Origin of the sequence: Duganella callida (genome assembly GCF_004614165.1) — a bacterium.
Taxonomy (GTDB): Bacteria; Pseudomonadota; Gammaproteobacteria; order Burkholderiales; family Burkholderiaceae_D; genus Rugamonas; species Rugamonas callida.
This window is the reverse complement of sequence record NZ_SPVG01000146.1, coordinates 56158-113828: the sequence shown is the minus strand read 5'-3', so window position 1 is coordinate 113828 and position 57671 is coordinate 56158. Positions and strand designations below refer to the sequence as shown.

Sequence of the window (57671 nt, the reverse complement as noted above, 5' to 3'; positions counted from 1 at the left end):
GGCGGCGGTTTGCGGGCCGATATCCAGGATCATGTCGTCATCGGCGACATCCTTGACGTCCTTGATGGTCGCGGCGGCGGTGGCCGAGAATTCTTTCGCACACACCACATCGACGGGGATCGGCACCTGCGCGCCGCGCTTGGCCATTTTGTCGATGATGGTCTTGGCGGCGCCGATCAGATCAGGCTCGGCCAGCGACTTGCCGATCTTCAAGCCGGCAGCCAGCATGAAGGTGTTGGCGATGCCGCCGCCGACGATCAGGTTATCCACCTTGTCGGCCAGCGATTCCAGGATCGACAGCTTGGTCGACACCTTGGAGCCGGCGACGATGGCCAGCAACGGACGGGCCGGGGCGCCCAGCGCCTTGCCCAGCGCGTCCAGCTCGGCGGCCAGCAGCGGGCCGGCGGCGGCGACCGGCGCGAACTTGGCGATGCCGTGCGTCGAGGCTTCCGCGCGATGCGCGGTGCCGAAAGCGTCATTGACGTAGATGTCGCACAGTTTGGCCATTTTCTGCGCCAGTTCGTCACTGTTCTTCTTTTCGCCCTTGTTGACGCGGACGTTTTCCAGCAGTACCACCTGGCCGTTCTGCAGCTGTTCCAGGCCGGCGCCGTCAACCCAGTTCTGCTTCAGCTCAACCGGCTGGCCCAGCAGTTCCGACAGGCGCTTGGCGACCGGCGCCAGGCTGTCTTCCGGCTTGAACTCGCCTTCGGTCGGACGGCCCAGGTGGGACGTGACCATGACCTTGGCGCCGGCAGCCACCGCCGCCTTGATCGCCGGAACGGAGGCGCGGATGCGGGTATCTTCGGTGATATTGCCGGCATCGTCCTGCGGCACGTTCAGGTCGGCGCGGATGAAAACGCGCTTGCCCTGCACGGCGTTTTGATCGATGAGGTCTTGCAGACGGATGAAGTTCAGAACAGCGGACATGGCTACCCAAGGTCTAGTTGTTGGAAGAGCGCTATTTTACCGCAACTGCAATGTGATTTATCTGTTATTAAATTACAGGAATCAGCCTCAATGCCGTGAAGAAAGCCATGCCGAATATGATGGTTTCCAGCATGTTGCGGCGCAGCAAATAGTAGATCGTAGCAACAATACCGGACACCAGTTTGAGATTGCTCACATCCAGCACCGCCTGGCCATCGGCCGCCAGGATCAGGTCCGGGGCGATGATGGCGGCCAGGGCGCAGGCCGGCGCGTAACGCAGCATTTCCTGCACGCGCTTGGGGATGGTGATGTGGTGGCCGATCAGCCAGAACGCGCTGCGCGTGCAGGCGGTGGCCAGCGCCAGCACCAGGATCACCAGCCAGATTTCCCAGTCAGCCACGTTTGCTCCTCCACTTTTCCGACGTTTCCTCGATCACCATGGCGGTGATCATGCCGACCAGCACCGCCGCCAACAGGCCCAGCTTGTACGGCAATGCATGCGCCAGCACCGACACCGCGCCCGCCACCAGCACGCCGCACAGGGCCGGCCGCCCCACCATCAGCGGGATCATCACGCAAATGATGGCCAGGGTGCCGGCAAAGCCCAGCCCCCATTCCGGCGGCACGGCGCTGCCGACGAAGATGCCGGCGATCGACCCGATCTGCCAGGAGGCCCAGTTCGGGTACAACAGCCCCTTCAGATACGACAGTTTGCCGACCTCTGGAGTTTCCGACGGATATTTTTGCAGGAACAGCGCGACGGTCAGGTCGCCGGCCACATAACCCAGCGCCAGGCGCTGGCGCCACGGCAAGTGGGAAAAATGCGGCGCCAGCAGCGCGGAAAAGATCACGAACCGCAAATTGACCACCAGCGCGGTGGCGAAAATCACCCAGATCGGCGCCTTGGCGGCGATCAGCGGCAGCGCCGCCAGCTGGGCCGAACCGGCGAATACCGTCAGCGTCATGCCCAGCGCCTGCGGAATGGTCAGCCCGGACTTGATCATGGCGATGCCGACCACCAGTCCCCAGGCGCCAATGCCGAACAGCGACGGCAGGCCGGTTTTCACGCCTTCGCGCCAGGACGGTTCGTGGTGGGCCGCGAAGTCTACGACGTCCGGCGCCGGCGCGGTGCTGCTCGTTTCAGTCATGGGATGGGCTGTGGCTTTCCTGCCACACGGATGGCTGGAGCGGGGTTGCAGAAGTGGTATTTTACCGACGATTTTTGCTCCATGCGCGAATCCGTTAAAATCGTGGTTTTCTCTCAGCCACCCGGAGCACAAGAAATGAGCAACGCCACCACGTCCGCCACCAACGCAGTTGAACTCGACGGTAAGGATCTGCCAGCCCACTGCCCGAACCCAGCCATGCCGCTGTGGTCCTCGCATCCGCGCGTGTTCCTGGAATTCAACCATGACGGCGTGGCCAAGTGCCCATACTGCGGCACCGCCTATCGCCTGAAGCCGGGCACCGTGGTCGGCCACCATTAAGCATGCCGTTCAGCGCCTGCCGGAGCCCTCATGCCGACCAAAAAGAAGCAGTTAAACGGTAGCGCCGCTGACACCGAGGCGGCTTTCTACGACGCGCTCAACCGCGCCGACCTGGATGCGCTGATGGCCCTGTGGGCGGATGACGACGAGATCGTCTGCGTGCATCCGGGCGGCACGCGCCTGATCGGCCACGCGGCGATCCGTACCTCGTGGGCCGCCATCCTCGAACATGGCGGCCTGCACATCCTGCCGTCGCACTTGCACGAAACCCATACCTTGATGAGCTCGGTCCACACGGTGGTCGAAGGCACCACCGCCACCAGCGGCGAGCCGGCGCACCTGGTCGCCACCAATGTGTATGCGAAGACGCCCAAGGGCTGGCGCATGGTGCTGCATCACGTCTCGATCGCGCCGGGACCGGCGCCGATCGACCCGAACGCGCAAGTCCTGCATTGATCGTTCGCCGTGAAGTACACCGCGCCCTTCTGGCTGCCCAGCGGTCATCTGCAGACCATTTATCCGGCGCTGGCGATCCGCAAGCCGGCGGTGCGGTTCCGGCGCGAACGCTGGGACACGCCGGACGGCGATTTCATCGATGTCGATTTCGTCGACGGTCAGCCGGGCCAGCCGTTCGTGGTGCTGTTCCACGGTCTGGAAGGTTCGTCCGACAGCCATTACGCGCGGGCGCTGATGCACGCGGTGCGGCAGCGCGGCTGGTCCGGCGCCGTGCCGCATTTTCGCGGCTGCTCGGGCGAAGCCAACCGCGCGCCGCGCTTTTACCATTCCGGCGACGCCGAAGAAGTCGGCTGGATCATCCGCACGCTGCAGGCCCGCGCCAGCGGCAAGTTTTACGCGGCCGGCGTCTCGCTGGGCGGCAACGCGCTGCTGCGCTGGCTCGGTGAAGCGCAACACCAGGCCGATTTCGTCGACGCCGCCTGCTCGGTGTCGGCGCCGCTGGACCTGGCGCAAGGCGGTATCTCGCTGTCGAGCGGCTTCAACATGGTCTACACGCGCATGTTCCTGCAGACGCTGAAGCCCAAGTGCGTAGCCAAACTACAGCAATTCCCCGGCCTGTTCGACGTCGACGCGCTGCACGCGGCGCGCGACCTGTATGCCTTCGACAACGTGGTGACGGCGCCGCTGCACGGCTTCCGCGATACCGACGATTACTGGGACCGCGCCAGCGCCAAGCACGTGCTGAACGACATCACCGTGCCGACGCTGGTGCTGAATGCCCGCAACGATCCTTTCCTGCCGGGCCGCCATTTGCCGCAACGTGCGTCATCGCGCGTGGTGCTGGATTATCCTGAGCATGGCGGCCACGTCGGCTTCGCGGTGGGCGGCCCGCCCGGCCGCCTCGACTGGCTGCCAACCAGGCTGATCCACTTTCTCGAACAACATGGATGACATCGTCAAACAGGCTTTGGCCAAATGGCCCAACGTGCCGCACTGCTACGGCTGGCTGGCGCTCGATGCACGCGGCAACTGGCGCATGCGTGACGAGCGCGCCCAGCATTTCAACCTGCCCGGAGACAAGCTGAGCAACGCGGCGCTGGTGGCCTTCATCACCCGCAACTACGCGGCCGACGAGCGCGGCTGCTGGTATTTCCAGAACGGCCCGCAGCGCGTCTATGTGCAGCTGGAAGCGACCCCGTACATCGTGCGCACCGACCCGTCCGCCGGCTGGCTATTGCACACGGGCGCGCCACTGGGCACCATCGAAGAAGTTGTACTGACCGATGCCGGCGCGCTGGTGCTGCGCAGTGGCGGCGTGGTGGCGCAGCTCGATGACCGCGATTTCGCCGCCGTGCTGCCGCAGCTGCAGCAGCACGGCGCGCCGGTGGCCGACGAAGCCTTGCTGGAATTTATGGCAGGCAGCGCATCGGCCGGCTTGAGCCTGAATGGCGTGCGCGTGCAGCGCCTCGCGGCCGGCGATCTGGCGGCGCGTTACGGCTACGTCAGCGTACCATCAGCCCCGGCGACGTGATGTCGCCGTCGCTCTGCTTGCGCAGGCGGTCGAAGGGATTGGTGGACTGGTTGAACATGTCGTTGTAGCGGTCGAAGGGATTGCCGCTCATGCCCTTGTTCTCCGAGCCCGACTTGAACTCGGCCTTGAACGCCGGGCGCGAGTCCGCCATATCCTTCTTGCCCTTGTCGCCCATCTCTTCGCGGCGGCGTGCCTGCCACTCGCGTTCGCGCGCATCGATCAGCGACTGGTCATAGAACGAGGCGTCCGGCGCCTTGCGCGCATACGTCAGCTGGTCAAGCGCCGCCATCAGGCCGCCCTGCAGATTGTACGACTCGGCCAGCGCGATATGCTGCAGCGCCAGCTTGCCCTGCTTGGCGTAGACCTGGGCCAGCAGATCGTAGACCTCGATATCCTCGCGGTACAGCTGCGCCTGATCGCGCAGATAATTGGCCGCTTCATCCAGCTTGCCGGCCGCCAGCATCGCCTCGCCGTACTGATGCGCGATGCCGCGCGACAGCGGGTATTTCAGGTGCGCCGCTGCCGCCTCCTGCGCGGCCTTGGCCAGCATTTCCTTGTTGTCCGGCTGCGCCAGCTTGATCTCGATCGACGTGGCGGCAAAAATCGTCTCCGCCTTGCTGCGCGGCGACGCGCCGAACACACCCGACGGCGGCGGCGCGTTGACCGTGGCCAGCGCCTTGTCCAGCCAGCTTTGCGCGGCGACCGCGTCGCCCTGCTTCATGCTGAGGAACGCCATGCCGTACTGGCCGGCCGCCTTCTGCTGCCAGCTATCCTGCTGCATCTGCGACTGGAAGAACAGCTTGGCCTCGTTGTAGCCGCTGGAAGTCTGATCCTGCAGCACGCGCGCGCGCGAACGGACCAGGAAGAAATCGAGGCTGTCCTGACGCTGCTTGTACGGCGCCTCGCGGATACGCGCCTGGATGTCGGCGATCCGCTCGGTGGTCAGCGGGTGGGTCAGCAGCCAGGCCGGCACCAGGTCGCTGTAGGCACGGGTGGCATTCTGCATCTGCTGGAAGAAAGCCACCATGCCGGACGTATCGAAGCCGGCCTCGCCCATGATCTGGAAGCCAATGCGGTCGGCTTCACGCTCGGCATCGCGGCCGAAGTTCAGCTGCCGCTGGATGGTCAGGCCCTGGCCGCCGAGGAACACGCCCATCGCCGCATCGCCGCCCTGGCGCGAGGCCAGCGCCGCCAGGATCATCGCCGCCAGCGGGATCAGCGCGTCCTGCTTCTGCTGGCCGATGGAGCGGGCAATGTGACGCTGCACCACGTGGCCGATCTCGTGGCCCAGCACCGAGGCCAGCTCGGACTCGTTCTGCGCGGCCAGCAGCAGCGCCGAGTGCACCGCGATGAAACCGCCCGGCAGCGCAAACGCGTTCAGCTGCGGATCGCGCACCACGAAAAAGAAGTAATCGTACTTGGCCTCACCGCGCGCGCCCGGCCGGGCATCGACCAGCACGTTACCGAAGTTGTTCATGTACTCCAGGATGGGGCCGTCGTCGAGGTAATCGCGGTCGCGGCGGATGTCGCGCATGATCTCCTCGCCGATCTTGCGCTCCATCAGCGGCGACAGATCCTGGCTTTCGGTCCCGCCCAGCGCGGGCAGGTTCGGAATCTTGGCCGGGGCAAGCGCGGGCTGCGCCATGGCCATCGGCATGGTGACCAGCAGGGCCGCGGCGACCGCGCGCAGGCGGAGGGAGTAAGAGGAACGTTTTGGTTTCACGGTGATATGATACCCGCAACTTGGGCGCTGACACTGAGTGCCACATTATGAATCATTTTACGCTGCAACCATGACCACCGAACACCTGACCCACTTCGACGCCACCGGCCAAGCCCACATGGTGGACGTCGGCGCGAAGGCGGAAACCCACCGCATCGCCCTCGCCACCGGCTCGATCCGCATGAAACCGGAAACGTTGGTTATCATCATGAACGGCACGGCCAAGAAGGGCGACGTGCTCGGCATCGCCCGCATTGCCGCCATCATGGCCTCCAAGCGCACCGCCGATCTGGTGCCGCTATGCCATCCCCTGGCGCTGACCCGCGTGGCGGTGGATTTCGAAACCGACGTGGCAAATTCCTCGGTCCACTGCAAGGCGCAGGTGGAAACCTACGGCAAGACCGGGGTGGAGATGGAAGCACTCACCGCTGTCCAGATTGGCCTGCTGACGGTGTACGACATGTGCAAGGCCGTCGATCGGGGCATGGTCATGTCCAACATTCGCGTCACCGAGAAGCACGGCGGCAAGTCGGGTGACTGGAGCGTAAGTAGTTAAACTCCTGCCAACCTTAAAGCGGCATACTTATTCCATCGCACGGGGCACTGCTATCGCCACTTTTGTTGATGGAAAACATCCTGGGCTCAGCCCCGGCAACCATGCCGCTTTGGTGTTGAAGGTAATGCCGGGTGGGATTTGGGTCGTCGATCAATGGAAGGAAAAAGGTGTCATTTCGGCCCGATTGATTCGGATTCCTCCACCGCGCCAGCAATACAATTCAGATGGATCATTCAGGCATCTTAGCGACAATGCGCTGGCGTTTTTCGTGATCGAACGATGAGAGTCCATACCTGCCCAGTCTTCGCATTTGGCTTTTTGGCTTTCGGCATGGCGCACGGGGATCCGGGGCCACGCTCAAGCTGTTTCGGAAGGTGGACGAAGGCGCCACGGAATGCACGATGTACAGTCAATCCCAGGACGGCCGAATCCAGCAGATTGTCGAGTTTATCTGCCGGTAGATAGTCAGTAACTCTTATCAGTGACCAGTTGTAACAACGGGCATTATCCGATTGTTACTCTTTGCTTTGTGGATATATAATTAATGTCGCAGAATCAATTTTTTGACGGTGTCGTCACTGTCTTGCGCACAAAGAAAGAGTTGAATGAGCAGCAATCCGCCGAGCGAAGCCAAGACGCAGGAATATGAATTCGAGCAGATGAATCTGCAGGTCGGCGGTCGGATTCAGTTCATCACCCACCGTACCATCAAGCCCATCCAGCACTTTTCCACCCTGATCGGCTGGGTAAAGGATGAGTACATGATCGTCAAGGTGCCGTTCGAGGGCGGCGCGCCGATTTCGCTCAACGAGGGCGACAAGCTCACTATCCGCGTGTTTTCGGGCGTGAACGTGTGCTCGTTCTCATGCGTGGTGCAACGCGTGTTTCCGCGCCCGCTGTTCTATGCCCACCTGTCCTTCCCGGTGTCCATCCAGGGCACCAGCCTGCGGACGGCGATGCGGGTCAAGGTCGATATCCCGGCGCAGGTCAACACCTCCAACGGACATACGTCGGTGTTTCTGGTCAATCTCAGTGTCTCGGGCGCGCTGATCGAGTCGCCGAAACAGTTGCCGGAATACGATGCGCAGGTCGCGCTGTCGTTTTATCTGATTGCCCAGCCGGGTAACCGCCAGGTCAAGGTGGATGCGCAGGCCTCCATCCGCAACATCAACGTGGTCAAGCCGGCCACGGCCGACAAGCAGGAAGTGTTCACCTATGGCGTGCAGTTCATCGATCTCGATCCGGTGCATTACACCATGCTGCAGAACCTGACCTACGAAGCGCTGATCGCCGACCGCCAGAAGATCGTGTAAACGAAAAAACCCGACCGTAGCCGGGTTTTTCACGCTCAGCCAAATTATGGCGTTGCAGGTGGAGGATTGTTTTTCTCGATGGCCGACTTCAGCGTCTGGCTGGCCGAATTCGAAGTGGTGGTCCAGCCTACCGTGGCGGAACCCGCCGTCACGGTCGGAACCATGGTGATGGTGGTGCCGTTCAGATCCTTGGCCACATCGTTGCTGGCGAAGGTGGCGGTAATGGTACCGGCAGCCACAGTGGCCGATGCCAGTTCCTTGGTTTTGTTAAAGGTCGGGACGCCATTGGCGCCGGTGTTGCAATTGGTCGCATCGCCGCCAGCTTCCTGGATGCAGAGTGCAACGGCGGTCTTGATGCCGTCCAGCGAGGAAACCGCGCTCGCGGCCTTGGCCTTGGCGGTGTAATCGCTGTACGCCGGAATCGCCACGGCAGCCAGGATACCGATAATGGCCACCACGATCATCAGTTCGATCAGGGTAAAGCCGGCCTGGGCTTGTTTCTTCATCATTTGCATGGATTTCATTTTGCGACTCCTTCGGGGTTATACACATTGTTGGGTGCGACATACCCTCTAGTGCAAACGCCGTGCCAGCCTGTTTTTGCGCATTTTTTCAGCAAAACCACATCAAAACTGCCAATTTTTGTCAGTTGGCAGCGCCGCTTTTTGTCAGCAGTCAGCAACCTGACAAAAATTGTCAGGCCAGACGGAAGGCCAGCGAGGTGCCGCCGAGGTCGATCACATCGCCATTGCTGAGCCGTTCGGCCACTTGTTTGTCGAGCGCCGTACCGTTCAGCAACGGCGCCGGTTCACCGTCGACATGGGTGATGGTATAAAACGCCGGGTGCCGATGGATTGCCACCAGCAGCGCGCCGGTGCGGCCCAATGTGGTCTGCGACTTGGTCAGGGCGATGTGTTTGCCGGCGTTGTTGCCGTTCAGGATAGAGATCTCGGCCAGCACCGGCTGCGCCGCCGCCAGCGGCCGGATGCCGTCGGCGATGAATTCAATCTGGAAGCGCGCCAGGCGGATCTGGTCCTGATGCTGCAGGAAATGCTTGCCGATCCGGTGGCCGTTGACAAACGTGCCATTGGTACTGTGCAGGTCTTCCAGGAAGGAATCATCGAGGATGGTGGTGATGGCCGCATGGTCGCCGCTCACGGCCGGGTGCGACAGCACGATGTCGTTGCGCGGATGCCGGCCCAAGGTCATCCGTTCCTTGTTCAGTTGTATCTGCTGCTCTATCTGTCCATCGCGCGAGATGATGAGCTTGGCCAAGCCTGTCTCCGGAAATGAAAAAAGGGAGCCTTGCGGCTCCCCTTCATTATTCCACGCAAGTGGAATCGATTACAGCATCGCTTTCAGCAGGCGAGCCATTTCCGATGGGTTCTTGGTAACCTTGATACCGCAGGCTTCCATGATTTCCAGCTTGGCTTGCGCAGTGTCGGCGCCGCCCGAGATCAGCGCGCCGGCGTGGCCCATGCGCTTGCCCGGAGGAGCGGTCACACCAGCGATGAAGCCGACCACCGGCTTCTTCATGTTGTCCTTGATCCAACGTGCGGCGTTGGCTTCGTCCGGACCGCCGATTTCGCCGATCATGATGACCGCGTCGGTATCAGGATCGTCGTTGAACATGCGCATCACGTCGATGTGCTTCAGACCGTTGATCGGGTCGCCGCCGATACCAACTGCCGACGATTGGCCCAGGCCCAGTGCGGTCAGCTGACCCACGGCTTCATAGGTCAGGGTGCCCGAACGCGACACCACGCCGATACGGCCCTTCTTGTGGATGTGACCTGGCATGATGCCGATCTTGATTTCGTCAGGCGTGATCAGGCCTGGGCAGTTCGGGCCCAGCAGCAGGGTCTTGGAACCGGCTTTGGCCATGCGATCCTTGACTTCCATCATGTCACGGACAGGGATGCCTTCGGTGATGCAAATTGCCAGGTCCAGTTCGGCTTCAACCGCTTCCCAGATCGCGGCGGCGGCGCCTGCTGGCGGCACGTAGATCACGGACACGGTGGCGCCGGTTTCCGACGCCGCTTCCTTGACCGAACCGAAGATCGGGATGCCTTCGAAGTCTTCGCCGGCTTTCTTCGGGTTCACGCCCGCCACGAAGGCGTTCTTGCCGTTCGCGTAGTCGCGGCACATGCGGGTGTGGAACTGGCCGGTTTTACCGGTGATACCCTGGGTGATGACTTTGGTGTCTTTGTTGATCAGAATAGACATAATCGGTTCCTTAATTATTTACCAGCAGCTGCGGCAACAACGCTCTTGGCTGCGTCTTCCATCGTGTCGGCCGAGATGATAGGCAGGCCGGAGTCCGCCAGCATCTTCTTGCCCAGATCTTCGTTGGTGCCCTTCATGCGGACCACCAGCGGTACCTGCAGCGACACGGCTTTCGACGCGGTGATCACGCCTTCGGCGATCACGTCGCAACGCATGATGCCGCCGAAGATGTTCACCAGGATGGCTTTCAGGCCTGGGTTCTTCAGCATGATCTTGAACGCTTCGGTCACTTTCTCGGCGGTGGCGCCACCGCCCACGTCCAGGAAGTTGGCCGGCTCGCCGCCGAACAGCTTGATGGTGTCCATGGTGGCCATGGCCAGGCCGGCGCCGTTCACCAGGCAGCCGATGTTGCCGTCCAGGGAGATGTAGGCCAGGTCGAATTTCGACGCTTCCACTTCGGCCGGATCTTCTTCATCCAGGTCGCGGTAGGCGACGATTTCCGGATGACGGAACAGGGCGTTGGCGTCGAAGTTGAACTTGGCGTCCAGCGCGATGACCTTGCCCGAACCGGTCAGGATCAGCGGGTTGATTTCAGCCAGCGAGGCGTCGGTTTCCCAGTAGGCTTTGTACAGGCCTTGCAGGTTGGTGACGGCGTCGGCGATCGAGCCTTCCGGCACGCCGATCTTGGCGGCGATCGATGCGGCGTCCGCGTCGGTCAGGCCGACAGCTGGATCGATGGCGATCGAGTGGATTTTTTCCGGATGCGATTCAGCGACTTCTTCGATGTCCATGCCGCCTTCCGACGAGGCCATCAGCACAACGCGCTGGGTGACGCGGTCGGTGACCAGCGACACGTACAGTTCTTTCTTGATGTCGGCGCCTTCTTCGATCAGCAGACGACGGACTTTCTGGCCTTCAGGACCGGTCTGGTGAGTCACCAGTTGCATGCCCATGATCTGGTCGGCGTATTCTTTGACTTGCTCCAGCGACTTGGCCACTTTCACGCCACCGCCTTTGCCACGGCCACCGGCGTGGATCTGTGCCTTCACAACCCAGACTGGACCGCCCAGGGTTTCAGCAGCCTTGACCGCTTCGTCAACGGTCATGCACGGAATGCCGCGCGGTACCGTCACTCCGTATTTCCGGAGGATTTCTTTGCCTTGATACTCATGGATTTTCATGCTGGCTTCCCTTCTGATGCTGATGTATAAAAATCGGTTGTTGTAAGCAGAGGTTATTGCTATGCGCTACCCGGTGCTGCTTTGTCCACAGAGCGCGGGTGTTCTATTCTGGGGTGGGTGTGATACAGAGGGTTGCCGACCATGTCCCATACGCCCTTCCTGGCCGGAACGGCACGCGCACGTGGGCTGGTCCACACGTCAGGAACTGGAATTGAAAAGGACATAAGACTGATACCGCTTACACGGTTAATTAGTTAGCAGCCTGGTGTATTTCTCTTATTAAAAACACACGTTGCCGCAGCTTCTACGGACAACCACCGCACCCGCGGTGCTGCAAAAACCCGCAAAGTGTAGCACACCCCGGAAGGAAGGGAAATTAGTCGTCCAGCTCCGCCCCTTTGATGACCTTCTGCACCACACGTTGCGAAAAGCCGCGCTGCAGCAGGAAGCGGATCTGTTTGTTGCGCTCTTGCGGGTCGGTGGCGACGCTGCCGAATTTGCGCTGCCAGATCTCGTGCGCACGTTCGAGTTCGGTGTCGGCCAGCTGGGATTTGAGGTCTTGCAGGGCGTCGCCGGCCACGCCGTGGCTTTGCAGTTCGGCGACGATGCGGCTGTTGCCGTAGCGCGCGGCGCGGCGGTGGATCAGCGCTTCGGAAAAGCGCTCCTGCGACAGCCAGTTGTTTTTTTCGAGCAGGTCGAGCAGGGCTTCGACATCGTCGCCCTCCTCGGCATAGCGGGCCAGCTTGCGGCCCAGTTCAAGACGGCTGTGCTCGCGCATGGACAGAAAGCGCAGGGCGCGCGCTTTCAGGCTCAGTTGCGGCGCAGCCATGGTGCGGCTGATCAGGCAGCGTCAGCGTCGGACTTGTCGGCCGGCTTCAGCTTGACCACGGTGGCATCCTTGTTGCCCAGCGGCGGCAGCACGCGCACGCCCAGCGATTCGCGCACCTTGTTTTCGATTTCCCAGGCCAGCTCCGGACGCTCCTGCAGGAACAGGCGGGCATTGTCCTTGCCTTGGCCGACGCGCTCGCCGTTGTAGCTGTACCACGAGCCCGATTTCTCGACGATCTTGGCTTCCACGCCCAGGTCCAGGATCTCGCCCTCGCGCGAAGTGCCGGCGCCGTACAGGATGTCGAAGTGCGCTTCCTTGAACGGTGGCGCGATCTTGTTCTTGACCACCTTGACCTTGGTTTCGTTGCCGATCACCTCGTCGCCGGACTTGATCGAGCCGGTGCGGCGGATGTCCAGACGCACCGAGGCGTAGAACTTCAGCGCGTTGCCGCCGGTGGTGGTTTCCGGCGAGCCGAACATCACACCGATCTTCATGCGGATCTGGTTGATGAAGATCACCAGCGTGTTGGTGCGGTTGATCGAGCCGGTCAGCTTGCGCAGTGCCTGCGACATCAGACGCGCCTGCAGGCCCGGCAGGGCGTCGCCCATGTCGCCTTCGATTTCGGCGCGCGGGGTCAGCGCCGCCACCGAGTCGACCACCACCAGGTCCACCGAACCCGAGCGCACCAGCGCGTCGCAGATTTCCAGTGCCTGTTCGCCGGTGTCCGGCTGCGAGATCAGCAGTTCATGCAGGTTGACGCCCAGCTTTTGCGCGTAGCCGACGTCCAGCGCGTGTTCGGCGTCGATGAAGGCGCAGGTGCCGCCCAGTTTCTGCATCTCGGCGATGGTCTGCAGCGTCAGCGTGGTTTTACCCGACGATTCCGGACCGTAGATTTCCACCACGCGGCCGCGCGGCAGGCCGCCGACGCCCAGCGCCACGTCCAGGCCCAGCGAGCCGGTCGATACCACCTGCACCTCTTCGATCGGTGCGCTGGCGTCCATGCGCATGACGGAACCCTTGCCAAATTGCTTTTCAATCTGGGCCAGCGCAGCAGCCAGCGCTTTGGCTTTTTCCGATGCAGGTACTACGCCTTTTTTCTCGTCCATAATGTGCTTTCAACCAGTGGGAGTTATTCGTACAGGTGGTACTGTATAAAAAAACAGTGATCAATGCAAGCGGGTTTTGCGCTATTTCTTTGAGAATGCACAAAAACTCGCCAAAATAAGGGCTTGTACAGCCGGAGTGTTTGACATGCGTATATTACTAGCCGAGGACGACAGCGTACTGGCCGATGGCCTGACCCGCTCGCTGCGCCAGTCCGGCTATGCCATCGATTGCGTCAGAAACGGGCAGGAGGCCGACACCGCCCTGTCCACGCAGGAATTCGACCTGCTGATCCTGGACCTGGGCCTGCCCAGGCTGTCCGGGCTGGAAGTGCTGCGCCGCCTGCGCGCGCGCGGCTCGCTGCTGCCGGTGCTGATCCTGACCGCCGCCGACTCGATCGAGCAGCGCGTCAACGGCCTGGACCTGGGCGCCGACGATTATATGGCCAAACCGTTCGCGCTGTCGGAACTGGAGGCGCGCGTGCGCGCCCTGACCCGCCGCGGCGCCGGCGGCGGCGCGGCCGTGATCAAGCATGGGCCGCTCAGCTATGACCAGGTCGGCCGCAGCGCCTACATCAACGAGCAGATGCTGGACCTGTCGGCGCGCGAGCTGGGCCTGCTGGAAATCCTGCTGGCGCGCACCGGCCGGCTGGTATCGAAAGAACAACTGGTCGACCACTTGTGCGAGTGGGGCGAGGAAGTCAGCAACAACGCCATCGAAGTCTATGTGCACCGGCTGCGCAAGAAGATCGAGGTGGGCGGCATCCGCATCGCCACCGTGCGCGGCCTCGGCTACTGCCTGGAGAAATACTCGGACGCCGCGCGCGCCGCCGCCGAAGCCGGAGACGCGCACAAGTGAACCCGTCGCAGGAAGCCGAACTGGCGTATCAGCCGCCCGCGCCCGACGCGGACGAGGACATACAACATTCCCTGTTCGGCGAAATCCTCGACTGGATGCTGGCGCCGCTGCTGCTGCTGTGGCCGATGAGCATCGCCATCACCTACCTGGTGGCCAAGTCGATTGCCAACCAGCCGTTCGACCACGCGCTGGAAGACAGCGTGACCGTGCTGGCGCAACAGGTGCGCTCGGTGGACGGCAAGCTGATCAAAAGCCTGTCCGGCTCGGCGCGCGACATTCTGCGCGCCGACGATATCGACAACGTCTACTTCCAGATCCAGGGCCCGCGCGGCGAGCACATCGACGGCGACCGCGACATGCCGCAGCCGGTGATCGACGACGAGGACAAGACCAGCGCTGGCGGCGTGCGCTTCCGCAACGACGCCATGCACGGCACGCCGGTGCGCATCGCCTTCGCCTATGTGCGGGTGGAGCGCGACAGCGGCGACGATGCGCAGCTGGCGCTGGTGCAGGTGGCGGAAACGCTGGAAAAGCGCGCCCAGCTGGCCAACGCCATCATCAAGGGCGTGATCCTGCCGCAGTTCATCGTGCTGCCGGTGGTGCTGGCCCTGGTGTGGTTCGCGCTGGCGCGCGGCCTGTCGCCGCTGGCCCAGTTGCAGGAACGCATACGCGCGCGCAGTCCTGAAGACATGAGTCCGATCGCGCCCACGCAGGTGCCGGAGGAAATCACACCGCTGGTGCGCTCGCTGAACGAGATGCTGGCGCGGCTGTCGCAAAACATCGACATGCAGAAGCGCTTCATCGCCGACGCCGCGCACCAGATGCGCACACCGCTGGCCGGCATGCGCATGCAGTCCGAGCTGGCCCTGCGCCAGACCGAACAGGGCGAGATCCACCGTTCGCTGGAGCAGCTGGCCAAGAGTTCGCAGGCCGCCACCCGGCTGGTGAATCAGCTGCTGGCCCTGGCCCGCGCCGAAAACCAGCAGCCGGCCGGCGGCAGCCTGCAGCAACTGGACTTGTCGGAACTGGCGCGCGACGTGGTGCAGGACTGGGTGCAGGCCTCGTTCGCCCACCGCATCGACCTGGGCTTCGAGGCGCCATCACTGCCGGTGCAGATCAGCGGCAACCCGACCATGCTGCGCGAACTGCTGTCCAACCTGATCGACAACGCGCTGCGCTACACGCCGGCCGGCGGCAGCGTCACCGTGCGCGTGCGCGACGACCTCGACCACGCCTACCTGGAAGTGGAGGACACCGGTCCCGGCATCGCTCCCGGCGAGCGCGAGCGCGTGTTCGAGCGCTTCTACCGCATCCTCGGCAATACCGCCGAAGGCAGCGGCCTCGGCCTGGCCATCGTGCGCGAGATCGCCCAGCAGCATGGCGCCGAGGTCGACATCTACACCAACCCGCGCGCCACCAATCCCAAGCTGCCCGGCGCGCTGTTCCGCCTCAGCTTCCCGCTGCCGCCGGCGCCGCCGGACGAAGACACCGAACCGCCACATTATGGATAAACCCGCCGCCCCGGCCGCCCGTCCCGCGCTCACCCGCGCCCGGCACTGGCAGCGCACCCGCAAGCTCACCACCGTGTTGCTGCTGCTCTGGCTGCTGACCGGTTTCTGCTCCGCCTACTTCGCGCGCGAGCTGTCGGGACTCAGCCTGTTCGGCTGGCCGATCTCGTTCTATCTGGCGGCGCAGGGCGCGTCGCTGGTCTATCTCGGCATCCTCGGCTTCTATGCCTGGCGCATGCGCAAGCTCGACCGGGAGTACCGCGCTTGAAGCCGCAACGCACCTACTTCCAGCGCCTGCGCTATTACTACAGCCTGTTCACCATCGGCTTCGGCGGCTTCCTGGCCGCGCTGGCCGCGCTCGAGCAGGAAGGCATGCCGCGTGTCTGGATCGGCTACCTGTTCATGTTCGCCACCATCGTGCTGTACGCGCTGATCGGCGTCATCAGCCGCACCTCCAACGTGCTCGAGTATTACGTCGCCGGGCGGCGCGTGCCGGCCATGTTCAACGGCATGGCCACCGCCGCCGACTGGATCTCGGCGGCCAGCTTCATCAGCCTGGCCGGCGGCCTCTACCTGCACGGCTTCGACGGCCTGGCCTACATCATGGGCTGGACCGGCGGCTACTGCCTGGTGCAGCTGCTGATCGCGCCCTACCTGCGCAAGTTCAGCCAGTACACCATCCCCGACTTCCTGGCCGAACGCTACGGCGGCGCCGACTCGGACAACGGCGGCCGCGCGGTGCGCATCCTGGCCGTGATCGCCACCATCATCGTCTCCTTCACCTACGTGGTGGCGCAGATTTACGCGGTGGGCCTGATCGCCTCGCGCTTCACCGGTGTCGATTTTTCGGTCGGCATCTTCCTCGGCCTGGCCAGCATCCTGGTGTGCTCCTTCCTGGGCGGCATGCGCGCCATCACCTGGACCCAGGTGGCGCAATACATCATCATCCTGGTGGCCTTTCTGATCCCGGCCATGTGGTTGTCGGCCAAGCATTCCGACAACCCCATTCCGCAAGTCGCCTACGGCAAACTGCTGCCCAAGCTGAGCGCGCGCGAACACGTATTGCAAGCCGATCCGAAGGAAGCCGAGGTGCGCGCCATCTTCCGCCAGCGCGCCGCCGATTACGCCGACCGCCTGGCCACCCTGCCCGCCTCGTGGGAAGTGGGCCGCATCGACGCCCAGCGCAAGCTGGACAACGTCAAGGCGCGCAACGCCTCGCTGCTGGAAATCCGCAGCGCCGAGCGCGAACTGATCGCCTACCCGAAAAATGCCGAGGAAGCCGAGCGCCTCTGGACCGAGGCGCGCGAGCAGAACCTGCAACGGGCCGAGCCCATCGTCCCGCACGCCACGCCGTATCCGGGCAACCCCGACACCTCCAACATCAAGCGCAACAACTTCCTGGCGCTGGTGTTCTGCCTGATGCTGGGCACGGCCGCGCTGCCGCACATCCTGATGCGCTCCTACACCACCCCGTCGGTGCACGAGACGCGCGTGTCGGTGTTCTGGACCCTGTTCTTCATCCTGCTGATCTACCTGACCATCCCGGCGCTGGCGGTGCTGGTCAAATACGACATCTACAGCGCCCTGGTCGGCAGCGATTACGCGCACCTGCCCAACTGGGTCTCGTACTGGGCCAATGTGGACAAGCTCAACCCGCTGTTCAGCATCACCGACGTCAACCACGACGGCGTGGTGCAGCTGGCCGAAATCACCATCGACGCCGACGTGCTGGTGCTGGCCACGCCGGAAATCGCCGGTCTGCCCTACGTGATTTCCGGCCTGGTGGCGGCCGGCGGGCTGGCGGCCGCGCTGTCCACCGCCGACGGCCTGCTGCTGGCCATCTCCAACGCGCTGTCGCACGACGTCTACTACAAGCTGGTGGACCGCGGCGCCTCGACGCAAAAGCGGGTGACGATCTCCAAGCTGCTGCTGCTGGCGGTGGCCTTCATCGCCGCCTATGCCGCCTCGACCAAGCCGGGCGACATCCTGTCGCTGGTCGGCGCCGCCTTCTCGCTGGCCGGCTCGACGCTGTTCCCGGCGCTGGTGCTGGGCGTGTTCTGGAAGCGCGCCAATCGGCATGGCGCGGTGGCCGGCATGGTGACGGGCTTCCTGGTGTGCGCCTGGTACATGCTGCACACCAACCCGATCCTGGGCGGCGGCGGCGCGCAGTGGTTCCACATCGCGCCCATCTCGGCCGGCATCTTCGGCGTGCCGGCCGGACTGCTGACCATCGTCGCGGTCAGCCTGCTGACGCCGGCCCCGGGACGCCAGACCGGGGCGCTGGTCGATTACATCCGCGCGCCGGAACAATAAAATACAAATTGCCCATAGCGGATTTGATAACTTGATGCTATTGTGCACTAGTTACTAATTTCGCAACTTGCATATGCGGACCCATACCCTTCTGCGTGCCGTGGCCCTGGCTGGCGCGCTAGTCTGCGGCCATGCCGCCGGCGCCGCGCTGCTGCCGCCGCCGATTGCCGACTTCTTCAACAATCCCGACTTCAGCGATGCGGTGCTGTCGCCGAGCGGCAAATTCCTGGCCGTGCGCCTCGGCGGCCAGGGCAAGCGCGACATGTTGGGCGTGGTGGATCTGAACACCAACGCCATCAAGGTGGTGGGCAATTTCTCCGATGCCGATATCGGCGTCTACGAGTGGGTCAACGACCAGCGCCTGGTGTTCACGGCCGCCGAAAAGGACAAGGCCTTCGGTGACATGCGCTACGCGCCGGGCCTGTACGCCATCAACCGCGACGGCAGCGGCTTCCGCCAGCTGGCCATGCGTGACGGCAAACCCTTCATCACCAATGGCAGCATGGGCCTGCAGCGCGAGCTGCTGCCGTGGCATACCTATCTGCTGAACCAGCCGGGCGCGCAGGATTCCGACTACATCTACGTCGTCGACAAGGACTACCGGGGCCACGGCGTGATCGATCACGTCGACCTGGTGCGCCTGAACACGGTCACCGGCCGCACCGCCGGCATCGTCGACCGTCCCGGCGACAGCAGCTGGTGGATGCTGGACGCCAAGGGCGAGCCGCGCCTGACGCTGACCAAGGACCAAGGCACCATCAGCGTCCATTACCGCGACCCGGCCACCAAGGCCTGGCGCAAGCTGACCGACTTCGAACAGTACACCGGCCGCGGCGGCAATTTCCGTCCGCTGGCCTTCGGTCCCGACGGCACCCTGTACGTGGTGGCCTGGAAAAACGACCTGTCGGCGGTGTACACCTACGACCTCAACACCAACAAGCTCTCCGACCAGCCGCTGGTCAAGCTGGACGGCTACGACTTCCGCGGCGCGCTGATCATGAATCAGAACAAGCTGCTGGGCGTGCGCCACCTGACCGACGCCATCGGCACCACCTGGATCGATCCCGGCATGAAGGCCATGCAGGCCAAGGTCGACGAACTGCTGCCCAACACCGTGAACCTGATCACCCTGCCCGCCAGGCCGGAATCGCCATGGGTGCTGGTGACCGCATTTTCCGATATCTCGCCGCGCCGCCTGATGCTGTACAACAGCGAGACGCAGAAGCTGACCATGGTCGGCGCATCGCGGCCGCAGATCAAGCCGGAGCAGATGGCCCAGCAGCAGCTGGTGCACTACAAGGCGCGCGACGGCCTCGACATTCCCGCCTGGCTGACCCTGCCGCAAGGTCCGGGCAAGAACCTGCCGATGGTGGTGCTGGTGCACGACGGCCCGTACGCGCGCGGCGGCAGCTGGGGCTGGAACCCGGCGGTGCAGTTCCTGGCCTCGCGCGGCTATGCCGTGCTGGAGCCGGAATACCGCGGCAGCACCGGCTTCGGCAGCAAGCACTTCAAGGCCGGCTGGAAGCAGTGGGGCCTGAAGATGCAGGACGACCTGGCCGACGGCACGCGCTGGGCCATCGCCCAGGGCTATGCCGACAGCAAGCGCATCTGCATCGCCGGCGCGGCCTACGGCGGCTATGCCACCCTGATGGGTCTGATCCGCGATCCCGAGCTGTACAAGTGCGGCGTCGAATGGGCCGGCCAGACCGACCTCGAGCAATGGCGCGACGGCTACTGGTTCTATACCTCCGACCTGGCGGAAGAGTGGAAACAGTACGGCATGCCGCAACTGGTCGCCGACAAGGACAAGGATGCGGAACAACTGAAAGCCACCTCGCCGCAGCAACAGGCGGCGCGCATCACGCAGCCGCTGCTGATGGGCTACGGCACCGCCGACACCGTGGTGCCGCTGCCGCAGGGCAGCAGGTTCTACCAGACCGTCAAGCAGACCAATCCCAACGTCGAATGGGTGCAGTACGAAGACGAGGGGCACGGCTGGAAACTGCCGAAAAACCGCATCGACTGGTGGAGCCGGGTCGAGAAATTCCTGGATAAAAACATCGGTAGCGCGCCATGAAATTGCTTCCCGTAGTGACGGTGCTTGCCGCGCTGGCCGTCGTGCCGGCGCGCGCCCAGACCACGCCGGCCTCGGTGCCGCTCGCCGCCTTCTTCGACAATGCCAGCTTCAGCGATCCGCGCATCTCGCCGGACGGCCGCCAGGTGGCCATCAAGGTGGCCGGCAAGACCGGGCGCGTGCGTCTGGCGGTGGTCGACAGCGCCACCCGCAAGACCAGGGTGGTGGCCGCCTTCGACGACGCCGACGTCTCGCGCTATCACTGGATCAATGACCAGCGCCTGGCCTTCAACGTCGCCGACCTGGGCGTGCCGCGGGGCGACACCCGCTGGGGTCCCGGCCTGTGGGCCGTCAACGCCGACGGCAGCGGCCTGCGCCAGCTGGTGCGCCGCGACAGCAACATCAATGACGGGATCGGCAAGCTGGAAAACCGGCTGCTGCCATGGAATACCTTCATGTACGGCGGCATCGGCAACCTGGACAGCGACGACATCCTGGTAACCCAGTACGAATACGCCGGCACCGGCTGGATGAACCAGATCGCCCTGCTGCGGCTGAATTCGGTCACCGGCAAATACAAGGTCTACGGCCACCCGGCCGACACCATGGATTGGGTGGTCGACCGTCAGGGCAATCCGCGCATCGCCGTGGCGTACCGCGACAACCGGCAAATCATCTACCACCGCGACAACGAGCAGCAACCCTGGGCCCAGCTGGCCAGCTTCGCGCTCTACCCCAACAGCAAGGACAACTTCGATCCGGAAGCCTTCGGCCCGGACGGCACGCTGTTCGTGCGCACCGGCCTGCAGGGGGCCGCCGCGCTGTACACCTATGACATCGCCAATCGCAAGCTCAGCGACAAACCCGCCATCAGCACGCCCGGCTACGACTTCCAGGGCGAGCTGGTCTACGACAAGGACAAGGTGCAGGGCTATACCTACGAGGTCGATGCCAAGGGCACCTGGTGGGTCGATGCCCACATGAAGGCGGTGCAGCAGGCTGTCGATGCCTTGCTGCCGGCCACCAACAACATGCTCAGTACGCCGCTGCGGCCGGCCGTGCCGTACGTGGTGGTGGTGTCCAGCTCGGACCTGCAACCGCCGGTCTACCGGCTGTACAACACCGAGACGCGCAGCCTGAGCATGCTGGGCGCGTCGCATCCGGCCATCGCGCCCGAGCTGATGTCCAACAAGGCCATGGTGCGCTACAAGGCGCGCGACGGTCTCGAGATTCCGGCCTACCTGACCACGCCCAAGGCCAGCAGCGGCAAGCAGCTACCGATGGTGGTGCTGGTGCATGGCGGTCCGTGGGTACGCGGTGTGCACTGGGACTGGGATGCGGAAGTGCAGTTCCTGGCCTCGCGCGGCTACGCGGTGCTGGAACCGGAATTCCGCGGCAGCACCGGCTACGGCTATGCGCTGTTCCACGCCGGCTGGCAGCAATGGGGCTTGAAGATGCAGAACGACGTCGCCGACGGCGCGCGCTGGGCCATCGCCCAGGGCATCGCCGACGGCAAACGCATCTGCATCGCCGGCGCCAGCTATGGCGGCTATGCCACGCTGATGGGACTGGTCAACGATCCCGACCTCTACCAATGCGGCGTGGCCTGGGCCGGCGTCACCGACCTCAACATCCTGAAAAATGGCCACTGGTCCAGCGAGTCGACCTGGTCCACCGGCGGCGCCTTCGACAAGTTCGGCTTTCCGGTGCTGATCGGCGCCGACGCCGCGCAGTTGGCGGCCACCTCGCCGCTGCAGCAGGCGGCGCGCATCCGGCAGCCGCTGCTGCTGGCCCACGGCGGCGCCGACACCACGGTGCCCATCGTGCACGGCACCGCGTTCAAAGATGCGGTGAGCAAAAACAATCCGGCGGTCGAATGGGTGTTCTATGCGGACGAGGGCCACGGCTGGTATCTGCCGCAAAACCGCGTGGATTTCTGGAGCCGGGTGGAAAAGTTCCTCGATCAGCACATCGGCAGACAGGTGCAATGAATCGCGCACGCATACTCGCCGCGACCCTGCTGGCAGCCACCGTCACGGCCACGGCGGCGCCGCTGCCGCCAGTCTCGGCCTTCTTCGAGAACAGCCGCTTTGCCAATCCCAGACTGTCGCCCAGTGGCCGCTATCTGGCGGCGCGCGTCTCGCTGCCGGGCGAGCGCGACCGCCTGTCGGTGGTCGACCTGAACGACATGAGCGTCAAAGTGGCGGCCATGTTCGGCGATGCCGACGTCGCCTATTTCGAATGGGTCAACGACAACCGGCTGGTGTTCAATGGCTACGACCGCCGCGTCACCTACAGCGACGACCTGCACGCGCCCGGCCTGTTTGCCGTCAACCGCGATGGCAGCGGCTATCGCCAGCTCAGCAAGACCATTTTCCAGCAGGGTGGCGACAGCGAGACCGGCAGCCACCTGCAGCAGAAACTGCTGGACTGGAATCACTACCTGCTCGGCCAGCCGGGCCGCCAGGACAGCGACGACGTCTACGTGGTCAAGCCGCAGTACAACGCCAACTACAGCGAAGTGACCAATGTCACGCTGCTGCGCCTGAACACGGTGACTGGCCGCACCACCGCGCTCAGCGGTCCAGGCCAGGCCAGCGGCTGGCTGCTCGATCAGCAAGGCGAACCGCGCCTGGCCATCAACGACCTCGGCAAAAGGCATAGGGTGTATGTGCGCGAGGGCGACAGCTGGCACCAGCTGCTCGAGAGCGAGCCCTACATCGGCCACACCTTCAGCCCGGTCGGCTTCGGTCCCGACGGCGCACTGTATGTGGCGGCGCGCGCCAACGGCGACAAAAGCGCGCTCTACCGCTACGATCTGGCCAGACGGCAGCTGGCGGCCGATGCGCTGGTCGGCCTGGACGACTACGACTATCTGCCGGACATGACCAGCGCCCCCAGCGCCAACCTTATCGTGCGCGACAACAAGCTGGCCGGGATCGCCTACAGCGCCGACGTCGCGGGCGTGGCCTGGCTGGATGCCGAGGGCAAGGCGCTGCAGGCCAAGGTCGATGCCCTGCTGCCGGGGCTGGCCAACGTCATCGTCCTGCCGCGGCGGCCGCAGACGCCGTGGGTGCTGGTGGCCAGCTACTCCGACGTGCAGCCGACGGTCTACCTGGTCTACAACACGGAAACGGGCAAACTGATCAAGGTGGGCGCCACCCGCGAGGCCATCGACCCGGCGCAGATGGGCCGCCAGGAGCTGGTGCGCTACCCGGCGCGCGACGGCATGCGCATTCCGGCCCTGATCACCTGGCCGCGCGGCGCCGGCAAACAGAACCTGCCGCTGGTCATGCTGGTGCACGGCGGTCCGTATGTGCACGGCAGCGACTGGGGCTGGAGCGCCGACGCCCAGTTCCTCGCCTCGCGCGGCTACCTGGTGATCGAGCCGGCCTACCGCGGCAGCACCGGCTACGGCTGGCAGCACTTCCAGGCCGGCTGGAAACAATGGGGCCTGAAGATGCAGGACGACATCGCCGACGGCGCGCGCTGGGCCGCCGCCCGGGGCTATGCCGACCGCCGGCGCATCTGCATCGCCGGCGCCAGCTATGGCGGCTATGCCACGCTGATGGGGCTGGTCAACGATCCCGACCTGTACAAATGCGGGGTTGACTGGGCCGGCGTCACCGACATCAAGCTGATGTACACCGGCAGCTGGAGCGCCGAATCCGACCTCAGCGACCACTGGAAAACCTACGGCATGCCGGTACTGATCGGCGACCTGGAGCGCGACGCCGCGCAGCTGGAGGCCACCTCGCCGCTGGCGCAGGCCGCCCGCATCAAGCAGCCGCTGCTGCTGGCCTATGGCGGCGACGACCAGCGCGTGCCGCTGTATCACGGCGAGAAATTCCTGGCCGCCGTCAAGGCCGGCAACCCGAACGTCGAATGGATCGTGTATCCGAAAGAAGGCCACGGCTGGCGCCTGCCGCAGAACCGCATCGATTTCTGGACCCGCGTCGAGCGATTCCTCGATCTGCACATAGGAGCAACCCATTGATTTCCGCTCGCCGCCTGCTGGCGGCCGTGCTGCTGGCGGTGGTGGACTTGAACGACCTCAGCGCCAGGATGGTGGCGCGGTTCAACGACACCGATAGCGGCCAGGCGCAATGGGTCAACAACGAGCGCCTGCTGTTCGGCACGGTGGACAAGACGGCCGGCCGGCGCGACGTCCGCTTTGTGCCCGGCCTGTATGCGGTCGATCGCGACGGCAAGCACTTCCGCCAATTGGCCCTGCGCCGCAACGAATTCTTCCGCAGCCCGGACGACAACCGCGAGCCGCTGCCCCGGCCCACCTATATGCTGGAGCAGGCCGGCGCGCAGGACACCGATGCCAGCTGATCATCAGCAAACAGCGCCTGCTGGGCGCCCGCATCCGCGGCGATGCGGAAGGTGCGGTCTGGTTCGATCCCTCCCCGCCGACGCGGCCGGAAACCGCCTGGGTGCTGGTGGCGTCGGGCCGGCGTCACCAACATCAAACTGATGTACGACGGCGGCTGGTTCTACCGTTCCGACCTGTCCGACGAGTAGAAACAGTACGGCATGCCGGCGCTGATCGGCGACCCGGTCAAGGATGCCGAGCAGTTGCGTGCCACCTCGCCGCTGTTGCAGGCCGCGCTCATCCGCCGTCCGCTGCTGATGGCCTATGGCGGCGCCGATGTGCGCGTCCCGCGCAATCACGGCCTCAAGTTCTACGAGGCGGTCAAAGCCCACAACCCGGACGTCGAGTGGATGAATATCCGGAGGAAGGCCACGGCTGGGCGCTGCCAAAAAACCGCTTCGATTTCTGGGGCCGGGTGGAAAAGTTCCTCGACCAGCATATCGGCAAGCCGTGAAGATCGCGCTATAGTGGGCGCATCAGCCCACCATGGAGGAGCGAGCATGTCATCTGGAAAGATTCTGGTCGCACAGGGAGGCGGTCCGACCGCCGTGATCAACCAGTCGCTGGCCGGCGTGGTGCTGGAGGCGCGCCGCTTCCGCGACTGTACGCGCGTGTACGGCGCGCTGCACGGCGTGCGCGGCATCGTCAACGAAGACCTGGTCGACCTCACGCGCGAGACCAGCAACAACCTGGAACAAGTGGCCGCCACGCCCTCCTCGGCGCTGGGTTCCACGCGCGACAAGCCCGATCAAGCCTACTGCCAGGAAATCTTCAAGGTGCTGCGCGCGCACCAGATCGAGCAGTTCTACTACATCGGCGGCAACGACTCGTCCGACACCGTGCGCATCGTCAGCGAGCAGGCGCGGGCGGCCGGCTACCCGCTGCGCTGCCTGCACATCCCCAAGACCATCGACAACGACCTGGTCGGCAACGACCACACGCCCGGCTTCCCGTCGGCGGCGCGCTTCGTGGCGCAGGCGTTTGCCGGCGCCAACCTCGACAACGCCTCGCTGCCCGGCGTCTATGTCGGCGTGGTGATGGGCCGGCATGCCGGCTTCCTGACCGCGGCCGCCGCGCTGGGCAAGAAATTCCCGGACGACGGCCCGCACCTGATCTACCTGCCGGAGCGGGTGTTCTCGCTGGAGCGCTTCCTGGCCGACGTCAAAGCCACTTATGAGCGCTACGGCCGCTGCGTGATCGCCGTCTCGGAAGGCATCCACGACGCCTCCGGCGCCGCCATCGCCACGCTGCTGGCGAAGGAAGTCGAACGCGACGCGCACGGCAACGTCCAGCTGTCAGGCACCGGCGCGCTGGCCGACCTGCTGTGCGACGAAATCAAAAGCCGGCTCGGCATCAAACGCGTGCGCGGCGACACCTTCGGCTACCTGCAGCGCTCCTTCATCGGCTGCGTCTCCGACGTCGACCAGCGCGAAGCGCGCGAGGTCGGCGAAAAGGCGGTGCAATTCGCCATGTGGGGCGAGCGCGACGGCTCGGTGGCGATCAAGCGCACCGGCTACTACTCGGTCGACTACGAACTGCTGCCGCTGGACGCCGTGGCCGGCAAGACCCGCGTCATGGAGGATGCGTTCATCAGCGCCAGCGGCACCGACGTCACCGACGCCTTCCGCCTCTACCTGCGTCCGCTGCTGGGCGCCGGCATGCCCGACGCCTACCGCCTGCGTCCCGCCCCGGTCGAAAAAATCCTCAAGCGCTGAAATCCGGGGTCAGTTCTGCCAATCGCACACAAGCTCTACCGTAGCGCACGCTACGGTAGAGCTTGTGTGCGATTGGCAGAACTGACCCCGGATCGGGTCGTACAGCACGTCGATGCGCGCCACGTATTTCGGCGCGTCACTGGTCACTTCGGTCCCCATGTGCATCACCGAATCGAGGCTGAAGCCGTGCTGGAAGAACAGCGCCGCGCCGGCCCTCGATGTCACGTCCACGGTAGGGCCGCCGTAGCCGGGCCAGATGCCGTCGATGTGGCGGTTGAATACGTCGCCCTTGCGGTATTTGTACATGTCGATGCGCTGGCTCAGGCGCGGTTGCAGCTTCTTGCCATGCAGTTCCTGCGGCAGCAGGGGACCGATGACCTTGAAAATTTGCGCCATCGGCGCTTCATCGGCCATCCAGTGCATGGCCTGGTTCATGCGCATGCCGGGGGCGTCGTTGCGGTAGCCGAAGTGCTCGCCGACGGCGATCATGGCGCGGCTGGCTTCATCGCTGATCACGTTGTCGATCATGAAGGCCAGCTGGCCGCCGATGTCGCTGTCGGTGCGCGTGGCAGGGGCGGGGGCGCGCAGTGCGGCGGTGTTCATGATGAGCTCCGAAAAAGTTCAGTTGACTCATCATCGGCCGCCGCCGCGCCGGGAAGAAGCGGCCCGGCGCCGAAACGCTTACTTCAAAATGCGGAGGATCAGACCACGATGGTCTGGTGCTCTTCGCCCACGCGGGCGCGGATCTTGCCGATGGTGTAGACGGTTTCGCCGGCCGCTTCCAGCTCGGCGATCGCCGCCGCCGCGTTGTCCTGCGCGACGATCACGGTCATGCCGATGCCGCAGTTGAACACGCGGTGCATTTCGGCGTCGGCCACGCCGCCGTGCTGCTGCAGCCACTGGAACAGCGGCGGCAGGGTCCACGCCTTGGAATCCAGCTCGGCCACCAGGCCAGGCTGCAGCACGCGCGGGATGTTTTCCACCAGGCCGCCGCCGGTGATGTGCACCATGCCCTTCACTTCCAGCTTCTGCATCAGCGCCAGCAGCGGCTTGACGTAGATACGGGTCGGCGCCATCAGCACGTCGGCCAGCGGACGGCCGTGGAAGTCGGCGTTCAGGTCCGGCTTGGACACTTCGATGATCTTGCGCACCAGCGAGTAACCGTTCGAGTGCACGCCCGACGAGGCCAGGCCCAGCACCACGTCGCCCGGCGCAATCCTGGTGCCGTCGATGATCTGCGATTTTTCTACTGCACCGACCGCGAAGCCGGCCAGGTCGTATTCGCCGTCCGGGTACATCGACGGCATTTCCGCCGTTTCGCCGCCGATCAGCGCGCAGCCGGCCTGTTCGCAGCCCTGGGCGATACCCTTGATGACGTTGGTCGCGGTGGCCACATCCAGCTTGCCGCAGGCGAAGTAGTCGAGGAAGAACAGCGGCTCGGCGCCCTGCACCAGGATGTCGTTGACGCTCATCGCCACCAGGTCGATGCCCACGGTGTCGTGACGGTTCAGCTCAAACGCCAGTTTCAGCTTGGTGCCCACGCCGTCGGTGCCGGACACCAGCACCGGCTCCTTGTACTTTTTGCTGATCTCGAACATCGCACCGAAACCGCCCAGACCGGCCAGCACGCCTTCGCGCATGGTGCGCTTGGCATAGGGCTTGATCGCTTCGACGAGGGCGTCGCCCGCATCGATGTCGACGCCGGCGTCACGGTAGGACAGGGAAACATTAGAAGTTTGGCTCATGGTGTATTTCGCAGCGGAGGCGGTAAAATAGAAGGCGGAGACCAGTTTTTGACCCGGTCGATCCGCTATTTTATCAAAATTGCCCCGTCCAACCGCCTTTTTAACCATCGAATTCATCCCTCCATGCCATTTCCCCTCACGTTAGAGCAAAAGCAGACGGCATTCTGGCTGGCGGTGTGGGCGGCATTCCTGTTCCTTCTGGTCACCCTCGGGCCGGTGCTGACGCCGTTCCTGGCGGCCGCCATCTTCGCCTACGCGCTGAATCCCGGCGTGGACCGCCTGGACCGCATCCGCTTCGGCCGCCGCGTGAGCATGCCGCGGCCGCTGTCGGTGACCATCGTGGTAATGCTGTTCTTTGCCGCCATCACCACCCTGGTGCTGATCGTGGTGCCGGTGCTGCAGAAGGAAATCCCGCTGCTGCAGGCGCAGATCCCGGCCTTTCTGGCCAAGGCCAACGACCTGCTGGCGCCGAAACTGCGCGACCTGGGTCTGAACGTGCGCCTGGACAGCGCCGGCATCAAGCAAATGGCGTCCGAGCAGCTGTCCGCCAGCGGCGACGCCATCTGGGCCGCCGCGCTGAATTCGGCGCGCGTCGGCGGCACCGCGGTGCTGGGCTGGCTGGCCACGCTGACGTTGATCCCGGTGGTGCTGTTCTACCTGCTGCTGGACTGGCACGCCATGCTGGCGCGCATCGCCGCCTGCGTGCCGCGCCGCTACATCGGCGCCACCCTGGGCATGGCGCGCGAAGTCGACACCCTGCTGGCGCAGTACCTGCGCGGCCAGCTGCTGGTGATGCTGGTGCTGGCGATTTACTATTCGGCCGCGCTGGGCATCGCCGGTTTCGACGTGGCCCTGCCGGTGGGGATCATCACCGGCCTGCTGGTGTTCATCCCCTACCTGGGTTTCGGCCTGGGCCTGGTGCTGGCGCTGATTTCGGCGGTGCTGCAGTTCAGCGACTGGAGCGGCGTGATCGCGGTGGCCATCATCTACGGCTGCGGCCAGGTGCTGGAAGGCTTCTTCCTGACGCCGCGCCTGGTGGGCGAGCGCATCGGCCTGAATCCGCTGGCGGTGATCTTCGCCCTGCTGGCGTTCGGCCAGCTGTTCGGCTTCGTCGGCGTGCTGCTGGCGCTGCCCGCGTCGGCGGTGCTGATGGTGGCCTTCAAGCACCTCAGGCGCCACTACCTGAGCAGCAGCTTCTATAATGCGTGATGTGAAACAGATAAACATTATGCAAAAGACCACAGGGCGAACGCCATGAAGCAGCTGGTGCTCGATTTAGGCGCGGAACCAACGCACAGCCTCGCTTCGTTCGAGGTCGGACAGAATGCCGAAGCGGCAGCGCTGCTGGCGCAATTCGCCGCCCGTACCTCGCGCGAGCACTTCGCCTACCTGTGGGGCGCGGTCGGCGTCGGCAAATCGCACCTGCTGAAAGCCCTGGCCAGCGCCGGCGGCGAGGCCGAACAGACGCGCGCGCGCTATATCTCGCCGTTCTCGATCGAGTCCGAATTCGTGTATTCGCCGGAGGTGGACCTGTACCTGCTGGACGACTGCGAGAAGCTGTCGCCGCTGGCGCAGATCGACGCCTTCGCCCTGTTCAACGAAATCCGCGCCAACAACGCCTGGATGGTCTGCAGCGGCAATGTGGCGCCGGCCGTGCTGCCGGTGCGCGAAGACCTGCGCACGCGCATGGGCTGGGGCCTGATCTACCAGATCCACGGCCTGACCGACGACGAGAAAAGCGCCGCGCTGGCGGCGGCGGCGGCGGCCCGCGGCTTGACGCTGTCGGCCGGCGTGATACCCTATTTGCTGTCTCACTTCCAGCGCGACATGCGGTCGCTGTCCGACATCCTCGATTCGCTGGACCAGTATTCCCTTGAAACCCAACGCCCGATCACTCTGCCGCTGCTGCGCGAGTGGCTGCAGGCGGAAGCGAAAGAATAATGAATCTCGCCCTCTTTGACCTCGACCACACCCTGCTGCCCATCGACTCCGACTACGAATGGGGCCAGTTCCTGGTGCGCATCGGCGCCGTGGACGCCGTCGAATTCGACCGCCGCAACAAGGACTTCTTCGCCCAATACCAGGCCGGCACGCTCGATCCGGTAGAATATCTGGAGTTCACGCTCGGCACCCTGGCCGGCTTCGCGCCCGAAAAACTGGCAGCGATGCAGGCGCAGTACATGGAGGAAGTGGTGGCGCCGGCGATCCGTCCGGCCGCCCTGGCGCTGCTGAAACAGCACATCGACCAGGGCGACCTGGTGGCCATCGTCACCGCCACCAACCATTTCGTCACCGCGCCGATCGCCAGGGCGCTGGGCGTGGAGCACCTGATCGCCGCCATGCCGGAAGTCGACGCCGACGGCCGGCTGACCGGCCGCCTGATCGGCACGCCGACCCAGGGACCGGGCAAGATCGTGCACACCAGGGCCTGGCTGGAAAAGATGGGCAAGAAGCTGGAAGACTTCGGCACCGTCCACTTCTACAGCGACTCGCACAACGACCTGCCGCTGATGTCCATCGTCAGCCATCCGGTGGCGACCAACCCGAATGAAAAACTGAAAACGCACGCCGCCGCACAAGGCTGGCGACTTATTGAGCTGTTCAATGATTAAGAAACTGATCCGCAAAATCCTCGGCAAGGGCGGACGCGATGCCAACAAGCTGGTGGTGCTCGGCCCGGAAGCCCACGGCATCGATCCGCGCCTGCTGTCGAACAACGCCGTGCGCGTCACCAGCACCCTGCAGGAAGCCGGCTACGAAGCCTTCGTGGTCGGCGGCGCCGTGCGCGACCTGCTGCTGGGCGTCAAGCCCAAGGACTTCGACATCGCCACCAACGCCACGCCGGAGCAGGTCAAGCGCCTGTTCCGCCGCGCCTTCATCATCGGCAAGCGCTTCCAGATCGTGCACGTGATGTTCGGCCAGGACCTGCTGGAAGTGACCACCTTCCGCGGCACCACCTCGGACAACGCGCCCAAGGATGAACATGGCCGCGTCCTGCGCGACAACACCTTCGGCACCCAGGCGGAAGACGCGGAACGGCGCGACTTCACCATCAACGCCATGTACTACAACCCGGCCAACCAGCAGGTGCTGGACTACCATGGCGGCATCGAGGACATCCGCGCCAAGACGCTGCGCATCATCGGCCAGCCGGAAGCGCGCTACCGCGAAGACCCGGTGCGCATGCTGCGCGTGGTGCGCTTCGCCGCCAAGCTGGGATTCGGCATCGAGCAGGAGACCGCCGCGCCGATCAAGGTGATGGCGCCGCTGATCAACAACGTGCCCGCCGCGCGCGTGTTCGATGAAATGCTCAAGCTGCTGATGAGCGGCCAGGCGCTGGCCTGTTTGCAGCAGCTGCGCAAGGAAGGCCTGCATCACGGCCTGCTGCCGCTGCTGGACGTGGTGCTGGAGCAGCCGCTGGGATTCAAGTTCGTGACCCTGGCGCTGGACTCCACCGATGCGCGCATCCACGCCGGCAAGACCGTCTCGCCGGGCTTTCTGTTTGCGTCGCTGCTGTGGCACCAGGTGCTGGAGAAGTGGAACGCCTACCGCGCCGCCGGCGAGCAAACCATCCCGGCGCTGCACCTGGCGGCCGACGACGTGCTGGATTCGCAAACCGAGAAACTGGCCCTGCAGCGCAAGATCGGTTCCGACATGCGCGACATCTGGGCGATGCAGCCGCGTTTCGAGCGCCGCCAGGGCAAGTCGCCGTTCAAGCTGCTGGAGCATCAACGCTTCCGCGCCGGCTACGACTTCCTGCTGCTGCGCTGCGCCTCCGGCGAGATCGACGCCGAGATCGGCGACTGGTGGACCGCCTTCTACGAGGGCGACGACATCACGCGCGAAGAACTGATTTCCTCCGCCAGCCAGCCTGGCCGCGGCGAAGCCGGTGGTGCCGCCAAACGCAAACGCGGCCCGCGTCGTGGCGGCCGTAGCCGCAATCGCGGCGAGGGCGCGTCAGACGAAGGCGGCGAAGGCGGAGCACAGGTCGGCGCAGACCATGCCGGCCACGCCGGCGATGGCGGCGCCGACTGAACTGCGTCCAGCGCATCATGTCCACCGCGATCACTGATACGTCTGGCGCCCCGGCCGCACCTGACGCAGCTGGCGCATCTGTCACAGCTGCCTCGGCCGCTCCTGACGCCGCGCCCCACGACGCCGCCAGCGCCAGCCTCGCCCCGGCCAGCGCCGCCGAAGAACGGGCGCCGTTCGCCTTCACCCTTGCCTACATCGGCATCGGCGCCAACCTCGGCGACGCGCGCGCCAACGTGCTGGACGCGCTGGAACGCCTGCAGCGCCAGCCCGGCTGCACGCTGATGGCCGCCTCCAGCCTGTACCGCACCGCGCCGATCGACTCCAGCGGCGACGACTACATCAACGCCGTCGCCCGCATCGCCACCACGCTGGACGCGCAAGCGCTGTTGCGGGCGCTGCACGCGATCGAACAGACGCACGGCCGCGAACGTCCCTACCGCAACGCACCGCGCACGCTGGACCTCGACCTGCTGCTGTACGGCGACGCCGTGATCGCCAGCCCCACCCTGAGCGTGCCGCATCCGCGCCTGAGCGAGCGCGCCTTCGTCCTGGTGCCGCTGCTGGAAATCGCCCCGGCCATCCACATCCCCGGCAAGGGCGCGGCGCAGCAATATGCGGCCGGCGTCGCCGACCAGGCCATCAGCCGCCTCGACTAGCCCCTCTAAGCGACTTTCTGCAGGCGATAGCAATCAGGAATACACTATCGCCGTCTGACCTCATCACAAAAGGAATCCCATGTCTGGTTACTTGCAAGGAAACGAACTGGCCGCGGGCCAAAAGCCTGCCGCTGCCAACGCACCTGCACCGGCCAAAACGGTCGCCAGCAAAGCCGTCACCGTCCACACCCTGGGCGCATTGCGCGCGGCCGGCGAAAAAATCACCATGCTGACCGCCTACGACGCCAGCTTCGCCTCGCTGATGGAGCGCTGCGGCGTCGAAATCCTGCTGATCGGCGACTCGCTGGGCATGGTCTGCGCCGGCCACCAATCGACGCTGCCGGTCACGGTCGACGACATCGTCTACCACACCGCCTCGGTGGCGCGCGGCGCCAAGTCCGCGATGATCGTGGCCGACCTGCCGTTCGGCGCCTACGGCACCCCGGAAAGCGCCTACGCCAACGCCGTGCGCGCGATGCAGGCCGGCGCCCACATGATCAAGATCGAGGGCGGTGCCTGGCTGGCCGACACCGTCAAATTCCTGACCGACCGCGCCGTTCCCGTCTGCGCCCACCTGGGCCTGACACCGCAATCGGTGCACCAGCTGGGCGGCTACAAAGTGCAGGGCAAGACCACCGAAAGCGCCGACCTGCTGAAAGCCGACGCCTTGAAGATGCAGGCCGCCGGCGCCTCGCTGCTGGTGCTGGAAGCGATCCCCTCGGGCCTGGGCAAGGAAGTCACCGACCTGCTGTCGATTCCCACCATCGGCATTGGCGCCGGTCCGGACTGCTCCGGCCAGGTGCTGGTGATGCACGACCTGCTGGGTGTCTTCCCGGGCCGCAAAGCGCGCTTCGTGAAAAACTTCATGGAAGGCCAGACCAGCATCGAAGCCGCCTTCAGCGCCTACGTCGCCGCCGTCAAGGACGGCAGCTTCCCCGCCCTCGAGCACTGCTTCTGAGACCGGGGCAGAGCCGGCTCCTAGTGGCAGCACGTGTTGGTGTACCAGACCGGCAGGCCTTTGCTGTAGGTGACAAAGTTGCCGTCATTTTGCAGATAGGTCTCGGCATCCGGGTGGCCGGTCACGCCGCTCTGCCACAGGACGCGGCCGATGGCGTCATACTCCACCAGGTTGCCATCGGCCTGCATCAGCACCTGCGCCGCGCTGCTGCCTTCGGTGCGGGTGTTCCATAGCGGGACATTGCCTTCGTAGATCACCAGGTTGCCATCGTTTTGCAGGTCGAGCACGAAGCGGCCATCGCAGGAATACAGTCTTTCGCCGCGCTTCAAACCCTGGCCGGGCAGCAGTTGCCCGCACTCCTGCGGCTTGGCCACCGGCGGCAACGGCGCCAACGCCGACAGCGGCACGGCGTCGGCGATCGCCTGCATGCCGGCGTCGTTGGGATGCAGGCTGTCGCCGGAGTTGTATTGCGACAGGTAGCGGGTCGGATCGGCCGGATCGCCGGTTGCCTGCGCCTGATCGACCACCGCATCACAGCCGCTGTCCGCGCTCGTCATGAAGGTATTGAGCTGGGCGCGCGTGTCTTCCGCCGCCTGGGTCCATTCATTGGTGCCATGAAATGGCGTCAGCGTCGAGCACAGGAATTTGACCTTGGCAAGATGCGCGGCGCTGCTCAATTCCTTGTAGACCGCAATCAGATCGGCGGCCGGCACCGGGTTGGCATTGTTCAGATTATTCACCGCGTCGTCCGATACGATGACCCATTTCACACCCGGCTGGCGCAGCACGTCCTGATCGAAGCGCGTGCGGCCCGCCTGCCCGGCGCCGTCCGTGAAAAAGTTATTACCGCTGATGCCCTGATTCAGCACGCCCACCGTCATGCCGGCCTGCCGCAGACGCTGCGCCAGGTCGTTGGTCCAGCGCAGGTTGGCATTTGGCCGCGACGCCAGCCCGTCGGTGATCGATGCGCCGAAGGCCACGACGGCGCCGGTGGCGGCGGGATTCTGCACATCCAGGTTGGTGAGGAAGTAGTAAGCCTGTCCGCTGACGGAGTTGGTGCTCACGCCAGGCATGTCGGGCTTGGCGGCGGCATTGCCGGGCGCGAAATAGACGTCCTGCAGCGAAGCGCTATGCCCGGTGGCGCGGGGCGCGGTGTCCCCCGGCACGTAGAGGCTGACCGCGACATCGCCCAGCGCCGGTACATCGAACGCCACCGCATCGCTTACCACCTCGCCGCCGGCCGGAATGGTGACGGCGGCCTTGGCGCCGAACAGGATCTGGCGGCTGCTGCCGGCCACGGTGCGCGCCTCGCTATCGCGCAGCGCGATGTAGGCGCTGCCGATGACCACCGGTTGCGTACCGAAGCGATTCGACAAGTGAACGCGCGCCGATGTGCCGCCTATGCTGGTGTGAACGATCTGGCGTATGGTCTGGTTGTGGAAGCCGTTGTCGTCAGTGATCCAGGGCGTGACGGCCCAGGTGCCGGTCCACGGCACCGGCGCGGCAGCCGCTTGCGAAGATGGGGCAACAGCGCTTGCCAGCAGCGGCAAGGCGAAGAGGATGCTGCGTAGGCTGAGTGTCATGCGGTTCTCCAGGAGTTTGTTGGCTGGTGATGACATTCCGGTCGAAATGTCTGCGCCGCAAAATAGCAAAAGCACCAACGGGCCGGCGCATGTTTGACCTGCTACCTCGATCGGGATATGGCATCCATATCCGATCGGAGGATGACTTGCCAGATCGGGCTCAGAGCCGGAGCTCGTGCAGGCAGGCGTCGAATACCGATAGCAGACGGTTGATGTCCCCTGGGGTGGTGTCCGGGCACACCAGCAGCATGTTGTGGAAAGGGGTGATCAGCAGGCCGCGGTTGAGCAGGTAGAGGTGGATCACTTGTTCCAGTTCGCTGTCCATGATGGCGTGTGCTTCGCTGCCGTTACACGGCGCCGATGCGGCGAACTGGAATTCGGTACGGGCGCCGACCTGGGTAACGCACCAGGGCAGCCGGCGGCGCGCAATCGCGGCACGCAAGCCTTCCGCCAGCTGCTTCGCCAGCGCGAACATGTGCCGGTAGGCTGCATCGGTCATGACGTGTTCGAGGTTGGCGCGCATGGCGGCCATGGCGAACATGTTGGCGCTGAGCGTAGTGCCGATGCCGGAGTGGCCCGGCGGCGCGCTGCGCTTGGCGCGTTCGACGCGGCGCGCAAGATCTTCCGTGAAGCCATACGCCGCGCAGGGAATCCCGCCGGCGACCGGTTTGCCGATCACCAGCGCATCCGGCCGCATGCCGTGCGCGCGGGCATAGCCTCCGGGTCCGCTGCTGATGGTGTGGGTTTCGTCGATCACCAGCAGTGCGCCGTGACGCCGGATCAGTTCCTGCGCGGCCACCCAATAACCCGGCTGCGGCGGGATCATGCCGATGTTGGTCATCACCGGCTCGGCCAGTACGCAGGCGATGTCGCCCTGCGCCAGCGCGGCTTCCAGCGCCGGCAGGTGGTTGAACTCCACCACCACGGTGTGATCGGTGAGCCTGTGCACCTGGCCCAGCAGGCTGTCGCGCTGTGTCGGCAGGCCGCCTCGCAGATCGACAAACACGTCATCCACCGTTCCGTGATAGCAGCCGTTGAAGACCAGTACCTTGTCGCGGCCCGTGGCCGCGCGCAGCCAGCGCAGCACGAAGCGGTTGGCATCCGACGCGGACAGCGCGAACTGCCAGTACGGCAGCGCGAAACGGCGCGACAGTTCGGCCGCCACCGGGCCGGCATCCTCCGAGGGCAGCATGGCGGTGTAGCCGCGCGTCGCCTGCCGGGAGATGGCCTGCGCCACCGGCGCCGGCGCGTGGCCGAACATGGCACCGGTGTCGCCGAAGCAGAAGTCGATGTACTCGTGGCCGTCCGCATCGCGGAAGCGCGCGCCGGAGGCTTCCCGCACCGTCAGCGGAAACGGCGTCGACCAGTCGTTCATCCAGTGCATGGGCACACCGAACAGCAGATGCTGCGCTGCTGTCGCGGCAAGCCGCGCCGATGCGGGATGACGGGCGATGTAGTCGGCGCGCTCCGCCGCCATCAGCGCCTGCACGCGTTGCCGGTCCAGGCCGTCGCGGGTGCCCATGACTCACACCAGCAGCATCAGATGCTCGCGCTCCCACGAGCTGATCACGCGGCTGTAGGTGGCGAATTCCAGTTCCTTCACCTCGCAGAACGCCTGCACGAACAGCTCGCCCAGAATTTCGCTCAGCGGCCGGCATTCGCGCAGACGCAGGATGGCGTCTTCCAGATTGCGCGGCAGCTGGTCGTGCACATGTTCGGCGCTGCCGGACATCGGCGCCGACGGTTGCAGTCGCTGGGTCATGCCGAGATAACCGCAGGCCAGCGTGGCGGCGGTGGCCAGATACGGGTTCACATCCACGCCCGGCACGCGGTTCTCGACACGGCGGTTGACCGGCGCCGAGTTGGGAATGCGGATGCCGCAGGTGCGGTTGTCGTAGCCCCAATGCACATTGGTCGGCGCCGACATGAAGCGCGACAGCCGCCGGTAGGAATTCACATGCGGCGCAAGCAGCAGCGTCGCCGCCGGAATGTATTTCTCCAGTCCCGCGATATAGTTGAAGAACAAGTCGCTGGCATCGCCATCCGGCCGGCTGAAGATATTCTGGCCGCTGTTCACATCCAGCACGCTCTGGTGGATGTGCATCGCGCTGCCCGGCTCCGTCTCCATCGGCTTGGCCATGAAGGTGGCGAAGATCCCGTGCCGCAGCGCCGTCTCGCGCACCGCGCGCTTGAACAGGAACACGCGGTCGGCCAGTTCCAGCGCCTCGCCATGCGTGAAGTTGATTTCCATCTGGCCCGCGCCAGCCTCGTGGATCAGCGTCTCGACGCCCAGGTCGTGCTGCTTGCAGAAGGCCGACAGCTCCAGGAAGAACGGATCGAAATCGTTGACCGCGTCGATGGAATACGATTGTCGTCCCGATTCGGTCTTGCCGCTGCGGCCCAGCGGCGGCGCCAGCGGCTCGTGCGGGTTGCTGCTGCGCGCGACCAGATAGAACTCCATCTCCGGCGCCACCACCGGCTGCCAGCCGCTGTCCTCGTACAGCTTGAGCACCTTGCGCAGTACCGCGCGCGGCGACAGGTCCACCGGCGAGCCGTCGAAGTTGACACAGTCGTGGATCACCAGCGCGACATTCTCGGCCGCCCACGGCACCTGCCGCAGCGTGGCGATGTCCGGCACGCAGATCATGTCCGGATCGGTGGCGCCGACATAGGGCGTGTTGTTCGGCTGCTCGCCGTTGACGGTGTTGAGCAGCACGCTCTTGGGCAGGCGCATCTGCCCCTCGCTGAGGAACAGGTCCTTGGGCAGGATCTTGCCGCGGGCGATGCCGGTCATGTCGGCGATCACGCATTCCACCTCATGGATATTGCGCTCGCGCAGAAAGTCGCGCAGCGCCTGCGGCATCACGGGGTTTGCTAGCCTATCTGTATCCATGTGGTTTTCAACTCGGTGTATTTGTCGAAGGCGTGCAGCGATTTGTCGCGGCCATTGCCGGACTGCTTGTAGCCGCCGAACGGCACGGTGATATCGTCGTTGTCGTACTGGTTGACGTGGATGGTGCCGGCCCGCAGCGCGCGCGATGTCTGTATCGCCTTGCTGATCTCCGAGGTCCAGACGGCGGCATGCAGCCCGTAGGTGCTGGCATTCGCCTGCCGCACCGCGTCCTGCAGGTCGGTAAAGCTCAGCACCGACAGCACGGGACCGAAGATCTCTTCGCGGGCGATGGTCATGTCGTTGCTCACCTGGTCGAACAAGGTAGGTTCGACGTAATAGCCGCCGGTCTCCGTGCGCGCCTGTCTGCCGCCAGCCAGCAACCGCGCGCCGCCAGCGCGGCCGGCTTCGATGTAGCCCATCACCGTTTTCAGCTGGGTGGCGTCGACGATGGCGCCCATGACGGTGCCCTCGTCCAGCGGATCGCCGGGCTGATAGGCCGGCACCATCGCCAGCGCCTTCTCGATGAAGCGGTCCTTGATCGACGCCTCGACGAACAAACGCGATGGCGCGTTGCAGCTCTCGCCCTGGTTGAAGAAGATGGAGCCAATGGCCGAAGCCACCGCAGCGTCCAGGTCGGGACAATCGGCGCACACGATGTTGGCCGACTTGCCGCCCAACTCGGTCCAGGCGCGCTTGAGGTTGGACTGACCGGCCATCTGGATGATCTGCTTGCCCACGCGCGTGGAACCGGTGAAGCCGATGCAGTCCACATCCATGTGCAGCGCCAGCGCGGCGCCGGCTTCCGCACCGTAGCCCGGCAGGACGTTGAACACACCCGGCGGCACGCCTGCCTCCAGCGCCAGTTCCGCCAGCCGCAGCGCAGTCAGCGGCGATTTCTCGGACGGTTTGAGCACCACGCTGTTCCCCGCCGCCAGCGCCGGCGCGATCTTCCACGCGGCCATCAGCATCGGATAGTTCCACGGCACGATGGCCGCCACCACGCCCACCGGCTCGCGCGTGATCAGGGCCAGGCTGTCGGCCGGCGTCGGCGCGATCTCGTCGTAGATCTTGTCGATCGCCTCGCCATACCAGCGGATGCAGTTGGCGGCGCCGCCCACGTCCACGGTCTGGCTGTATTTGATCGGCTTGCCCATGTCCAGCGTTTCCAGCAGCGCCAGTTCCGGCCCATGCTGCTGCATCAGGTCCGCGAACCTGATCAGCACCCGCTTGCGCTGCGCCGGCGACTTGCCCGCCCAGCGCCGGTCCTCGAACGCGGCGCGGGCGGCGGTGACGGCCAGCTCCACGTCGGCGCCGTCGCAGCGCGCCACCATGCCCAGCCTGCGGCCGTCGATGGGCGACAGGTTCTCGAACTGCTGCCCCGAGCTGGCCCAGACACGTTCGCCGTCGATGACGGCGCGGCCGTCGGCCTGCACGGCAGCGGCCTTGTCATGCCAATTGATCGTCATCCTGCTCTCCTTTACAGCCAGCCACGTTCTTTCACATCGGCGTAAGTCAGATCGAGACAATGGCGTATCAGCGCCAGCATCTCGTCTATCTGTGCCGTGGTCATGATCAGTGGCGGTGCGATGATCATGCGGTCGCCGACGGCGCGCATGATCATGCCGTTGTTGAACATATGGCCGCGGCACACCATGCCGACGGCCAGCGATGGATCGAACGTCTCGTTCTCGTGCACGCTGGCGCCCTTGCGGCGCACCAGGTTCAGGCCGGCGACGAAGCCGCAGCTGTTGGCGTATCCGACCAGCGGATGATCGGCCAGTTCGGCAAAGCGCCTGTTCAGATAAGGGCCGGTTTCCTGCGTCACACGCTCGATCAGCTTTTCATCCTCGATGATGCGGATGTTTTCCAGCGCCGCCGCGCACGCCACCGGATGGCCGGAATAGGTGAAGCCGTGGTTGAACTCTCCGCCCTGCTCGATCAGCACATCGGCCACGCGGTCGCCCACCAGCACGCCGCCCAGCGGCACATAGCCCGAGGTCACACCCTTGGCGAAGGTGATCAGGTCCGGCTTCATGCCCAACAGCTCCGACGCGAACCAGCGCCCCAGCCGTCCGAAACCGCAGATCACCTCGTCGGCGATCAGCAGGATGCCGTACTTGTCGCAGATGCGCTGTATCTCGGGCCAGTAGGTGGATGGCGGGATGATGACGCCACCGGCACCCTGTATCGGCTCGCCGATAAATGCCGCCACCTTGTCCGCTCCCGTTTCCAGTATCTTCTGTTCCAGCCAGGACGCGGCTTGCAGGCCGAACGCCTGCTCCGTCATGCCCTGGCCGAACTGCAGATAGTTGGGCTGGTCGATATGCACGATGCCCGGAATCGGCAGTCCGCCCTGCGCGTGCATGTCCTCCATGCCACCCAGCGAAGCGCCGGCCATGGTGCTGCCGTGGTAGGCATTGCGGCGGCTGATGATGGTGTGCCGGTCCTTGTAGCCCAGCACGTCCCAGTAGCGCCGCGCCATGCGCACATTGGTGTCGTTGGCTTCCGAGCCGGAGCCGGTGAAATACACGTGGTTGAACTGCGGCGGCGAGATCTGCGCCAGCTTTGCCGCCAGCTGCACCGCCGGCACATTGGTGGTGTTGAAGAAGCTGTTATAGAACGGCAGCGTCTCCATCTGCTGGTAGACCGCCCTGGAGATGCTGGTGCGTCCATAGCCGACGTTCACGCACCACAGGCCGGACATGCCGTCGATGATCTTCTTGCCTTCCGAATCCCAAAGATAAATCCCCTCGCCGCGCACCATCACGCGCACGCCTTTTTCGCCCAGCGCCTTGTGGTCGGTGAACGGATGCATGTAATGCGCCGCGTCCAGCTTCTGGATGGCGGCGGTATCGTAGCTGGTCATGGCTTCCTCGCTTAAACGTGCAGCAGCAGGTGCTCGCGCTCCCACGGGCTGATGACGGTCATGAATTCCTGGTGCTCCAGATCCTTGATGGCGGCGTAGACGTCGATGAAGCGCTCGCCCAGCACGTTGCGCAACTTGTCCTCGGCGCGCAATTTCTGCAGCGCCTCCGGCAAGCCTTGCGGCAGTTCGACCTTCAGGTCATATGCGCTGTCGGTGGTCATGGGCGACGGCTCGACCTGATCGATCATGCCAAGGTAGCCGCAGGCCAGCGTCACCGCCAGCGCCAGGTAGGGATTGGCGTCAGCGCCGATAATGCGGTTTTCCACGCGACGATCCTGCACGCCCGATTCGGGCACGCGGAAACCGACGGTGCGGTTGTCCACCCCCCACTGCACGTTGATCGGCGCCGCCGTGTGGCGCACGATGCGGCGGTAGGAATTCACGTAGGGCGCCACCACCGCCATCGCCGACGGCATGTAGCGCTGCAGGCCGCCGATGTAGTATTTGAACAGCGGCGACGCCGAACCATCCTCCGCGCTGAAGATGTTTTTGCCGCTCTTGATGTCGACCACGCTCTGATGCACGTGCATGGCCGATCCGGGTTCGCCCGCCATCGGCTTGGCCATGAAGGTGGCGTACATGTCGTGCTTGAGCGCCGCCTCGCGCAGGGTGCGCTTGAAGAAGAACACCTTGTCCGCCAGCCCAAGCGGCTCGCCGTGCAGGAAGTTGATCTCCATCTGTCCCGCGCCGATTTCGTGGATCAGCGTATCCACGTCGAGGTTCATCATGTCGCAGTAATCGTAGATGTCCTCGAACAGCGGGTCGAATTCGTTCACCGCGTCGATGCTGTAGACCTGGCGGCTGGTTTCGGCGCGGCCGCTGCGGCCGATCGGCGGTTTCAGCGGCAGGTCGGGATCGCTGTTTTTCGCGGTCAGGTAAAACTCCAGTTCCGGCGCCACCACCGGCTTCCAGCCCTTGTCCGCATACAGTTTCAGCACGCGGCGCAGCACCGAGCGCGGGGCGAAATCGACCAGCCGGCCATCGGCGAAATAGCAGTCATGGATCACCTGCGCGGTCGGATCGGTGGCCCACGGCACCATGGTGATGGTGGTCGGATCGGCTTTCAGGATCATGTCGCGGTCGGTGGTGGAGATGGCGCGGTCGTAGGCCGCATCCTCGGTCGGGTAATTGCCGGTGACGGTCATGCCCAGCACCGCCTCCGGTATACGCATGCCGCGCTCCTGCGTGAATTTGGCGCGCGGCAGTATCTTCCCGCGCGCCACGCCGGTCAGGTCGGGCACCAGGCATTCGATTTCCGTGACGCGCTTCTCGTTCAGCCACAGGTCCATATCGGTATAGGTAAAGTTTTCGCGTATTGCCATTGCTCTTCTCTCTTCTAATTTTTATAGGCGACAGGCGTCGCCAAAGGCCCTGAATAATTTGACGGAGTCCGGGTTGTCGGCGAACTTCCATTCTGGATGCCACTGTACCGCGAGCGTAAATCCTTTGGCGTCCGCCACGCGGTAAGCCTCCACCAGGCCGTCATCGGCGCGCGCTTCGACCGCAAGGCCGGGCGCCAGTTGCCTGATGCCCTGGCCGTGCAGCGAGTTGACCATGATTTCGGCCGCGCCGCCCAGTATCTGCGCCAGCCGCCCCCCAGGGTCCAGCAGCACGCGGTGCGATGGGGCGTATTGCTGGTCCAGCGGCTGGTCTTTTTGTTCGCGGTGATCGGCCATGCCGGCGACGTCGTGCACCGCCTGATGCAGAGTGCCGCCCAGCGCCACGTTCACTTCCTGGAAGCCGCGGCAGATCGCCAGCAGCGGGATGCCGCGCTTGATGGCGGCGCGTATCAGCGGCAGCGTGGTGGCGTCGCGCGCCTCGTCCCGCGGCAGCGATGGGTCCAGCACCGCTTCGCCATACAGGCTGGCGTCCACATTCGATGCCGAGCCGGTCAGCATGATGCCGTCGGCCACGGCCAGCAGCGATTCGAAGTCCGTGGCCGTGCCCAGCGCCGGCACGATCAGCGGTGTGCAGCGCGCGCCTTCCCTCACGGCGGCGACGTATTTGAGCTGCGCCGTGTGATACGGATGTGCGCCGATGTGATGGACGCACGCGGGGACAAGAACGATAGGGCTACGCATAGAAGCTTTCTTCGACTTGGGTTTAACTAAATGATATGCCTATTTTGGTATCATTGTGAGTGCCACTTTTGAATTATTTTTAGAACCACTTTGATGTCGCCGACTTCCGATCTGCTGGCCGCCGCGCTGGCGCAAAGCAGTTTTCATCCACGGCTGTCGCAGCAGCGCAGGCTGTACGAGGCGGCCAAGGCCGCGATTCACCAGCAACGGCTGGGAGCGGGCAGCAAGCTGCCGTCCAGCCGCGATCTGGCGCGCGACCTGGGCATCGCGCGCAACACGGTGATCGCGGCGTTCGAGCAGTTAACGGCGGAAGGCTATGTCAGCAGCGTGCGGGGCAGCGGTACCTACGTGGCCGATCTGCACGCGCACACCGCCAGCATGCGCGGTGCGGGCGGCCCGGCGGGACGTAACGCAGCACGGGATGCCCGGTCGACTGGCGCGGCAGGGTCGACCGGGGCAACGCTCGACATGGTGGAAAGTGCTGCCACCGTCGGCATGCAGCCGCCCCGGCTGTCGCGGCGCGGGCGCGAGCTGACGCGCCAGGCCGCCGGTCCACGGTTCGAAATCCAGCCGTTCGCGCCGGGCGATGCCGATTTCTCCTCGTTCCCGTTCAAACTGTGGCAGCGGCTGCAGAATCGCGTCTGGCGCGAGGCGCGCGGCGATCTGCTGGACTATGGCCAGTCGGGCGGCCATCTGCCGCTGCGCCAGGCCATCACCGAATATCTGCGCCTGTCGCGCTCCGTGCGGGTGGAAATGGAGCAGGTGATGATCACCGCCGGCACGCAGCAATCACTGGACCTGTGCGCGCAGCTGCTGGCCGACGCCGGCGACATGGCCTGGATCGAAAATCCATGTTACTGGGGCGCGCGCCGCGTGTTCCAGGCGCGCGAGCTGAAACTCCACCCGATCACCGTCGACGGCGACGGCATGGCGCTGAAGAAGAACGATCTGGCCACCCGTCCTCGCCTGATCTACGTCACGCCGTCGCACCACTACCCTACCGGCGCGGTCATGAGCCTGGCGCGCCGCCGCGAATTGCTGGACGTGGCCGTGCGCAAGGACGCCTGGATACTGGAAGACGATTACGACAGCGAATTCCGCTACACCGGCCGTCCGCTGGCCGCGCTGCAGGGGCTGGACCACGATGATCGCGTGCTTTACATGGGCACCTTCTCCAAGGTGCTCTACCCCGGCATCAAGGTCGGCTACCTGGTGGTGCCGCCGGCGCTGATTGCCGCGTTCCGCAGCGCGTTGTATGACCTGCAGCGCCCCGGCCAGCTGACGGTGCAGGCGACGCTGGCGGAGTTCATCGCGCAAGGCCACTTCACCACTCACATCCGCAAGATACGTCAGACCTACGGCGCGCGGCGCGAGCTGCTGCGCCGCATGCTGCTGCAACACCTGCCACGCGACGTGAGCATCTCCAGCGAGGAGTCCGGCCTGCACCTGGTGATCGAACTGCCGGACCACGTGGACGACGTCGCGCTGGCACAGCACATCGCGACAGAGCGGCTCTCAGTCAAGGCACTCTCCACTTATTACCTGAAACCGCCGGCGCGGCGCGGACTGCTGGTCGGCTACGCCTACTGCACGCCCGAACAGATCACCGACCATGGCCTGCGACTGGGCGCGCTGATCGCGGCGGCGGTACGTCCATGAAGAACATGCCGTGGAGCGATTTCGGCAACGCGATTTTCATCGCCAGCGCCGCCCGGGACAAGGATCAAGCCTTGGCGGCGCTGGCCACCTGCTTCTGACGCAGACGCTCGTTGCGGGCGATGTACAGGCTGGACGCGATCACGCCGATCGACACCACCAGGATGGTCAGCGCCGCCACCGCGTTCACACGCGGGTCCAGGCCCAGGCGCGCACGCGAGAAGATCACGATCGGCATGGTCGAAGAACCGGGGCCGGACAGGAAGGCCGACAGCACCACGTCGTCCAGCGACAGCGTAAAGGTCAGCAGCCACGCCGACCCCAATGCCTGCTTGATGTTCGGCAGCGTCACCAGGAAGAATACCTGGTAGGGACGGCAGCCCAGGTCCATCGCCGCTTCCTCCAGCGACTTGTTCATCTCTTGCAGGCGCGATTGCACCACCACCGTCGCGTAGGCCATGCCGAGCAGCGTGTGGCCCAGCCAGATGGTGACCAGGCCGCGCTCCGGGAAGCCGAACATCTTCTGCACCGACACCAGCATCAGCAGCAGCGACAGGCCGATGATCACCTCGGGCATCACCAGCGGCGCGCTGACCATGCCGGTGAACAGCGTGCGGCCGAAGAAGCGCTGGTAACGATCCAGCACGAACGCCGCGAAAGTCCCCAGCAGTACCGAGCCGCAGGCCGTCAGCAGCGCGATGCGCAGCGACAGGCCGAAGCCGCTGATGATTTCCGTATCGTTCATCAGCGCCGCATACCACTGCGTCGAAAAGCCGCTCCACACCATGTCCTGGCGCGAGCTGTTGAACGAGAACACCACCAGCACCACGATGGGGATGTACAGGAACAGGTAGCCGAGCGACAGCCAGCCGCGCCCGAACCAGCGATTCAGGAACCGGGTCATTTGCGCGCCTCCTGTTCCGCCTTGTATTTGTTGAAGATCGCCATAGGCACAAGTATCAGCAGGATCACCACCACCGTCACCGAGGACGCCAGCGGCCAGTCGTTATTGGTAAAGAATTCGTCCCACAGCTGACGGCCGATCATCAGCGTCTCCGGACCGCCCAGCAGCTCGGGGATGACGTACTCGCCCACCGCCGGAATGAACACCAGCATGGTGCCGGCGATGATGCCCGACTTCGACAGCGGCACGGTGATGCGCCAGAACGCCTGCCACGGCGTCGCGCCCAGGTCGGCGGCGGCTTCCAGGAAGCGGATGTCCATCTTCGACAGATTCGCGTACAGCGGCAGGATCATGAACGGCAGGTAGGCGTACACCATGCCGATGATCAGCGAGAACTTGGTGTTCATCAGGTGCAGCGGCTCGCTGATCACGCCGAGGTTGATGAGGAAGCTGTTCAATATCCCGTTATTGGCCAGGATGCCCTTCCACGCGTAGATGCGCAGCAGGAAGGAGGTCCAGAACGGCATCATCACCATCATCAGCAGCATGGGGCGCAGGGTCGGCTTGGCGCGCGCCATGAAATAGGCGAACGGGTAACCGATCAGCAGGCACAACGCCGCCGTGATGGCCGCGAACTTGATCGAGTTCAGATAGGTCAGCGCATACAGCTCGTCCTGCGCGATGAACAGGTAGTTGGCGATCTTGATCTTCAGCGTCAGCACGCCATCGACCAGCGTCATCAGCGTCCCGAACGGGCCGCCGTCGCCGCTGTCCAGGTCCGTGAAGCTGATGCGCAGCACGATCAGGAACGGGATCAGGAAGGCAAACACCAGGTACAGGAACGGCACGCCGATCACCAGGACGCGTCCCGGGTGCTTGATCAGATTCTTGAGGAAGTCCATGACCATCCCGCCTTAGCTGGTCAGCACGACGACATCCGCGCCGTCCCACCAGGCGTACACGCGCTGCTCGCGCTTGAGCGCCGATTCATCGTGGCGCGCCGCATTGGTGCGCGACACTTTCAGCACCATGCCGCTGTCCAGCGTGAGGTGGTAGCTGGTCTCGTTGCCGAAGTAGGCGATGCCGGTGACGACGCCCTGCACGCAGTTGTAGCCATGTTCGGCTGCCTTGGCGCGCTGCTCCTGGCTCGGCGCCTCGGCCTGCAGCACGATTTTCTCGGGACGCACCGCCACCGACACCGCCATGCCCGGCGTGCCGGTAATGCCGTGGGTGACGTAGTGCTTGCCCTCGGGCGTATCGATGATCACGTGGTCCGCTTCATCCTCGGTCACGCGGCCGTTGAACAGATTGACGCTGCCGATGAAATCGGCGACGAAGCGGCAGTTCGGGGTTTCGTAGATCTCGTCCGGCGCACCCACCTGCAGGATGCGGCCGGCGCTCATGACCGCGATGCGGGTGGCCATGCTCATGGCCTCGTCCTGGTCGTGGGTCACCATCACGCAGGTCACGCCCACTTCCTCGATGATGCCGACCAGTTCCATCTGCGTGCGCTCGCGCAACTTTTTATCCAGTGCGCCCAGCGGCTCGTCCAGCAGCAGCAACTGCGGGCGCTTGGCCAGCGAACGCGCCAGCGCCACGCGCTGCTGCTGGCCGCCCGACAGCTGGTGCGGCTTGCGTTTGGCGTACTCGGTCAGCTGCACCAGTTTCAGCATCTGCTCGACGCGCGCGGCGATTTCGGCTTTCGGCAGGCCGTCGCGGCGCAGGCCGAAGGCGATGTTGTCCCATACCGACAGGTGCGGGAACAGCGCATAGGACTGGAACATCATGTTGATCGGACGCTGATACGGCGGCACGCCGATGATGTCCTGGCCGCCCAGCGTGATGCTGCCCGACGTCGGCGTCTCGAAACCCGCCAGCATGCGCAGCAGCGTCGACTTGCCGCAGCCCGAGCTGCCCAGCAGCGCGAAGATTTCGCCCTTGTTGATCGTGACCGATACGTCATTGACGGCACGGACGCCGTCGAATTCCTTCACCAGGTTGCCGATCAGGAGGAAAGGTTCAGCAGCTCGCTCTATGGTCATGTTAATGTTAATTAAAGATAAACGATATTTTTCCCGAACCCATGATTATAAAGGCAGCGTGGTTGGAAGGTCATCAAACATGTAGCAACAAGTGTTCCCGTTCCCACGGACTGATGACGGTCATGAATTCCTGGTGTTCCAGCTCCTTGATGGCGGTGTAGACATCGACAAAGCGCTCGCCCAGCACGTCGCGCAGCCGGTCTTCGCGACGCAACAGGTCCAGCGCCTGCGGCAGCCCCTGTGGCAGCTCGTAGAAATGGTCGTAGGCGCTGCCGGTGTACATCGGCGTCGGCTCCAGCTGGTCGATCAGGCCGAGGTAGCCGCAGGCCAGCGTCACCGCGATGCCGAGATAAGGATTGGCGTCGGCGCCGATGATGCGGTTCTCGACGCGGCGCTGCTCGACGCCGGAGATCGGAATACGGAAGCCCACGGTGCGGTTGTCCATGCCCCACTGGACGTTGATCGGCGCCGCCGTGTGGCGCACGATGCGGCGGTAGGAATTCACGTACGGCGCCAGGATCGCCATCGCCGCCGGCGTGTAGCGCTGCAGGCCGCCGATGTAGTGGCGGAAGTGCGGCGACGGCGAACCATCCGGCATGCTGAAGATATTCCGACCGGTGGCGGCATCACTCACGCTCTGGTGCACGTGCATGGCCGATCCGGGTTCGCCGCCCATGGGCTTGGCCATGAAGGTGGCGTACATGTCGTGTTTCAGCGCCGCCTCGCGCAAGGTGCGCTTGAAGTAGAACACGTTGTCGGCCAGCGCCATCGCGTCGCCGTGCTGAAAGTTGAGGCCCATCTGGCCGGCGCCGGTTTCATGGATCAGCGTGTCGACATCGAGATTCATCAGCGCGCAGTAGTCATAGATGTCCTCGAACAGCGGGTCGAACTCGTTGACCGCGTCGATGCTGTACACCTGGCGCGTGGTCTCGGCACGGCCGCTGCGGCCCACCGGCGCCTTCAGCGGCAGGTCGGGGTCGATGTTTTTCTCGGTGAGGTAGAACTCCAGCTCCGGGCCGACCACCGGCCGCCAACCGCGCTCCGCATACAGCTTGAGCACGCGGCGCAGCACCGAGCGCGGGGCAAAATCGACCAGCGTGCCGTCGGCGAAATAGCAGTCGTGGATCACCTGCGCGGTGGGATCGATGGCCCAGGGCACGGTGGTGATGCTGCCGGGGTCCGCGCGCAGGATCATGTCGCGGTCGGTGTTGGAGATGGCGCGGTTATAGGCCAGGTCTTCGGTCGGATAGTTGCCGGTGACGGTCATGCCCAGCACCGCTTCCGGGATGCGCATGCCGCGGTCCTGGGTGAACTTCGCGCGCGGCAGGATCTTGCCGCGCGCTACCCCGGTCAGGTCGGGGACCAGGCATTCGATTTCAGTGACCCGGTTATCGTTGAGCCACTGATCCATATCGGCGTCAGAGAAGTTTTCACGGATAGACATGTGCGCGCTCTGTTTCTGGGGGATCTGGCGATCGACAGGTCTAATTTACCATATTTACAATCTTGCTTCTTCCGCCTCCACACGCGTGTGCACCAGGATTTTCTTGATCTCCGGGACGCAGGAACCGCAGTTGCCGCCGGCTTTCAGACAGGCCGTCACCTCGGCCACCGTCTTCAGGTCGTGCTCGACGATGGCGTTGCAGATGGTGTTGCGGCCGACGCCGAAGCAGGAGCACACGGTCGGCCCGGTATCGGCGCCCTTCTCGACCGGCATGCCGACCAGCAGGCCGACGCGATCGATCTCGCTCAGTTCCTGCTTGACGAACAGGCTGGCCAGCCAGGCGCGCGACGGCATGTCCTGGCGCGGCGACAGGAAGATGCACTGGGCGATGCGGTCGTCCACCACATGCACGGCCCGATACACGCCGGCCGTCTTGTCCTCGTATTCCAGCCAGTCGGCATCGGGATCGGTGACGCCCAGCAGCGCGCGCGCCCATTGCGTGTAGTCTTCGATCGTATTGCGGCCGGCCAGTTCGTAGCGCGCGAATTCCCGCCCCTGGATGCGGGTCCAGTGGGCGATGCTGTCCAGGTTGAGCTCATCGCGGCTGAGGACAAAGCCGTGCCAGTTGACGCGGAATTGCTCCACCCGCACTGGCGTATGCTTGAATTCCGGCTCGCCCGACACCGGATCGACCACCGGGTTGACCAGCGCACCCACGCGGGCATCGGACGCGGTCTGGCCATTCCAGTGAATCGGGATGAACACGCTGCCACGCGGGATGCCGCCGCCATGCTGCACCCGCGCCACCATCGCGCCCCACCCGGAGGTGATGCGCGCCAGTTCCCCTTCGCGCACGCCGCTCAGCAGTGCGTCCTGCGGATGCATGTCGACGAAGGATTCGGCGATGTGGTCGGCCAGCGTGGCCGATTTGCCGGTACGGGTCATGGTGTGCCACTGGTCGCGCACGCGGCCCGTATTCAGCGACAGTGGATAATCCTCGCTGACGGCATGAAGCGGCGCGCGCGGCGCGGTGGCGATGAAGCGCGCCTTGCCGTCGGCGTGCGCGAAGACGCCGTTCTTGAACAGCCGATCTTCCACCTTCAGCTTGCCCTCGGCATCGCGGCGTACCGGCCACTGGATCGGCTCCAGCTCGTCGTATTCGCGGTGTTTGAGGCCGCCCAGGCCGGACATATCGAAAGCGCGCGGCACGTCATCGGCGCTGTTGCGGAAGCCACTCAAGCGCGCGTGTTCGTCGAACACGCTGTGCTGGTCGGCGAAATCGAAACCGGCATACCCCATGCGCTGGGCGAACAGCGACAGGATCTTCCAGTCCGGCAGCGCCTCGCCCGGCGCCGGCAGAAAAGCGCGCTGGCGCGAGATGCGGCGCTCGGAGTTGGTGACCGTGCCATCCTTCTCGCCCCAGCCCAGCGCCGGCAGCAGCACATGGGCGTAGGCGGTGGTGTCGGTGTTCTGCATGATGTCGCTGGAGATCACCAGCGCGCACCGTTCCAGCGCGCGCCGTGCCTGATCGGCATCCGGCAGGCTGACCACCGGATTGGTGGCGATCACCCACACCGACTTGACCTTGCCTTCCTCGATAGCCTTGAACAGGTCCACCGCTTTCAGGCCGCCCTTGTCGGCCATGGCAGGCGACTCCCAGAAAGTCTGCACCACGTCGCGATGCTCGGCGCGCTCGAGGTCCATGTGCGCGGCCAACATATTGGCCAGGCCGCCCACTTCGCGGCCGCCCATGGCGTTCGGCTGGCCGGTGATCGAGAATGGCCCCATGCCCGGCTTGCCGAGACGGCCGCCGATCAGGTGGCAGTTGATGATGGCGTTGGCCTTGTCGGTGCCTGCCGACGACTGATTGACGCCCATCGAGTAGGCGGTGATGGTTTTCTGCGTGGCGGCGAACAGTTCGTAAAACTCCAGCAGCAGCGGCAGTTCGATGCGGCAGGTTTTCGCCACCACCGCCGGATCGGCGCAATCGGCGTGGGCGACATCCAGCGCGGCATCGAAGCCGTTGGTGTGGTGCTCGATGAACTGCGGATCGACGGCGCCGATGCGCGACAGATAACTGAGCAGCCCATTGAACAACCAGACGTCGGTGCCCGCCTTGACCGGCAGGTGCAGGTCGGCCAGTTCGCAGGTGGCGGTACGGCGCGGGTCGATCACGACCAGCTTCATTTCCGGGCGCGCTTCCTTGGCCTTCAGGATGCGCTGGAACAGGATGGGATGGCACCAGGCGGTGTTGGAGCCGACCAGCACGATCATGTCGGCCAGCTCCAGGTCGTCGTAGCAGACCGGCACCAGGTCTTCGCCGAAGGCGCGCTTGTAGCCGGCGACGGCGGAGGACATGCACAGGCGCGAGTTGGTGTCGATGTTCGCGCTGCCGACGTATCCCTTCATCAGTTTATTGGCGACGTAGTAGTCCTCGGTCAGCAACTGGCCGGAGACGTACAGCGCCACCGCGTCCGGACCGTGTTCGGCGATGATGTTCTTCCACGCGCCGGCGACCCGGTCCAGCGCATCGTCCCACGATACGCGGCGCAGGCCAGCGGCATCGCGCACCTGCGGGTACAGCAGGCGGCCTTCCAGCCCGACGGTTTCGCCCAGCGCGGATCCTTTCACGCACAAGCGGCCCCGGTTCGCCGGATGCAGCTTGTCGCCGGCGATGGCGAAGCCGCCATCCTCTTTGGGGGTGGCCAGCACGCCGCAGCCGACGCCGCAGTAAGCGCAGGTGGTACGCACAGCCAGATGGTCGGTGGACAGGTTCAAGATGCTCTCGCTTTAGCTTGGTCAGGCGGCCCGCATGGACAGGGCCTCGCCGAACAACAGGGTTTGCCGGATGGACGTGATGTCGCTGCGGTTCTGAATCAGATTGAAGTACCACGGGCCGTCCTTGACATCGCCGTACAGCACGGCGCCGGTCACGCGATTGTCCTTCAACACCAGCCGCTTGTAGACGCCGCGCCGCGCGTCGCGCAGCACCAGATCCTCGCTGCCTGCGCCGCCGATGAAATCGCCGACCGAGTACAGATCGACGCCGGTGACCTTCAGCCGCGTGGGGGACGTCTGCTGTACATAACGGCGCACGCCGGCGCCGGCCAGATGGGCGCCGCAGACGCGCGCCTGATCCCAGATCGGCGCCACCAAGCCGAAGGTGGCACTGCGGTGCTGCACGCATTCGCCGACAGCGTAGATACGCGGGTCGTAGGTTTGCAGCGTGTCGTCCACCACGATGGCGCGGTCGCAATGCAGGCCGGCGCGCCTGGCCAGTTCGATGTTTGGCCGTACGCCGGCGGTCATCACCACCAGGTCGGCCGGAATTTCTGTGCCGTCCTTGAAGCGCACGCCGGTCACGCGGTCAGGGCCGAGGATTTCCTCGGTCTGCGCGCCCATCATGAATTTCAGGCCCTTGGCTTCCAGCGCCTTTTGCAGCAGCAGCGCGGCTGGCTTGTCGAGCTGCTGGTTCATCAGCGCGTCGGTGACGTGAACCACGGTAACGCTCATGCCCTGGCGCTGCAGGCCGTTTGCCGCCTCCAGACCAAGCAGACCGCCACCGATGACGACGGCGTTGCGATGATTGCGCGCCATCGCCAGCATGGTTTCCACGTCCTGGATGTCGCGGAAGGCCAGCACGCCGTTCAGCTGATGGCCCGGCACCGGGATGATGAAGGGCTTGGAGCCGGTGGCGATCAGCAGGCGGTCGTAACGCACCTCCAGGCCGGAGCGCGCACGGACGATGCGCCTGCGACGGTCGATGTGCTCCACCGGATCGCCGGCGTGCAGCGTGATGTCGTGCTGGACATACCACTCGCGCGTGTTGAGCATGATGTCGTCGATGCTCTTCTCGCCGGCCAGCACCGGCGACAGCAGGATGCGGTTGTAGTTACCGTGCGGCTCGGCGCCGAACACGGTGATGTCGTACATGTCCGGTGCAAGCTGGTGCAGTTCCTCGACCGTGCGCATGCCGGCCATGCCGTTGCCGATCACGACCAGCGCGGGTTTCATAGGCCGACCCAGACTTTGCCGCCGTCGATGCGGGCTGGGTAGGTGGCCACCGAGTGTTCCGGCGCTTCCAGGCACTCGCCGGTCTGCAGGTCGAAATGCTGCTTGTAGATCGGCGACGCCACCACGATGCGCTCGCCCAGGCTGCCCACCAGTCCGCGCGACAGCACCGACGCTTCCGAATTGGGATCGTAGTTATCGATGGCGAACACGCGCGGGCCGCCATCGTTCACGTGGAATACCGCCACATGGCTGTCGTTCAGCAGCGCGCACACGCCGGTGTTGGGCACGATCTCTTCCAGGTTGCACACGGCGATCCAGTTATCGGTTTGAATATCACGATGCATAGTGTTCTCCTTAAGCTGCCTTGACTGCGATAGGGATGACGCGCTTGCGCTCTTCCACCGTGGCCGGACGGATCTGGCCGCGTTCTTCCATGAACAGCACGTTCTCGTCGCCCTTTTCGCTGTTGACGAAGTGACGGAAGCGCTTGCGGGTTTCCGGATTGGTGACGGCTTCCTTCCACTCGCAGGCGTAGGTATCGACCACGTGCTGCATGTCGGCCTCCAGCTCGGCGGCGATGCCCAGCTTGTCCTGCACCACCACCTGCTTGAGGTAATCGAGACCGCCTTCCAGGTTCTCGCGCCAGGTGCTGGTGCGTTGCAGGCGATCGGCGGTGCGGCTGTAGAACATCAGGAAGCGGTCGATGTATCTGACCAGCGTTTCCTTGTCCAGCTCCGTCGCCAGCAGCTCGGCGTGGCGCGGTTTCATGCCGCCATTGCCGGCCACGTACAGGTTCCAGCCTTTTTCGGTGGCGATCACGCCGACGTCCTTGCCTTGCGCCTCGGCGCACTCGCGGGTGCAGCCGGAGACGCCGAACTTGATCTTGTGCGGCGTGCGCAGGCCCTTGTAGCGGTTTTCCAGTTCGATCGCCAGGCCGATGGAATCATCGACGCCGTAACGGCACCAGGTCGAGCCGACGCAGGATTTCACCGTGCGCAGCGACTTGCCGTACGCATGACCGGACTCGAAGCCGGCGGCGATCAGCTCTTCCCAGATCAGCGGCAGCTGATCGACGCGGGCGCCGAACAGGTCGACGCGCGCGCCACCGGTGATCTTGGTGTACAGGCCGTACTTCTTGGCCACCTGGCCGACCGCGATGAGGCCATCGGCCGTGACCTCGCCGCCCGGCATGCGCGGCACCACGGAGTAGGTGCCGTCCTTCTGGATATTGCCGAGGAAGTAGTCGTTGGTGTCCTGCAGGCTGGCGTGCTCCTTCTTCAGCACGAAGTCGTTGTACACGGTGGCCAGGATGCTGGCGGCCAGCGGCTTGCAGACATCGCAGCCCAGCCCTTTGCCGTGCTTGTGCAGCAGCTCGTCGAAGGTCCTGATCTGGCCGACCTTGATCAGGTGGAACAGCTCCTGGCGCGAATAGGCGAAGTGTTCGCAGACATGGTTGTTGACTTCCATGCCCTGCTTCTTCATCTCGGCCTTCATCACCTGCGTGACCAGCGGCACGCAGCCGCCGCAGGACGTGCCGGCGTTGGTGCAGCTTTTCAGCGCGGAGATGGTGGTGGCGCCGCCGGCCACCGCCGCGCACAGCGCACCCTTGGAGACGTCGTTGCAGGAGCAGATTTGTGCCGAATCCGGCAGCGCATCGACACCCAGCGCCGGCCTGGCTGCGCCATCGGATTGCGGCAAAATCAGGAATTCCGGCGACTCCGGCAGTTCGATCCTATTCAGCATCATCTGCAGCAGCGTGCCGTATTCGCTGGCGTCGCCCACCATCACGCCGCCCAGCAGATACTTGCCGCAGTCGGAGACCACGATCTTTTTGTAGATTTGCTTGCGCTCGTCGATGAACTGGTAGGAATGGCTGCCTTCCGCCTTGCCGTGCGGGTCGCCGATCGAGGCCACGTCCACGCCCATCAGTTTCAGCTTGGTGCTCATGTCGGCGCCGGCGAATTCGGCGGCTTCGCCCAGCAGGTGTTTGGCGGCGACGCGCGCCATCTCGTAACCCGGCGCCACCAGGCCGAAGATCATGCCACCCCACAGCGCGCACTCGCCGATGGCGTAGACGTCCGGGTTCGAGGTGACGCAGTTGTTGTTGATCTCGATGCCGCCGCGCGGGCCGATCGTCAGGCCGGCTTCCTTGGCCAGCATGTCGCGAGGACGGATACCTGCCGAGAAGACGATCATGTCTGCTTCCAGGTGGCCACCGTCGGCGAATTCCATGCGGTGCGTGGCCTGCGCGCCATCGACAATGGCGGTGGTGTTCTTCCCGGTGTGGACGGTCACGCCCAGTTCCTCGATCTTACGGCGCAGCACGCGGCCGCCGCCGTCATCGACCTGCACCGCCATCAAGCGCGGCGAGAACTCCACCACGTGAGTGTCCAGCTTCATGTCGCGCAACGCCTTGGCGCATTCGAGGCCAAGCAGGCCGCCGCCGATCACCACGCCGGTTTTGGCGCGCTGGCCGCATTCCAGCATGGCTTCCAGGTCTTCGATGGTGCGGTAGACGAAGCAGTCCTTGCGCTCCTTGCCCGGCAGCGGCGGCACGAAAGGATAGGAACCGGTGGCGATCACCAGCTTGTCGTAGGAGAGCACATCGCCCGCGCCGGTGGTGACCGTCTTCGCCTTGACGTCGATGGCGGTGGCGCGGGTGTTCAGTCGCAGTATCATATCGTCGCGCTCGAAGAAGCCGGGTTTCACCAGCGACAGATCGTCGGCGCTTTTACCGGAAAAGAATTCCGACAGGTGCACGCGATCATAGGCCGGACGCGGCTCTTCGCACAGCACCGTCACCTGCAGATTGGCGGCGCCGCTGGTGGCCAGGCTTTCCAGGAACTTGTGGCCTACCATGCCGTGGCCGATTACGATGATTTTCATGACTGTCCCTTCAAGCGGTGGCGATTGCGGTTTCTTGTACGGTGGCGCTGCTGAAGCGCGCGGCCAGTGCACACAGGGCGGAGATGGCGACCAGCACGCCGAGGATGCTCAGCGTCTGCTGCACGTCGCCTGTGCCTTTCATCAGGAAGCCGGCGGCGACGGCGCCGACATTGCCGCCGGCGCCGATGATGCCGGCCACGCCGCCAAGGGCGCGCTTGTCGACGAACGGCACCACGGCGTAAGTGGCGCCGCAGGCCATGTGGGTGAACAGACCGAATACCAGCATGGCGGCTACTGCCAGCGCGGCGTTGCCGGCGTGGGCGAACAGCAGCAGGCCGGCGCCTTCGCCCAGCATCAGCACGAACAGCAGGTTGACGCGGTTATTCAGGTTGCCGCCGGCGGCGAATTGGTCCGAGACCCAACCGCCCAGCGCGCGGGCGAACAGCGCCAGCAGGCCGAAGCTGCCGGCCGCCATGCCGGCCTGCGCCAGCGACAACTTGAAGTGATCGACGTAGTAGGTGGCGGCAATGTTGTGGATGAAGATCTCGATGCCGAAGCAGGCGCCGTAGGTGATGAACAGCAGCCATACGCGATAGTTGGCGGCGGCCAGCTTGAACGAATCCCAACCACCTTTCTTTCCTCCCTCGATGGCGATGCCGGCCGCGCGCAGTTCCTTGAAGTTCCCCTGCGGGCAGTCCTGCGTATAACGGTAGTACACAAAGGCCATCACGATCATCAGCACGCCCGGCACGATCAGCGCCGCGCGCCAGCCGAAGCCTTCGCTCACGCCCAGCATGATCATGGCCGTCATCAGCAGCGGCATCGCGGCCTGCGCCACGCCGCCGCCGGCATTGCCCCAGCCCGCGGCGGCCGCGTTGGCGGTGCCCACCACTTTCGGCGCGAACATCACCGAGGTGTGGTACTGGGTGATGACGAAGCTGGCGCCGGCCGCGCCGATGGCCAGGCGGAAGAACAGGAAGCTCTCGTAGCTCTGCGCGAACGCCACGCCGATCACCGGGATGGAACCCAGCAGCAGCAAGCCGGTATAGGCCTTGCGTGGGCCGAAGTGGTCGCACAGCGGGCCGACGATCAGGCGCACGATGATGGTCACGGCGACGGCGGCGATGTTGATATTCGCGATCTGCGCCGCCGTCAGACCGAATTCGCCTTTAATCACCGGCATCAGCGGCGCGCAGGCGAACCAGGCGAAGAAGCAGACGAAGAACGCCATCCAGGTCAAGTGGAACGCCCGCATCTGAGGCGTTGAAATCGAGAAGAGCTTGATGCTGGTAGCTTTGCTGGCCATTTTTTTATCCCGTTCAGAAAACAAAAAGGCGCCCGCGCAACCGGGCCTCAAAGACCGGGTTGGGCGGACGCCGTTGTCCTGCCAGTCCGTCTTTGGACCAGCGTGTGAATTCGTGTACTGCGGGGAGATCGCCGTTGACCTCTTGCCCTTGTTCTTGCAAGAGCCGTGCCACCCCGTTAAAACGGGGTCTTCAGAGGGAAGACGGGCCGGGCCGGCGCTGTACGGGATGGTGCAATGCGATGTTGCGGTGCACGATGCACGCTCTCGGTGCGCACCGGCGGTGCAACTCCGGGGTCAGGTCTTCCATTGCGTCACGAGCCCAGCCGTAGCGGTCGCTACGGCTGGGCTCGTGATGCAATGGAA

51 protein-coding genes and 1 pseudogene (1 of these 52 running past the window's edge) are annotated in these 57671 nt (G+C 64.6%); 24 read left to right on the top strand and 28 right to left on the bottom strand.

The window, feature by feature from the left end:
- From E4L98_RS14550 to E4L98_RS14540, 3 genes are all read right to left on the bottom strand, one after another.
- Positions 1-927, bottom strand: the 5' portion of a protein-coding gene (locus tag E4L98_RS14550) for a phosphoglycerate kinase (protein WP_135202271.1). 288 nt of this gene lie to the left of the window's left edge; only the first 927 of its 1215 coding nucleotides appear in the window; it begins with the start codon at positions 925-927; its stop codon lies off the left edge, out of view.
- A gap of 67 nt (positions 928-994) precedes the next feature.
- Positions 995-1327: an AzlD domain-containing protein gene (locus E4L98_RS14545; RefSeq protein ID WP_135202270.1), complete on the bottom strand. Its 333-nt coding sequence runs from the start codon at positions 1325-1327 to the stop codon at positions 995-997.
- Positions 1320-2075 (bottom strand): AzlC family ABC transporter permease, encoded by a 756-nt coding sequence (locus E4L98_RS14540; protein WP_135202269.1) that lies wholly within the window; start codon positions 2073-2075, stop codon positions 1320-1322. Before E4L98_RS14540 ends, E4L98_RS14545 begins: the two co-directional genes overlap by 8 nt.
- A gap of 135 nt (positions 2076-2210) precedes the next feature.
- On the opposite strand from E4L98_RS14540, the gene E4L98_RS14535 reads away from it, so the two are divergent.
- From E4L98_RS14535 to E4L98_RS14520, 4 genes are read left to right on the top strand one after another with little or no spacing between them, the layout of a single operon-like run.
- Positions 2211-2414: a zinc-finger domain-containing protein gene (locus E4L98_RS14535; RefSeq protein WP_135202268.1), complete on the top strand. Its 204-nt coding sequence runs from the start codon at positions 2211-2213 to the stop codon at positions 2412-2414.
- A gap of 30 nt (positions 2415-2444) precedes the next feature.
- Entirely contained in the window at positions 2445-2870 is a 426-nt protein-coding gene (locus E4L98_RS14530; RefSeq protein WP_135202267.1) for a YybH family protein, read from the top strand.
- A 9-nt stretch (positions 2871-2879) separates the two neighbouring features.
- Positions 2880-3821 carry a YheT family hydrolase gene (locus E4L98_RS14525; protein ID WP_135202266.1) on the top strand — a complete coding sequence of 314 codons (942 nt, stop codon included), beginning with the start codon at positions 2880-2882 and terminating at the stop codon, positions 3819-3821.
- On the top strand, positions 3814-4401 hold the full coding sequence (locus E4L98_RS14520) for a DUF2946 family protein (protein ID WP_135202265.1): 588 nt from the start codon (positions 3814-3816) through the stop codon (positions 4399-4401). The genes E4L98_RS14525 and E4L98_RS14520 overlap by 8 nt, the downstream gene beginning before the upstream one ends.
- On the opposite strand, the gene E4L98_RS14515 is transcribed toward E4L98_RS14520, so the two are convergent.
- The gene (locus E4L98_RS14515; protein WP_371857226.1) at positions 4373-6058 is read right to left on the bottom strand and encodes a beta-barrel assembly-enhancing protease; all 1686 of its coding nucleotides are present in this window, start codon (positions 6056-6058) and stop codon (positions 4373-4375) included. The genes E4L98_RS14520 and E4L98_RS14515 overlap by 29 nt on opposite strands.
- A gap of 136 nt (positions 6059-6194) precedes the next feature.
- Between E4L98_RS14515 and moaC the strand changes: the two genes are divergently transcribed.
- The 3 genes from moaC (at position 6195) to E4L98_RS14505 (ending at position 7993) form a co-directional block, all read left to right on the top strand.
- Complete coding sequence (gene moaC / locus E4L98_RS14510; RefSeq protein ID WP_135202264.1) at positions 6195-6680, top strand: cyclic pyranopterin monophosphate synthase MoaC; 486 nt, start codon at positions 6195-6197, stop codon at positions 6678-6680.
- Between the two features lie 4 nt (positions 6681-6684).
- A complete protein-coding gene (locus E4L98_RS31285; RefSeq protein ID WP_167761331.1) occupies positions 6685-6963 on the top strand; it encodes a BPSL0067 family protein in 279 nt (92 codons plus the stop codon).
- Between the two features lie 322 nt (positions 6964-7285).
- Positions 7286-7993, top strand: a complete 708-nt coding sequence (locus E4L98_RS14505) for a flagellar brake protein (RefSeq protein ID WP_135202263.1) — start codon at positions 7286-7288, stop codon at positions 7991-7993.
- Positions 7994-8037: 44 nt separating this feature from the next.
- On the opposite strand, the gene E4L98_RS14500 is transcribed toward E4L98_RS14505, so the two are convergent.
- The 6 genes from E4L98_RS14500 to recA form a co-directional block, all read right to left on the bottom strand.
- Positions 8038-8517, bottom strand: a complete 480-nt coding sequence (locus tag E4L98_RS14500) for a pilin (protein ID WP_135202262.1) — start codon at positions 8515-8517, stop codon at positions 8038-8040.
- Between the two features lie 172 nt (positions 8518-8689).
- Positions 8690-9268, bottom strand: coding sequence for an FHA domain-containing protein (locus tag E4L98_RS14495; RefSeq protein ID WP_135202261.1), 579 nt, complete (start codon positions 9266-9268; stop codon positions 8690-8692).
- A 69-nt stretch (positions 9269-9337) separates the two neighbouring features.
- Complete coding sequence (gene sucD, locus E4L98_RS14490) at positions 9338-10219, bottom strand: succinate--CoA ligase subunit alpha (protein WP_135202260.1); 882 nt, start codon at positions 10217-10219, stop codon at positions 9338-9340.
- Between the two features lie 14 nt (positions 10220-10233).
- On the bottom strand, positions 10234-11400 hold the full coding sequence (gene sucC / locus E4L98_RS14485) for an ADP-forming succinate--CoA ligase subunit beta (RefSeq protein ID WP_135202259.1): 1167 nt from the start codon (positions 11398-11400) through the stop codon (positions 10234-10236).
- Positions 11401-11776: 376 nt separating this feature from the next.
- Positions 11777-12229, bottom strand: a complete 453-nt coding sequence (gene recX / locus E4L98_RS14480; RefSeq protein WP_135202258.1) for a recombination regulator RecX — start codon at positions 12227-12229, stop codon at positions 11777-11779.
- 11 nt (positions 12230-12240) lie between these two features.
- Positions 12241-13335, bottom strand: coding sequence for a recombinase RecA (gene recA, locus E4L98_RS14475; protein WP_135202257.1), 1095 nt, complete (start codon positions 13333-13335; stop codon positions 12241-12243).
- 145 nt (positions 13336-13480) lie between these two features.
- Between recA and E4L98_RS14470 the strand changes: the two genes are divergently transcribed.
- The 10 genes and pseudogenes from E4L98_RS14470 (at position 13481) to E4L98_RS14425 (ending at position 26179) form a co-directional block, all read left to right on the top strand.
- On the top strand, positions 13481-14191 hold the full coding sequence (locus E4L98_RS14470; protein ID WP_135202256.1) for a response regulator: 711 nt from the start codon (positions 13481-13483) through the stop codon (positions 14189-14191).
- Positions 14188-15702 carry a sensor histidine kinase gene (locus E4L98_RS14465; protein WP_135202255.1) on the top strand — a complete coding sequence of 505 codons (1515 nt, stop codon included), beginning with the start codon at positions 14188-14190 and terminating at the stop codon, positions 15700-15702. The genes E4L98_RS14470 and E4L98_RS14465 overlap by 4 nt, the downstream gene beginning before the upstream one ends.
- Positions 15695-15967, top strand: a complete 273-nt coding sequence (locus E4L98_RS14460) for a DUF4212 domain-containing protein (protein WP_135202254.1) — start codon at positions 15695-15697, stop codon at positions 15965-15967. The genes E4L98_RS14465 and E4L98_RS14460 overlap by 8 nt, the downstream gene beginning before the upstream one ends.
- Complete coding sequence (locus E4L98_RS14455) at positions 15964-18012, top strand: sodium:solute symporter family protein (protein WP_135202253.1); 2049 nt, start codon at positions 15964-15966, stop codon at positions 18010-18012. Before E4L98_RS14460 ends, E4L98_RS14455 begins: the two co-directional genes overlap by 4 nt.
- A gap of 73 nt (positions 18013-18085) precedes the next feature.
- Positions 18086-20089, top strand: coding sequence for an alpha/beta hydrolase family protein (locus E4L98_RS14450; protein ID WP_135202252.1), 2004 nt, complete (start codon positions 18086-18088; stop codon positions 20087-20089).
- Positions 20086-22077 carry a S9 family peptidase gene (locus E4L98_RS14445; protein ID WP_135202251.1) on the top strand — a complete coding sequence of 664 codons (1992 nt, stop codon included), beginning with the start codon at positions 20086-20088 and terminating at the stop codon, positions 22075-22077. The genes E4L98_RS14450 and E4L98_RS14445 overlap by 4 nt, the downstream gene beginning before the upstream one ends.
- Positions 22074-24083, top strand: a complete 2010-nt coding sequence (locus E4L98_RS14440) for an alpha/beta hydrolase family protein (protein ID WP_135202250.1) — start codon at positions 22074-22076, stop codon at positions 24081-24083. The genes E4L98_RS14445 and E4L98_RS14440 overlap by 4 nt, the downstream gene beginning before the upstream one ends.
- A complete protein-coding gene (locus tag E4L98_RS14435) occupies positions 24080-24424 on the top strand; it encodes a hypothetical protein (RefSeq protein ID WP_135202249.1) in 345 nt (114 codons plus the stop codon). Before E4L98_RS14440 ends, E4L98_RS14435 begins: the two co-directional genes overlap by 4 nt.
- Before the next feature lie 117 nt (positions 24425-24541).
- A pseudogene (locus E4L98_RS31380) lies at positions 24542-24918 on the top strand (alpha/beta hydrolase family protein); the annotation flags it as partial.
- Positions 24919-24964: 46 nt separating this feature from the next.
- Positions 24965-26179, top strand: coding sequence for a 6-phosphofructokinase (locus tag E4L98_RS14425; RefSeq protein ID WP_135202248.1), 1215 nt, complete (start codon positions 24965-24967; stop codon positions 26177-26179).
- 9 nt (positions 26180-26188) lie between these two features.
- Here E4L98_RS14425 and E4L98_RS14420 read toward each other — a convergent pair whose 3' ends face one another.
- Complete coding sequence (locus E4L98_RS14420; RefSeq protein ID WP_135202247.1) at positions 26189-26782, bottom strand: 2OG-Fe(II) oxygenase family protein; 594 nt, start codon at positions 26780-26782, stop codon at positions 26189-26191.
- A 98-nt stretch (positions 26783-26880) separates the two neighbouring features.
- The gene (gene purM, locus E4L98_RS14415) at positions 26881-27924 is read right to left on the bottom strand and encodes a phosphoribosylformylglycinamidine cyclo-ligase (RefSeq protein ID WP_135202246.1); all 1044 of its coding nucleotides are present in this window, start codon (positions 27922-27924) and stop codon (positions 26881-26883) included.
- Between the two features lie 123 nt (positions 27925-28047).
- Between purM and E4L98_RS14410 the strand changes: the two genes are divergently transcribed.
- From E4L98_RS14410 to panB, 6 genes are all read left to right on the top strand, one after another.
- Positions 28048-29133, top strand: a complete 1086-nt coding sequence (locus E4L98_RS14410) for an AI-2E family transporter (RefSeq protein ID WP_135202245.1) — start codon at positions 28048-28050, stop codon at positions 29131-29133.
- Positions 29134-29178: 45 nt separating this feature from the next.
- Entirely contained in the window at positions 29179-29865 is a 687-nt protein-coding gene (gene hda / locus E4L98_RS14405) for a DnaA regulatory inactivator Hda (RefSeq protein WP_135202244.1), read from the top strand.
- Positions 29865-30536: a histidinol-phosphatase gene (locus E4L98_RS14400; RefSeq protein WP_135202243.1), complete on the top strand. Its 672-nt coding sequence runs from the start codon at positions 29865-29867 to the stop codon at positions 30534-30536. The genes hda and E4L98_RS14400 overlap by 1 nt, the downstream gene beginning before the upstream one ends.
- A complete protein-coding gene (gene pcnB, locus E4L98_RS14395; protein ID WP_135202242.1) occupies positions 30529-31959 on the top strand; it encodes a polynucleotide adenylyltransferase PcnB in 1431 nt (476 codons plus the stop codon). Before E4L98_RS14400 ends, pcnB begins: the two co-directional genes overlap by 8 nt.
- A gap of 194 nt (positions 31960-32153) precedes the next feature.
- Positions 32154-32615 (top strand): 2-amino-4-hydroxy-6-hydroxymethyldihydropteridine diphosphokinase, encoded by a 462-nt coding sequence (gene folK / locus E4L98_RS14390; RefSeq protein ID WP_229257396.1) that lies wholly within the window; start codon positions 32154-32156, stop codon positions 32613-32615.
- A gap of 79 nt (positions 32616-32694) precedes the next feature.
- Positions 32695-33573: a 3-methyl-2-oxobutanoate hydroxymethyltransferase gene (panB, locus tag E4L98_RS14385; protein WP_205746729.1), complete on the top strand. Its 879-nt coding sequence runs from the start codon at positions 32695-32697 to the stop codon at positions 33571-33573.
- A 20-nt stretch (positions 33574-33593) separates the two neighbouring features.
- Here panB and E4L98_RS14380 read toward each other — a convergent pair whose 3' ends face one another.
- The 7 genes from E4L98_RS14380 to E4L98_RS14350 all read right to left on the bottom strand — a co-directional run bounded on the left by E4L98_RS14380 (position 33594) and on the right by E4L98_RS14350 (position 43056).
- Positions 33594-35156 carry a GDSL-type esterase/lipase family protein gene (locus E4L98_RS14380; RefSeq protein ID WP_135202240.1) on the bottom strand — a complete coding sequence of 521 codons (1563 nt, stop codon included), beginning with the start codon at positions 35154-35156 and terminating at the stop codon, positions 33594-33596.
- Between the two features lie 160 nt (positions 35157-35316).
- The gene (locus E4L98_RS14375) at positions 35317-36678 is read right to left on the bottom strand and encodes an aspartate aminotransferase family protein (protein WP_135202239.1); all 1362 of its coding nucleotides are present in this window, start codon (positions 36676-36678) and stop codon (positions 35317-35319) included.
- Between the two features lie 3 nt (positions 36679-36681).
- Positions 36682-38019, bottom strand: coding sequence for a glutamine synthetase family protein (locus E4L98_RS14370; RefSeq protein WP_135202300.1), 1338 nt, complete (start codon positions 38017-38019; stop codon positions 36682-36684).
- Between the two features lie 11 nt (positions 38020-38030).
- Positions 38031-39515, bottom strand: coding sequence for an aldehyde dehydrogenase (locus E4L98_RS14365; protein WP_135202238.1), 1485 nt, complete (start codon positions 39513-39515; stop codon positions 38031-38033).
- An 11-nt stretch (positions 39516-39526) separates the two neighbouring features.
- The gene (locus E4L98_RS14360; RefSeq protein WP_135202237.1) at positions 39527-40915 is read right to left on the bottom strand and encodes an aspartate aminotransferase family protein; all 1389 of its coding nucleotides are present in this window, start codon (positions 40913-40915) and stop codon (positions 39527-39529) included.
- 11 nt (positions 40916-40926) lie between these two features.
- Entirely contained in the window at positions 40927-42297 is a 1371-nt protein-coding gene (locus tag E4L98_RS14355) for a glutamine synthetase family protein (protein ID WP_135202236.1), read from the bottom strand.
- Positions 42298-42318: 21 nt separating this feature from the next.
- Positions 42319-43056 carry a gamma-glutamyl-gamma-aminobutyrate hydrolase family protein gene (locus tag E4L98_RS14350; RefSeq protein WP_135202235.1) on the bottom strand — a complete coding sequence of 246 codons (738 nt, stop codon included), beginning with the start codon at positions 43054-43056 and terminating at the stop codon, positions 42319-42321.
- A 93-nt stretch (positions 43057-43149) separates the two neighbouring features.
- On the opposite strand from E4L98_RS14350, the gene pdxR reads away from it, so the two are divergent.
- On the top strand, positions 43150-44715 hold the full coding sequence (gene pdxR / locus E4L98_RS14345; protein ID WP_135202234.1) for a MocR-like pyridoxine biosynthesis transcription factor PdxR: 1566 nt from the start codon (positions 43150-43152) through the stop codon (positions 44713-44715).
- A gap of 64 nt (positions 44716-44779) precedes the next feature.
- On the opposite strand, the gene E4L98_RS14340 is transcribed toward pdxR, so the two are convergent.
- From E4L98_RS14340 to E4L98_RS14300, 9 genes are all read right to left on the bottom strand, one after another.
- Positions 44780-45616 (bottom strand): ABC transporter permease, encoded by an 837-nt coding sequence (locus tag E4L98_RS14340; protein WP_135202233.1) that lies wholly within the window; start codon positions 45614-45616, stop codon positions 44780-44782.
- Positions 45613-46518: an ABC transporter permease subunit gene (locus E4L98_RS14335; protein ID WP_135202232.1), complete on the bottom strand. Its 906-nt coding sequence runs from the start codon at positions 46516-46518 to the stop codon at positions 45613-45615. The genes E4L98_RS14340 and E4L98_RS14335 overlap by 4 nt, the downstream gene beginning before the upstream one ends.
- A 12-nt stretch (positions 46519-46530) precedes the next feature.
- The gene (locus E4L98_RS14330; protein ID WP_135202231.1) at positions 46531-47658 is read right to left on the bottom strand and encodes an ABC transporter ATP-binding protein; all 1128 of its coding nucleotides are present in this window, start codon (positions 47656-47658) and stop codon (positions 46531-46533) included.
- A gap of 73 nt (positions 47659-47731) precedes the next feature.
- Positions 47732-49102, bottom strand: coding sequence for a glutamine synthetase family protein (locus tag E4L98_RS14325; protein ID WP_135202230.1), 1371 nt, complete (start codon positions 49100-49102; stop codon positions 47732-47734).
- Positions 49103-49156: 54 nt separating this feature from the next.
- A complete protein-coding gene (locus tag E4L98_RS14320) occupies positions 49157-51880 on the bottom strand; it encodes a nitrate reductase (RefSeq protein ID WP_135202229.1) in 2724 nt (907 codons plus the stop codon).
- Between the two features lie 21 nt (positions 51881-51901).
- Entirely contained in the window at positions 51902-53116 is a 1215-nt protein-coding gene (locus E4L98_RS14315; RefSeq protein WP_135202228.1) for an NAD(P)/FAD-dependent oxidoreductase, read from the bottom strand.
- The gene (gene nirD, locus E4L98_RS14310; RefSeq protein ID WP_135202227.1) at positions 53113-53460 is read right to left on the bottom strand and encodes a nitrite reductase small subunit NirD; all 348 of its coding nucleotides are present in this window, start codon (positions 53458-53460) and stop codon (positions 53113-53115) included. Before nirD ends, E4L98_RS14315 begins: the two co-directional genes overlap by 4 nt.
- Before the next feature lie 10 nt (positions 53461-53470).
- Entirely contained in the window at positions 53471-56002 is a 2532-nt protein-coding gene (gene nirB, locus E4L98_RS14305; RefSeq protein ID WP_135202226.1) for a nitrite reductase large subunit NirB, read from the bottom strand.
- Positions 56003-56012: 10 nt separating this feature from the next.
- Complete coding sequence (locus tag E4L98_RS14300) at positions 56013-57308, bottom strand: MFS transporter (protein WP_135202225.1); 1296 nt, start codon at positions 57306-57308, stop codon at positions 56013-56015.
- Between the last annotated feature and the right edge of the window lie 363 nt (positions 57309-57671).

Excerpts from the sequence above, each read along its gene's own strand:
- E4L98_RS14450 (WP_135202252.1), top strand. The coding sequence starts at position 18,086 with ATGCGGACCCATACCCTTCTGCGTGCCGTGGCCCTGGCTGGCGCGCTA.
- E4L98_RS14470 (WP_135202256.1), top strand. The coding sequence starts at position 13,481 with ATGCGTATATTACTAGCCGAGGACGACAGCGTACTGGCCGATGGCCTG.
- E4L98_RS14355 (WP_135202236.1), bottom strand. The coding sequence starts at position 42,297 with ATGGCAATACGCGAAAACTTTACCTATACCGATATGGACCTGTGGCTG.
- E4L98_RS14335 (WP_135202232.1), bottom strand. The coding sequence starts at position 46,518 with ATGGACTTCCTCAAGAATCTGATCAAGCACCCGGGACGCGTCCTGGTG.
- E4L98_RS14500 (WP_135202262.1), bottom strand. The coding sequence starts at position 8,517 with ATGAAATCCATGCAAATGATGAAGAAACAAGCCCAGGCCGGCTTTACC.
- panB (WP_205746729.1), top strand. The coding sequence starts at position 32,695 with ATGTCTGGTTACTTGCAAGGAAACGAACTGGCCGCGGGCCAAAAGCCT.
- recA (WP_135202257.1), bottom strand. The coding sequence starts at position 13,335 with ATGGACGAGAAAAAAGGCGTAGTACCTGCATCGGAAAAAGCCAAAGCG.
- E4L98_RS14370 (WP_135202300.1), bottom strand. The coding sequence starts at position 38,019 with ATGCCGCAGGCGCTGCGCGACTTTCTGCGCGAGCGCAATATCCATGAG.
- E4L98_RS14350 (WP_135202235.1), bottom strand. The coding sequence starts at position 43,056 with ATGCGTAGCCCTATCGTTCTTGTCCCCGCGTGCGTCCATCACATCGGC.
- E4L98_RS14315 (WP_135202228.1), bottom strand. The coding sequence starts at position 53,116 with ATGAAACCCGCGCTGGTCGTGATCGGCAACGGCATGGCCGGCATGCGC.
- E4L98_RS14460 (WP_135202254.1), top strand. The coding sequence starts at position 15,695 with ATGGATAAACCCGCCGCCCCGGCCGCCCGTCCCGCGCTCACCCGCGCC.
- sucD (WP_135202260.1), bottom strand. The coding sequence starts at position 10,219 with ATGTCTATTCTGATCAACAAAGACACCAAAGTCATCACCCAGGGTATC.
- E4L98_RS14325 (WP_135202230.1), bottom strand. The coding sequence starts at position 49,102 with ATGTCTATCCGTGAAAACTTCTCTGACGCCGATATGGATCAGTGGCTC.
- E4L98_RS14365 (WP_135202238.1), bottom strand. The coding sequence starts at position 39,515 with ATGACGATCAATTGGCATGACAAGGCCGCTGCCGTGCAGGCCGACGGC.
- E4L98_RS14440 (WP_135202250.1), top strand. The coding sequence starts at position 22,074 with ATGAATCGCGCACGCATACTCGCCGCGACCCTGCTGGCAGCCACCGTC.
- E4L98_RS14530 (WP_135202267.1), top strand. The coding sequence starts at position 2,445 with ATGCCGACCAAAAAGAAGCAGTTAAACGGTAGCGCCGCTGACACCGAG.
- moaC (WP_135202264.1), top strand. The coding sequence starts at position 6,195 with ATGACCACCGAACACCTGACCCACTTCGACGCCACCGGCCAAGCCCAC.
- hda (WP_135202244.1), top strand. The coding sequence starts at position 29,179 with ATGAAGCAGCTGGTGCTCGATTTAGGCGCGGAACCAACGCACAGCCTC.
- E4L98_RS14300 (WP_135202225.1), bottom strand. The coding sequence starts at position 57,308 with ATGGCCAGCAAAGCTACCAGCATCAAGCTCTTCTCGATTTCAACGCCT.
- E4L98_RS14535 (WP_135202268.1), top strand. The coding sequence starts at position 2,211 with ATGAGCAACGCCACCACGTCCGCCACCAACGCAGTTGAACTCGACGGT.
- nirD (WP_135202227.1), bottom strand. The coding sequence starts at position 53,460 with ATGCATCGTGATATTCAAACCGATAACTGGATCGCCGTGTGCAACCTG.
- E4L98_RS14520 (WP_135202265.1), top strand. The coding sequence starts at position 3,814 with ATGGATGACATCGTCAAACAGGCTTTGGCCAAATGGCCCAACGTGCCG.
- E4L98_RS14410 (WP_135202245.1), top strand. The coding sequence starts at position 28,048 with ATGCCATTTCCCCTCACGTTAGAGCAAAAGCAGACGGCATTCTGGCTG.
- E4L98_RS14360 (WP_135202237.1), bottom strand. The coding sequence starts at position 40,915 with ATGACCAGCTACGATACCGCCGCCATCCAGAAGCTGGACGCGGCGCAT.
- recX (WP_135202258.1), bottom strand. The coding sequence starts at position 12,229 with ATGGCTGCGCCGCAACTGAGCCTGAAAGCGCGCGCCCTGCGCTTTCTG.
- E4L98_RS14515 (WP_371857226.1), bottom strand. The coding sequence starts at position 6,058 with ATGCCGATGGCCATGGCGCAGCCCGCGCTTGCCCCGGCCAAGATTCCG.
- E4L98_RS14445 (WP_135202251.1), top strand. The coding sequence starts at position 20,086 with ATGAAATTGCTTCCCGTAGTGACGGTGCTTGCCGCGCTGGCCGTCGTG.
- pdxR (WP_135202234.1), top strand. The coding sequence starts at position 43,150 with ATGTCGCCGACTTCCGATCTGCTGGCCGCCGCGCTGGCGCAAAGCAGT.
- E4L98_RS14330 (WP_135202231.1), bottom strand. The coding sequence starts at position 47,658 with ATGACCATAGAGCGAGCTGCTGAACCTTTCCTCCTGATCGGCAACCTG.
- E4L98_RS14340 (WP_135202233.1), bottom strand. The coding sequence starts at position 45,616 with ATGACCCGGTTCCTGAATCGCTGGTTCGGGCGCGGCTGGCTGTCGCTC.
- E4L98_RS14425 (WP_135202248.1), top strand. The coding sequence starts at position 24,965 with ATGTCATCTGGAAAGATTCTGGTCGCACAGGGAGGCGGTCCGACCGCC.
- purM (WP_135202246.1), bottom strand. The coding sequence starts at position 27,924 with ATGAGCCAAACTTCTAATGTTTCCCTGTCCTACCGTGACGCCGGCGTC.
- nirB (WP_135202226.1), bottom strand. The coding sequence starts at position 56,002 with ATGAAAATCATCGTAATCGGCCACGGCATGGTAGGCCACAAGTTCCTG.
- E4L98_RS14420 (WP_135202247.1), bottom strand. The coding sequence starts at position 26,782 with ATGAACACCGCCGCACTGCGCGCCCCCGCCCCTGCCACGCGCACCGAC.
- pcnB (WP_135202242.1), top strand. The coding sequence starts at position 30,529 with ATGATTAAGAAACTGATCCGCAAAATCCTCGGCAAGGGCGGACGCGAT.
- E4L98_RS14540 (WP_135202269.1), bottom strand. The coding sequence starts at position 2,075 with ATGACTGAAACGAGCAGCACCGCGCCGGCGCCGGACGTCGTAGACTTC.
- E4L98_RS14400 (WP_135202243.1), top strand. The coding sequence starts at position 29,865 with ATGAATCTCGCCCTCTTTGACCTCGACCACACCCTGCTGCCCATCGAC.
- E4L98_RS14505 (WP_135202263.1), top strand. The coding sequence starts at position 7,286 with ATGAGCAGCAATCCGCCGAGCGAAGCCAAGACGCAGGAATATGAATTC.
- E4L98_RS14375 (WP_135202239.1), bottom strand. The coding sequence starts at position 36,678 with ATGGGCACCCGCGACGGCCTGGACCGGCAACGCGTGCAGGCGCTGATG.
- E4L98_RS14380 (WP_135202240.1), bottom strand. The coding sequence starts at position 35,156 with ATGACACTCAGCCTACGCAGCATCCTCTTCGCCTTGCCGCTGCTGGCA.
- sucC (WP_135202259.1), bottom strand. The coding sequence starts at position 11,400 with ATGAAAATCCATGAGTATCAAGGCAAAGAAATCCTCCGGAAATACGGA.